27 protein-coding genes are annotated in these 41,524 nt (G+C 65.2%); 10 read left to right on the forward strand and 17 right to left on the reverse strand.

Features of this window, described 5'->3' with window-relative positions; all coding sequences use genetic code 11:
- The first annotated feature begins 130 nt into the window (after positions 1 to 130).
- Positions 131 to 1,444 (forward strand): MFS transporter, encoded by a 1,314-nt coding sequence (locus tag FFS27_RS02000; protein WP_003092654.1) that lies wholly within the window; start codon positions 131 to 133, stop codon positions 1,442 to 1,444.
- 7 nt (positions 1,445 to 1,451) lie between these two features.
- On the opposite strand, the gene FFS27_RS02005 is transcribed toward FFS27_RS02000, so the two are convergent.
- Genes FFS27_RS02005 through FFS27_RS02025 form a run of 5 tightly spaced genes read right to left on the reverse strand, consistent with a single transcriptional unit; the run spans position 1,452 to position 4,786 of the window.
- Entirely contained in the window at positions 1,452 to 2,201 is a 750-nt protein-coding gene (locus FFS27_RS02005; RefSeq protein WP_003137927.1) for an SGNH/GDSL hydrolase family protein, read from the reverse strand.
- Between the two features lies 1 nt (position 2,202).
- Entirely contained in the window at positions 2,203 to 3,384 is a 1,182-nt protein-coding gene (gene purT / locus FFS27_RS02010; protein ID WP_021265186.1) for a formate-dependent phosphoribosylglycinamide formyltransferase, read from the reverse strand.
- Positions 3,385 to 3,421: 37 nt separating this feature from the next.
- On the reverse strand, positions 3,422 to 3,616 hold the full coding sequence (locus FFS27_RS02015; protein ID WP_003092660.1) for a DUF1289 domain-containing protein: 195 nt from the start codon (positions 3,614 to 3,616) through the stop codon (positions 3,422 to 3,424).
- Positions 3,613 to 4,137, reverse strand: a complete 525-nt coding sequence (locus FFS27_RS02020; RefSeq protein WP_003092662.1) for a gamma carbonic anhydrase family protein — start codon at positions 4,135 to 4,137, stop codon at positions 3,613 to 3,615. The genes FFS27_RS02015 and FFS27_RS02020 overlap by 4 nt, the downstream gene beginning before the upstream one ends.
- A gap of 37 nt (positions 4,138 to 4,174) precedes the next feature.
- Positions 4,175 to 4,786 (reverse strand): CoA pyrophosphatase, encoded by a 612-nt coding sequence (locus FFS27_RS02025; RefSeq protein ID WP_003092664.1) that lies wholly within the window; start codon positions 4,784 to 4,786, stop codon positions 4,175 to 4,177.
- 140 nt (positions 4,787 to 4,926) lie between these two features.
- Between FFS27_RS02025 and FFS27_RS02030 the strand changes: the two genes are divergently transcribed.
- From FFS27_RS02030 to nagE, 7 genes are all read left to right on the forward strand, one after another.
- Positions 4,927 to 5,481 carry an NUDIX hydrolase gene (locus tag FFS27_RS02030; protein WP_021265187.1) on the forward strand — a complete coding sequence of 185 codons (555 nt, stop codon included), beginning with the start codon at positions 4,927 to 4,929 and terminating at the stop codon, positions 5,479 to 5,481.
- Positions 5,482 to 5,543: 62 nt separating this feature from the next.
- Positions 5,544 to 6,044 (forward strand): L,D-transpeptidase family protein, encoded by a 501-nt coding sequence (locus tag FFS27_RS02035; RefSeq protein ID WP_003092667.1) that lies wholly within the window; start codon positions 5,544 to 5,546, stop codon positions 6,042 to 6,044.
- A gap of 242 nt (positions 6,045 to 6,286) precedes the next feature.
- Positions 6,287 to 7,030 carry a GntR family transcriptional regulator gene (locus FFS27_RS02040; protein WP_021265188.1) on the forward strand — a complete coding sequence of 248 codons (744 nt, stop codon included), beginning with the start codon at positions 6,287 to 6,289 and terminating at the stop codon, positions 7,028 to 7,030.
- A gap of 16 nt (positions 7,031 to 7,046) precedes the next feature.
- Positions 7,047 to 8,138, forward strand: a complete 1,092-nt coding sequence (gene nagA / locus FFS27_RS02045) for an N-acetylglucosamine-6-phosphate deacetylase (protein WP_003111788.1) — start codon at positions 7,047 to 7,049, stop codon at positions 8,136 to 8,138.
- Positions 8,135 to 9,157: an SIS domain-containing protein gene (locus FFS27_RS02050; protein WP_022579736.1), complete on the forward strand. Its 1,023-nt coding sequence runs from the start codon at positions 8,135 to 8,137 to the stop codon at positions 9,155 to 9,157. The genes nagA and FFS27_RS02050 overlap by 4 nt, the downstream gene beginning before the upstream one ends.
- 16 nt (positions 9,158 to 9,173) lie before the next feature.
- Positions 9,174 to 11,702 (forward strand): phosphoenolpyruvate--protein phosphotransferase, encoded by a 2,529-nt coding sequence (gene ptsP / locus FFS27_RS02055; RefSeq protein WP_034013764.1) that lies wholly within the window; start codon positions 9,174 to 9,176, stop codon positions 11,700 to 11,702.
- A 24-nt stretch (positions 11,703 to 11,726) separates the two neighbouring features.
- Positions 11,727 to 13,439: an N-acetylglucosamine-specific PTS transporter subunit IIBC gene (nagE, locus tag FFS27_RS02060; protein ID WP_003117449.1), complete on the forward strand. Its 1,713-nt coding sequence runs from the start codon at positions 11,727 to 11,729 to the stop codon at positions 13,437 to 13,439.
- A gap of 148 nt (positions 13,440 to 13,587) precedes the next feature.
- On the opposite strand, the gene FFS27_RS02065 is transcribed toward nagE, so the two are convergent.
- The 3 genes from FFS27_RS02065 to purL all read right to left on the reverse strand — a co-directional run bounded on the left by FFS27_RS02065 (position 13,588) and on the right by purL (position 18,266).
- Positions 13,588 to 13,905 (reverse strand): Nif3-like dinuclear metal center hexameric protein, encoded by a 318-nt coding sequence (locus FFS27_RS02065; RefSeq protein ID WP_003092679.1) that lies wholly within the window; start codon positions 13,903 to 13,905, stop codon positions 13,588 to 13,590.
- A gap of 179 nt (positions 13,906 to 14,084) precedes the next feature.
- Complete coding sequence (locus FFS27_RS02070) at positions 14,085 to 14,363, reverse strand: CDGSH iron-sulfur domain-containing protein (RefSeq protein ID WP_003158782.1); 279 nt, start codon at positions 14,361 to 14,363, stop codon at positions 14,085 to 14,087.
- A 6-nt stretch (positions 14,364 to 14,369) separates the two neighbouring features.
- Complete coding sequence (purL, locus tag FFS27_RS02075; protein WP_137951922.1) at positions 14,370 to 18,266, reverse strand: phosphoribosylformylglycinamidine synthase; 3,897 nt, start codon at positions 18,264 to 18,266, stop codon at positions 14,370 to 14,372.
- A gap of 286 nt (positions 18,267 to 18,552) precedes the next feature.
- On the opposite strand from purL, the gene mltF reads away from it, so the two are divergent.
- Positions 18,553 to 20,025 carry a membrane-bound lytic murein transglycosylase MltF gene (gene mltF, locus FFS27_RS02080; RefSeq protein WP_003104806.1) on the forward strand — a complete coding sequence of 491 codons (1,473 nt, stop codon included), beginning with the start codon at positions 18,553 to 18,555 and terminating at the stop codon, positions 20,023 to 20,025.
- A 14-nt stretch (positions 20,026 to 20,039) separates the two neighbouring features.
- Here the strand turns inward: mltF and FFS27_RS02085 are convergent, their stop codons facing one another.
- A complete protein-coding gene (locus tag FFS27_RS02085; protein ID WP_003092691.1) occupies positions 20,040 to 20,624 on the reverse strand; it encodes a DUF2239 family protein in 585 nt (194 codons plus the stop codon).
- 125 nt (positions 20,625 to 20,749) lie between these two features.
- Positions 20,750 to 22,006: an aromatic amino acid transport family protein gene (locus tag FFS27_RS02090; protein ID WP_003092694.1), complete on the reverse strand. Its 1,257-nt coding sequence runs from the start codon at positions 22,004 to 22,006 to the stop codon at positions 20,750 to 20,752.
- Between the two features lie 62 nt (positions 22,007 to 22,068).
- Here FFS27_RS02090 and FFS27_RS02095 point away from each other — a divergent pair, with 62 nt between their 5' ends.
- Positions 22,069 to 22,308, forward strand: a complete 240-nt coding sequence (locus FFS27_RS02095; protein WP_152959661.1) for a hypothetical protein — start codon at positions 22,069 to 22,071, stop codon at positions 22,306 to 22,308.
- An 86-nt stretch (positions 22,309 to 22,394) separates the two neighbouring features.
- Here FFS27_RS02095 and tadA read toward each other — a convergent pair whose 3' ends face one another.
- From tadA to FFS27_RS02130, 7 genes are all read right to left on the reverse strand, one after another.
- Entirely contained in the window at positions 22,395 to 22,943 is a 549-nt protein-coding gene (gene tadA, locus FFS27_RS02100; protein ID WP_003092697.1) for a tRNA adenosine(34) deaminase TadA, read from the reverse strand.
- A complete protein-coding gene (locus FFS27_RS02105; RefSeq protein WP_023100853.1) occupies positions 22,934 to 24,331 on the reverse strand; it encodes a multicopper oxidase family protein in 1,398 nt (465 codons plus the stop codon). The genes tadA and FFS27_RS02105 overlap by 10 nt, the downstream gene beginning before the upstream one ends.
- 400 nt (positions 24,332 to 24,731) lie before the next feature.
- Positions 24,732 to 25,469 carry an HNH endonuclease gene (locus FFS27_RS02110; protein WP_124291410.1) on the reverse strand — a complete coding sequence of 246 codons (738 nt, stop codon included), beginning with the start codon at positions 25,467 to 25,469 and terminating at the stop codon, positions 24,732 to 24,734.
- Positions 25,470 to 25,492: 23 nt separating this feature from the next.
- On the reverse strand, positions 25,493 to 27,322 hold the full coding sequence (locus FFS27_RS02115) for a chromosome segregation protein SMC (RefSeq protein ID WP_225030862.1): 1,830 nt from the start codon (positions 27,320 to 27,322) through the stop codon (positions 25,493 to 25,495).
- 103 nt (positions 27,323 to 27,425) lie between these two features.
- On the reverse strand, positions 27,426 to 32,321 hold the full coding sequence (locus FFS27_RS02120) for an Eco57I restriction-modification methylase domain-containing protein (protein WP_058133421.1): 4,896 nt from the start codon (positions 32,319 to 32,321) through the stop codon (positions 27,426 to 27,428).
- Complete coding sequence (locus FFS27_RS02125; protein WP_137951923.1) at positions 32,318 to 40,336, reverse strand: DEAD/DEAH box helicase; 8,019 nt, start codon at positions 40,334 to 40,336, stop codon at positions 32,318 to 32,320. Before FFS27_RS02125 ends, FFS27_RS02120 begins: the two co-directional genes overlap by 4 nt.
- A gap of 11 nt (positions 40,337 to 40,347) precedes the next feature.
- Positions 40,348 to 41,430 (reverse strand): Fic family protein, encoded by a 1,083-nt coding sequence (locus FFS27_RS02130; RefSeq protein WP_034019854.1) that lies wholly within the window; start codon positions 41,428 to 41,430, stop codon positions 40,348 to 40,350.
- Positions 41,431 to 41,524 lie beyond the last annotated feature (94 nt).

Below are 41,524 nucleotides of genomic sequence, written 5' to 3' on the forward strand. Positions count from 1 at the left end.
CATACTCCCTGCGCGACCGATCTCGTCCGCCCCACCCGGGCGCCGCGCCGCCGCATCGGCGCACTGGCCATAACCATCCGGCCGCACGGAAGCACTCCGTCGTGCCCCGACTGCCAGGGACCTTCCCACCATGACCGCCGCCACCCTCGCCGCCGACGCCGCTCCGGAACCGGCCAACTCGACCACCCGGGTCGCAGTCGCCAGCTTCATCGGCACCGCCATCGAGTTCTACGATTTCTACGTCTATGCCACTGCCGCCGCCCTGGTGATCGGTCCGGTATTCTTCCCGCAGACATCCGGCACCGCGCAGATGCTCAGCGCCTTCCTCACCTTCGGCATCGCCTTCCTCGCCCGTCCGCTGGGCTCGGCGCTGTTCGGCCACTTCGGCGACCGCATCGGGCGCAAGTCGACCCTGGTCGCCTCGCTGCTGCTGATGGGGGTATCCACCACCCTGATCGGCGTCCTCCCCGGCTACGACAGCATCGGCTACTGGGCGCCGTTGCTGCTCTGCGTGCTGCGCTTCGGCCAGGGCCTCGGCCTCGGCGGCGAGTGGGGCGGCGCCGCGCTGCTGGCCACGGAGAACGCGCCGGCCGGCAAGCGCGCCTGGTTCGGCATGTTTCCCCAGCTCGGCCCGTCGATCGGCTTCCTCGCCGCCAACGGCCTGTTCCTGGCCCTGGCGATGCTGCTCAGCGAGGAGCAGTTCCGTGACTGGGGCTGGCGGATCCCGTTCCTGCTCAGCGCGGCGCTGGTCGTGGTCGGCCTCTACGTACGCCTGAAGCTGGCGGAAACCCCGGTGTTCGCCAAGGCCATGGCCAAGCACGAGAGGGTCCGCCTGCCGATCGCCGAGCTGTTCGCCCAGCACTGGCGGCCGACCCTGCTCGGCGCCCTGGCGATGGTGGTGTGTTATGCGCTGTTCTATATCTCCACGGTGTTCTCGCTGAGCTACGGGGTGGCCAGCCTCGGCTTCAGCCGCGAGGAGTTCCTTGGTCTGCTGTGCCTCGCGGTGCTCTTCATGGCCGCCGCCACGCCGCTGTCGGCCTGGCTCAGCGACCGCTTCGGACGCAAGCCGGTACTGCTGCTCGGCAGCCTGGCGGCGATCGCCTCCGGCTTCGCCATGGAGCCGCTGCTCAGCCAGGGCTCGACGTTCAGCGTCGCCCTGTTCCTCTGCATCGAGCTGTTCCTGATGGGGGTCACCTTCGCCCCGATGGGCGCGCTGCTGCCGGAAATATTCCCCACCCACGTGCGCTACACCGGCGCGTCGGCGGCCTACAACCTGGGCGGCATTCTCGGCGCCTCGGTGGCGCCCTATATCGCCCAGAAGCTGGTCGGCATCGGCGGCCTGGGCTGGGTCGGCGGCTACGTCTCCGCAGCGGCGCTGCTCAGCCTGCTGGCGGTGCTGTGCCTGAAGGAAACCCGCGACAACGACCTCGGCGCAGTGTCCTGAGTCTCGCTCAGGCTACCGCGGCGCCGCCCTTCTCCCTCGCCGCCAACCAGTCGGCGAGGGCCCCGGCCCAGACCTGGTAGCCCAGCTGCGACGGATGAAAGCCGTCGATGGCCAGGTAGTCCGGAAGCAGGTCCAGCGAGATCGGACAGTAGCCGGCGCCGGTCGCGCCAGCGAGATCGCGCAGCGCCTCGTCGAGCAGCCGCCCGCGCCACCCCAGCAGGGCCCGCAGCAACCCGGGCAAGGCGGAAAAATGCCGCAGCGGCGGCACCGCGGTGCAAGTCACCTGCGCGCCGGCCGCCTGGAAGCCGTCGATCAGGGCCGCGCAGTCGGCGCGCCAGCGTTCGAGGGAGCGCAGGCTGGTGGTGTCATTGACGCCGAAGACCAGGATCACCTGGTCGAAGAAACGTCCCGCCACCTGCGGTAGCAGGCGTTCGCGCGCCTCGCCGCTGGTGATGCCGTTCTCGCCCAGCGCCTGCCAGGCCACCGGGCGGCGCAGACGCTCGCCCAGCGCCGCGGCCAGGCGGCCGGCCAGGGCGTAGTCCAGGCAACTGGCGCCGACCCCGGCCACTGTCGACTCACCGAACAACAGCAAGCGCAGCGGCTCTTCGGCACCGGACCCACCGACCAGCCCTTCGCGAGGTCCCGCCGCGGGCGCCAGGCGCAAGGCTCGGCGGCGGGTGCGGATAGCCAGCGGCACCGCCAGCGGCAGCAACGGCAGAGCCGCCGCCCACCAGGCCAGCGTTGCCAGCCGGCGCATCTCAGAGTTCGACGCGAACCGCCTGGGCGGCCCGGGTCGCCTTGGCGCGGGCGGCGTCGATCGACTCGTCGCGCGCCAGGGCCACGCCCATCCGCCGCTGGCCATCCACTTCCGGCTTACCGAACAGGCGTAGCGCCGTATCCGCCTCGCTCAGCGCGGCGCCGAGGTTGGCGAAAGCGACCTGCCGGGACTTGCCTTCCACCAGGATCACCGCCGAGGCCGACGGGCCGAGCTGGCGGATCACCGGGATCGGCAGGCCGAGGATCGCCCGCGCGTGCAGCGCGAACTCGGAAAGATCCTGGGAAATCAGGGTCACCAGGCCGGTATCGTGCGGTCGCGGCGACACCTCGCTGAACCACACCTGGTCGCCCTTGACGAACAGTTCGACGCCGAACAGCCCGCGTCCGCCGAGGGCCTCGGTCACTGCCCGGGCGACCCGCTCGGACTCGGCCAGGGCCTGCGCGCTCATCGTCTGCGGCTGCCAGGACTCGTGGTAGTCACCCTTGACCTGGCGGTGACCGATCGGCGCGCAGAAAGTGGTGCCGTCGACGTGGCGCACGGTGAGCAGGGTGATTTCGTAGTCGAAATCGATGAAGCCCTCGACGATCACCCGGCCCTTGCCGGCGCGCCCGCCTTCCTGGGCATAGTCCCAGGCCGCCTGCAGGTCGTCGGGGCCTTTCAGGACGCTCTGGCCCTTGCCCGACGAACTCATGATCGGCTTCACCACGCAGGGGTAGCCGACGCGCTCGACGCCACGGCGGTAGTCCTCGAAGGTATCGGCGAAGTGATAGGGCGAGGTCGGCAAGCCGAGCTCCTCGGCAGCCAGCCGGCGGATACCCTCGCGGTTCATGGTCAGTTGCGCGGCGCGGGCGGTGGGCACCACGGTGTAGCCTTCGGCCTCCAGCTCGACCAGGGTCGCGGTGGCGATGGCCTCGATCTCCGGCACGATGTAGTGCGGCTTCTCCTGCTCGATCACCGCGCGCAGGGCGGCACCGTCGAGCATGCTGATCACGTGGCTGCGATGTGCCACCTGCATGGCCGGCGCGTTGCCATAGCGATCGACGGCGATCACTTCGCAACCCAGGCGTTGCAGCTCGATGGCGACTTCCTTGCCCAGCTCGCCGGAGCCACAGAGAAGGACGCGGGTCGCGCTCGGCGACAGGGGGGTACCGATACGGGTCATGGAAGAACCTCGGAAATGAAAGAAAACGGAATCCGCTTCAGGCGGAACCGCTGACCAGCCCTTGCGCCTTGGCGCGCTCGAAACAGCGACCGAGCACCTCGCGGCGCTCGTCGTTGCTCATCAGGCCCCAGCGGGTGATCTCGGCCGCCGTGCGCTGGCAGCCGATGCAGATGTCCTGCTCGTCCAGCGCGCAGACATGCACGCAGGGCGAAGCCACCGGTCGCTCGTTCACGCCGGGTCCTCGACGAGGTCGCGGGCGTAACGGCGGGCATTGTGCACATAGTGGGCGGCGCTGGCCTCGAGCATCTTCTTCTGCGGCTCGCTCAGCTCGCGCACTACCTTGCCCGGCGAGCCCATCACCAGCGAGCCGTCGGGAATCTCCTTGCCCTCGGGAATCAGCGCGTTGGCGCCGATGATGCAGTACTTGCCGATCTTCGCCCCATTGAGGATCACCGCGTTGATCCCCACCAGGCTGTAGTCGCCCACGCTGCAACCATGCAGCATGGCGTTGTGGCCGACGGTGACGCCCTTGCCGAGGGTCAGCGGATAGCCCATGTCGGTGTGCATCACCGAGCCGTCCTGGACGTTGCTGTGCTCGCCGATATGGATCAGCTCGTTGTCGCCGCGCAGCACCGCGCCAAACCAGACGCTGGCGCCGGCATCCAGGCGAACCTTGCCGATCACCGCTGCGCTGGGCGCGATCCAGCTGTCGGGATGGGTTTCGACGCGGGCATCGCCCAGGCGGTATTTCATCGCGATCTCCTCATGGCCGGGGTCTGCGCCCCGTCGGTCAACTCAGTTTGATGAACGAAGCCGGCGGCGTGTGCAGGTCGATGGGGTCGTCGTACAGCAGGTTGACCAGCTCCACCACCATGATGGCCGTCAGGCCCCAGATCTTGAACTCGCCGAAGCGATAGCTGGGCACGTACCAGCTGCGGCCGAAGTAGTCGATACGGTGGGTGACCTCGCGCGGGTCGTCGCGAAAGAAACTCAGCGGCACGTTGAACACCGCGGCGATCTCACCGTCGTTGGGCTGGTACTCGACGAAGTCGGGAATGAAGGCGACATAGGGAGTGACCTCGATGCCATGCCGCGAGACCAGGGTGCTCAGCGGCCCGACCACTTCCACCAGGCCCGGCGGCAAGGCGATCTCCTCCTCCGCCTCGCGCAGGGCGGTGCGCACCAGGTCGGCGTCTTCCGGGTCGCGCCGCCCGCCGGGGAAGGCGACCTCGCCGCCATGGGTGGACAAACCGGCGGCGCGCAGAGTCAGCACCAGCTCCGGATCGTCGCTGCGGGTGATGGGCACCAGCACGGCCGCTTGGGGGAAGCGCTGGTCGGTATCCAGTTGGCGGGGGCGGTGCGCCTCGATGCGTTGGCGCAACTCGTCGAGCGTGCAGTTCATACTGCCGGGGTTTCCGAGGTCTTGTCGTTTCCCCGAGATCATGGCACGAAAGCCCCGGCCAGCCCACCCCTCCCGCACGGGGCCTTGTCGCCTCCCGGCCAGCCGAGCAAGATAGGCCTTTCCCCGAAGAAGAACCTGGCATGAAATTCTGCAGCCTGTGCGGCGCCACGGTGGTCCAGCGCATCCCGGACGGCGACAACCGCCTGCGCTACGTCTGCGACGCCTGCCACACCGTGCACTACCAGAACCCGCGTATCGTCGCCGGCAGCCTGCCGGTGTGGGACGGCCAGGTCCTGCTCTGCCGTCGCGCCATTGCACCGCGCCTGGGCTACTGGACGCTGCCGGCCGGCTTCATGGAGAACGGCGAGACCCTCGCCCAGGCGGCGGCCCGCGAGACAGAGGAAGAAGCCAACGCGCGGATCGGCGGCCTGCAGCTCTATACCCTTTTCGACCTGCCGCACATCAGCCAGGTCTACCTGTTCTTCCGCGCCGAGCTGCTCGACCTGGATTTCTCCGCCGGCGATGAAAGCCTGGAGGTGCGGCTTTTCGACGAAGCGGAGATTCCCTGGTCGGAGCTGGCTTTTCCGACCATCGGCCGTACCTTAGAATGCTACTTCAGCGACCGCCGCGAAGGCTGCTTCCCGGTGCGCAACGAAGCCATTGCACCTATGCTGGCTTCCTATAAGAAAGACTGAACGCCAAACACTCGAACACCGCTGCCGTTGCGGCTCAAGGGAACATCGGGGATTTCACTTCCATGCGCTGGTTGCTTGCTTTGCTGTGCTTGACCTTCGCCAGTCTGACCCAGGCCAATGCCGCACCGAGCCTGGAAGGCAAGGTGGACAAGGTCCTGGTGCTCAAGTCCGAGCGAAAACTGCTGCTCCTCAACAAAGGCAACGTCCTGAAAAGCTACCGTGTCTCGCTGGGCAAGCGCCCGACCGGCCCGAAGCTGGCCGAAGGCGACAACCGCACCCCGGAAGGCTTCTACTGGATCGACTGGCGCAAGACCAGCAACAACTACAACCTCTCCATGCACATTTCCTACCCCAACGCCCGCGACGTGGCCAAGGCCCGGGAAAAGGGCCTGCCGGCCGGTGGCATGATCATGATCCACGGCACCCCGCTGGATGACGAATACCCGGAGTGGTACTTCTCCACCCTGGACTGGACCAATGGCTGTATCGCCATGAACAACACCGACATGCGCGAAGTCTGGAGCGTGGTGAAAGACGGCACGCTGATCGAGATCCGCCCCTGACAGAACCAGGCTGATACCACTCGTCAGCCGTCAGCCACACCAGGAACGCCGCCGCGAGATTTTCCGGCGGCGTTTTCTTTTATCCGTCAAACCCTTGCATCCCTTACTCAGGCCAAGTCAATCGACGGGACGGCTGGCTGACGCGTGCGCGACGTACAACTGGCATTGACGTGGTATTCAAGTGGTATTAGTTTTCCCAGCATTACCGGGCGACAACAACACAATCCGCATCGGAACCTCTCATGAAGACAGCCCACGACCTGCTCCTGGCCCTGCGTCCCGACGAGGCGCAACCCACCCCCCTCTATCTGCAGCTGGCGCGCAATCTCGAGAGCGCGATCCATGCCGGCCAGTGGAAAGCGGAGGAAGCGCTGCCCTCCGAACGCAACCTCAGCGAAACCCTGAACATTTCCCGCGTCACCGCGCGCAAGGCCCTCGAAGTACTCTTCGAGCAGGGGCTGATCCGCCGCAACCAGGGCTCCGGCACCTTCATTACGCCGCGTCTCGAACAACCGCTGTCGCGTCTCTCCAGCTTCAGCGAGATGCTCCGCCTGAAAGGCTTCACCCCCGGCTCCACCTGGCTGGAGCGCGGCATCGCCCTGCCCACCCACGACGAACTGATCCGCCTCGGCCTCTCGCCGACCGAAAAGGTCGTGCGCATGAAGCGCCTGCGCAAGGCCGACGGCACGGTGATGGCGATCGAGAACAGCACCCTGCCGGCACGCCTGCTGCCGGATCCGACAGCGGTCGGCGATTCCCTCTACGAATACCTGGACGGCATCGGTCGCCCGGTGGTCCGCGCCCTCCAGCACGTGCGCGCGATCAACGCGTCCGCGTCCGATGCCGCGTTGGTCGGCATCGCGCCGGGCACCGCGATGCTGCTGATGACCCGGATCGGCTACCTCGAGGACAACACCCCGATCGAGCTGACCGACACCTACTGCCGCAACGACTACTACGACTTCGTCGCCGAACTGCGACGCTGACCGACACGGAGCCGCCATGCTCGAAGGCAACATTCTCACCCCGCAAGGCTGGGTCCTCGGCCGCCTGCACATCCAGGACGGACGTATCCAGCGGATCGAAGGCGAGCCCTGCGATCCGGCCGACAACGCCGATCCGTACCTGCTGCCAGGCTTCATCGACCTGCATGTGCACGGCGGCGGCGGCCGCGACATCATGGAAGGCGGCGACGCCTTCGCCACCATCGCCCGCACCCACCGGCGCTTCGGCACGACCTCGCTGCTGGCCACCACCATGACCGCACCGCGCGAGGAGATCGCCGACATCCTCAGCCAGCTCGGCGATTACTGCCGCCGCTCGCTGGAGGGCGGTTCACGGATACTCGGCGTGCACCTGGAAGGCCCCTACATCAACTCCGGCAAGCTCGGCGCACAGCCCAACTTCGCCCATGCCGCGGTGCTCGAGGAAGTCGAGGACTACCTGCGCCGCGCGCCGATCCGGGTAATCACCATCGCCCCCGAGATCGCCGGACACCGGCCGCTGATCCGAGCCCTCGCCGAGCGCGGCGTACGCCTGCAGATCGGCCATACCCTGGGCAGCTACGAGGATGGCGTGGCCGCACTGGAAGCCGGCGCCAGCAGCTTCACCCACCTCTACAACGCCATGACCGGCCTGCACCACCGCGAACCGGGTATCGTCGGCGCGGCCCTGGCCCACGCACGCTACGCCGAGCTGATCCCCGACCTGCTGCATGTCCATCCCGGCGCCATCAGGGTGGCCCTGCGTTCGATCCCGTGCCTGTACTGCGTGACCGACTCCACCGCCGCCGCCGGCATGCCCGACGGCCAGTACAAGCTCGGCAGCCACACGGTGACCAAGTGCCTGGGCGGCGTGCGCCTGCCCGACGGCACTCTGGCCGGCAGCACCCTGACCATGGACCAGGCGCTGCGCAACCTGGTGAAGATCGGCCTGCCCCTGGCCGAAGCCTCGCAACGCCTTTCGCAATTCCCCGCCGATTACCTCGGCCTCGCCGAGCGCGGCCGCCTGGCGCCCGCAGCCTGGGCCGATGTGGTGCGCCTGGATCGCTCCCTGGAACTCGACGCCGTGATGGTGGAAGGAGAACTCGAATGACTTCGCTGATGCTCGAGGAAGCGCTCTCCGCCGCCACGGTGGCGAGCCGTCAACTGGCCGTGCTCGACGCCTGCCTGCCGGCGCTTGGCCAGCGTCTGCGGGAGGTTGATCCGAACCTGGCACTGACTGTCGCGCGCGGCAGCTCCGACCATGCCGCCAGCTACTTCGCCTACCTGGCCATGCAGCACGCCGGCTTGCCGGTGGCCTCGCTGCCCATGTCGGTAGTGACCCTGAACCGCTCGCCACTGCGTGTCGCCGGGCAGGCCGTCTTCGCTTTCTCGCAGTCCGGGCAGAGCCCCGATCTCGTGGACAGCCTGCGCATCCTGCGCGAACGCGGCGCCCTGGGCATCGCCCTGGTGAATGCCGAGGATTCGCCGCTGGAAGCCGCCAGCGAATTCGTCGTGCCGCTCTGCGCCGGCGCCGAGCGCAGCGTCGCAGCGACCAAGAGCTTCATCGCCACGCTCAGCGCCAGCGCCCGCCTGCTCGCCCACTGGCAGCGCGACAATGCCCTGCTGGCCGCAGGCCAGGGCCTGGCGGCCGGGCTGGAGCAGGCCGCCAGGCTCGACTGGTCGCCGGCCATCGAGGCCCTGCGCGACTGCCAGCGGCTGATGGTGATCGGTCGCGGCGCCGGCTACGCCATCGCCCAGGAGGCCGCGCTGAAATTCAAGGAAACCTCGGCGATCCAGGCCGAGGCCTTCAGCAGCGCCGAGGTCCGCCATGGACCGATGGCGCTGGTCGAGGAGCGCTATCCGCTGCTGGTGTTCGCTCCCCGCGGCCCGGAGCAGGAAGGCCTGCTGGCGCTCGCCGAGGATATGCGCCAGCGCGGTGCGCAGGTATTGCTCGCCGCCCCGGATGACATCGCCGAACGCGACCTGCCGCTGCAGCGCGCCGCGCATCCGGCGCTCGATCCGATCCTGGCGATCCAGAGTTTCTACGTCATGGCCGCCGGCCTGGCCGAAGCCCGCGGCATGGACCCGGACCAGCCACGGCACCTGAGCAAAGTCACCCGAACCCACTGAGCCTGAGCGCGCGCCCATGAACAACAAGAATCTCGCCCTCAAAGCGCCCCTGAGCGGCCCCGTGATGCCGCTCAACCGAGTACCCGACCCGGTGTTTTCCAGCGGCACCCTGGGCGAAGGCATCGCCATCGACCCGCTCAACGACTGCCTGCACGCGCCCTGCGCCGGGCTGGTCAGCCACCTGGCGCGAACCCGCCACGCGCTCAGCCTGCGCGCCGACAACGGTGCCGAGTTGCTGCTGCACGTCGGCCTCGACACCGTACAGCTGCAAGGCGAGGGCTTCGAAGCGCTGGTCGAGGAAGGTGCGCGGGTGATCGAGGGCCAGTCGCTGCTGCGCTTCGACCTGGACCGCGTCGCCCGCGGCAGCCGCAGTCTGATCACGGTGATGATCCTGACCAACGGCGACGGCTTCCAGGTACGCCCGCTGACCACCAACCCGGTGGAGGTCGGCGCGCCGCTCCTGCAACTGAGTCCGGAGAAGGCCGAGCAACGTCCGGCCAATCCCGCGCCTGGCGAAGGCTCCGCGCAGCGCCAGGTTCGCGGGCGGGCGCGGGTCGCCCATCATGGCGGTCTGCACGCACGCCCGGCAGCGCTGCTACGCAAGACCGCGCAGGGCTTTTCCAGCCAGGCCGAACTGCACTTCGCCGGGCAGGTGGCCAGCGTCGACAGCCTGGTCGGCATCATGGGCCTGGGGGTCGCCGAACAGGACGAGGTAGAGGTGATCTGTCGCGGCGAAGACAGCGAGGCGGCCCTCGGCGCCCTGCTCGCGGCCCTCGCCAGCGCCACCGCGGGGGCTCCGAAGGAGGCTCCGCGCGCCATCGCCCCGGGCGAGGCGGCGCGACCTGCGGCTGTCGCCGGTACCCTGGCCGGCGTCTGCGCTTCGCCCGGCCTGGCCAGCGGTCCCCTGGCGCGGCTCGGCGCCATCAGCCTGCCGGCGGATGACGGCCGGCATCGTCCCGAGGAACAGCACCTCGCCCTGGACCAGGCCCTGCAACGGGTGCGCGACGACGTACAGGGGAGCCTGCAGCAGGCCAGGCTCGGCGGCGACGAGAACGAAGCGGCGATCTTTTCCGCGCATCTCGCGCTGCTGGAAGACCCGGGTCTGCTGGACGCCGCCGACATGCTGATCGACCAGGGCGTCGGCGCCGCCCACGCCTGGCACCGGGCGATCCAGGCCCAGTGCGAGATTCTCCAGGCGCTGGGCAACCTGCTGCTGGCCGAGCGCGCCAACGACCTGCGCGACCTGGAAAAACGCGTGCTGCGGGTACTGCTCGGCGACACCGCGCCATTGCGGGTGCCTGCTGGGGCCATCGTCGCCGCCCGGGAGATCACCCCCTCCGACCTCGCGCCGCTGGTGGATGCCGGCGCGGCTGGCCTGTGCATGGCCGAAGGCGGCGCCACCTCCCACGTGGCCATCCTCGCCCGCAGCAAGGGCCTGCCGTGCCTGGTGGCGCTCGGCGCCGGGCTGCTGGAGCTGGAGGAAGGCCGGCAGGTGGTGCTGGACGCCGGCCAGGGCCGGCTGGAACTCAGCCCAGACGCTCGACGCCTGGAGCAGGTCGCCTTGCAAGTGGCGCAGCGCGAGGAACAACGCCGCCGCCAGCAGGCCGATGCGCAGCGCGAGGCGCTCACCCGCGACGGCCGGCGCATCGAGATCGGCGCCAACGTCGCCTCGCCGCGCGAGGCCGCCGAAGCCTTCGCCAACGGCGCCGACGGGGTCGGCCTGCTACGCACCGAGTTTCTCTTTCTCGAGCGCCGCGCCGCGCCCGACGAAGAGGAGCAGCGCAACGCCTACCAGGAGGTCCTGGACGCCATGGGCCAGCGCAAGGTGATCATCCGCACCATCGATGTCGGCGGCGACAAGCACCTCGACTACCTGCCGCTGCCGGTGGAAGAAAACCCTGCGCTGGGCCTGCGCGGCATCCGTCTCGGCCAGGCGCGCCCGGAACTGCTCGACCAGCAGTTGCGCGCGCTGCTGAGGGTCGAACCGCTGGAACGCTGCCGGATACTGCTGCCGATGGTCAGCGAGGTCGACGAACTGCGCGCCATCCGTGGCCGCCTCGGCGAGCTGGCCACGCAATTGGGGATCGAGCGCCTGCCCGAACTCGGGGTGATGATCGAGGTGCCCTCCGCCGCCCTGCTCGCCGATCAACTGGCCGAACACGCCGACTTCCTCTCCATCGGCACCAACGACCTGTCGCAGTACGCCCTGGCCATGGACCGTTGCCACGCCGGCCTGGCCGACCGCATCGACGCCCTCCACCCGGCGCTGCTGCGGCTGATCGCCCAGACCTGCGCCGGAGCAGCCCGTCACGGCCGCTGGGTCGGCGTCTGCGGTGCACTGGCCTCGGACCCGCTGGCGACACCGGTACTGGTCGGCCTCGGGGTCGAGGAATTGTCCGTCGGTCCGAACCTGGTCGGCGAGATCAAGACCCGGGTGCGCCAGCTCGACGCCGCCGAATGCCGCCGCCACGCCCAGGCGCTGCTGGACCTGGGCAGCGCCCGGGCGGTGCGCGACGCCTGCCTGCAACACTGGCCGCTGGCCTGACAAGAACAATCGGAGACCACCGCCATGCCCCCGTTCCTGATCGAAAGCCTGCAACGCCTGGGCCGCGCCCTGATGCTGCCGATCGCGATCCTGCCGATCGCCGGCCTGCTGCTGCGCCTGGGCGACGTCGACCTGCTCGACATTCCGCTGGTCCACGACGCCGGCAAGGCGATCTTCGCCAACCTGGCGCTGATCTTCGCCATCGGCATCGCCGTCGGTTTCGCTCGCGACAACAACGGCACCGCCGGCCTGGCCGGCGCCATCGGCTACCTGGTGATGATCTCGGTGCTCAAGGTGATCGATCCGGGCATCGACATGGGCGTGCTCTCCGGCATCATCAGCGGCCTGGTGGCTGGCGCCCTGTATAACCGCTTCAAGGACGTGAAGCTGCCGGAATACCTGGCGTTCTTCGGCGGCCGCCGCTTCGTGCCGATCGCCACCGGGATCAGCGCGGTCTGCCTGGGCCTGCTGTTCGGGGTGATCTGGCCACCGCTGCAACAGGGCATCAACGGCCTCGGCCAGCTCATGCTGGAAAGCGGCAGCTTCGGCGCCTTCGCCTTCGGCGTGCTGAACCGCCTGCTGATCGTCACCGGGTTGCACCACATCCTCAACAACCTGGTGTGGTTCGTCTTCGGCAGCTTCACCGACCCGGAAACCGGGCGCGTCGTCACCGGCGACCTGGCGCGCTATTTCGCCGGCGACCCGAAGGGCGGCCAGTTCATGGCCGGGATGTTCCCGGTGATGATGTTCGGCCTGCCCGCCGCCTGCCTGGCGATGTACCGCAACGCCCGTCCGGAGCGGCGCAAGCTGATCGGCGGACTGCTCCTGTCGATGGCCTTGACCGCCTTCCTCACCGGCGTCACCGAGCCGGTGGAGTTCGCCTTCATGTTCCTCGCGCCGCTGCTCTACCTGCTGCATGCGCTGCTCACCGGCCTGTCCATGGCCCTCACCGACCTGCTCGACATCCGCCTCGGCTTCACCTTCTCCGGTGGCGCCATCGACCTCGCCCTGGGCTGGGGCCGTTCCACCCACGGCTGGATGCTCTGGCCGCTGGGCCTGCTCTATGCCGGCATCTATTACCTGGTGTTCGACTTCTGCATCCGCCGCTTCAACCTGAAGACCCCGGGCCGCGAAGACGACGCGAGCAGCGAATCGGGCGACAACGCCGAAGCCGAGCGCGCCCCGGCATTCATCCGCGCCCTGGGTGGCGCAGCCAACCTCGAAGTGGTGGACGCCTGCACCACGCGCCTGCGTCTGCGCCTGGTCGACCGCGACAAGGCCTCGGACGCCCAGCTCAAGGCCCTCGGTGCGATGGCCGTGGTACGTCCGGGCAAGGCCGGCAGCCTGCAGGTGGTGGTCGGCCCACAGGCCGACAGCATCGCCGACGAGATCCGCCGCGCCCTGCCCTTCGATACGCAACCGGGCGAAGCCGTACCGCCGCTGGGCAGTCCGAACGCAGCCGAAGAGGTGGTGTCGATGCAGGCCACCGTCGACGCCGCCGAAGCCCAGGCCTGGCTCGGCGCCCTCGGCGGCGCCGGCAACCTGCGCGAGGTACGGGACGTCGCACTGACCCGCCTGCGGGTCAGCGTGGCGGACGAACGCAAGCTGGCCACCGAGCAACTGCGTCGTCTCGGCGGACAGGGCGTCAGTTCCCTCGCCGGCGGCATCTGCCATATCCTGGTGGGCCCCCGCGCCGCGGCCCTGAGCCAGGCCCTGCAACCGCTGCTGCGGCGCTGACGGCAGGAGGGCTGGACCTCGGCCAATCGGCGGATAACCGCCAAGCGGTTGTTCGCGCCACGCCACAGCCCCGGGTCGGACTCTCCCCGTGAGGCGGATAACGAAAAGGGCGGCCACTGGCCGCCCTTCTTGCTTGTGCGAGGAAAACTCAGAAGACCATGTCGGTCAGGCGCCAGACTTCGTAGGCCGGGGTCTCATAGGGATGCGCCGCCTTCAGCGCCTTGACGCTGGCGTGGATGAGCTCGTCGGCCACCACCAGCTCCACTTTCCACTCCGCCACGTGCTCGACCTGGCCGACCTGGCCCAGGTAGGGTTGGCTACCGTCCAGGGGCCGGAACTGGCCCTGGCCAAGGGACTGCCAGCAGCAACTGTCGTACGCCCCGATGCGCCCGCCACCCGCGGCAAACACCGCTTGCTTGACGACATCCAGATGGCTCTCAGGCACATAGAAACACAGCTTGTACATCGTTTTCTCCGCACGAATCGAATGCTGCACGAGGCGGTCGGTGGTTGTGCGACTGCCGACGCCAAATAATGGCACTTTGCCTTGACATGATGAATATTTGACGCTGTCTTTACGACAGATAAGCGCAACATTTGTTCGCCCGTCACAACACCTTCGTGCGGGCGTTCACAGATTTACGTTCAGCCGCGGAAACGCCGCCACCTGGCCTTCAGCCCGGAGGCGGAAGGCGCATGGCTACCGTCGCAATACGGCAGGTCGGCGGAGCGCCCGCAGCGGCACAACAGCAACAGGCGCTCGCGGGTCGCGTGGAGCGTCAGGCCGTTGCGGCAGTCGGCGGGACAGTCGGGAAGCGAAGCCGAAGCCCCGCAGGTACAGAGCCGCAAGGTGTCGCCGGGAGAGACCCGGCGAACCTCGGGAAGAAGGTCGGGCGACGAGCTGGAGTCCGCATCGCCCGCCATGCCGGATCAGTCCACCCAGACCCGGGCGTTGCGGAACATGCGCAGCCAGCCGCCGTCTTCCTGCCAGTCGTCCGGACGCCAGGAATTCTGCACGGCGCGGAACACCCGCTCGGGGTGCGGCATCATGATGGTGACCCGGCCGTCGCGGCTGCTCAGCCCGGTGATGCCGCGCGGCGACCCGTTGGGGTTGGCCGGGTAGGCTTCGGTGACCTTGCCGTGGTTGTCGACGAAACGCAGCGACACGCAGCCGGAAAGGTCGGCCTCGAGCAACGCTTCCTCCGACTCGAACTCCGCATGGCCTTCGCCATGGGCGATGGCGATCGGCAGGCGCGAACCGGCCATGCCCTGCAGGAAGATCGACGACGACTCCTGCACCTGGACCATCGCCACCCGCGCCTCGAACTGCTCGGAACGGTTGCGCACGAAGTGCGGCCAGAACTCGGTGCCGGGAATCAGCTCGTGCAGGTTGGACATCATCTGGCAGCCGTTGCAGACGCCGAGGGCGAAGCTGTCCTTGCGCGCGAAGAAGGCCTGGAAGCCGTCGCGGGCGCGGGCGTTGAAGAGGATCGACTTGGCCCAGCCCTCGCCGGCGCCGAGCACGTCGCCGTAGGAGAAGCCACCGCAGGCCACCAGGCCCTTGAAGGCGTCCAGGTCGACCCGCCCGGCGAGGATGTCGCTCATGTGCACGTCGATCGCGGCGAAGCCGGCGCGGTCGAACGCCGCGGCCATCTCCACCTGGCCGTTGACGCCCTGCTCGCGGAGGATCGCCACTTTCGGCCGCACGCCCTTCTTGATGTAGGGCGCGGCGATGTCGTCGTTGACGTCGTAGCTGAGCTTGATCGACAGCCCGGGGTTGTCTTCGTCCAGCAACGCGTCGAACTCCTGCTCGGCGCAGTCGGCGTTGTCGCGCAGACGCTGGATCTGGTAGCTGGTCTCGCTCCAGATGCGTTGCAGGATGCGGCGCTGGGCGCTGTAGACGATCTCGCCGTTGTAGTTCAGGTTGATCTCGTAGCCGTTGACCGGCTGGCCGATCACCGCCACGCAGTCGTCGAGACCGGCGGCGCTGAACTGCGCGAGGACTTCCGGAGTGGCGCCCTCGCGAACCTGGATCACCGCGCCCAGTTCCTCGCTGAACAACACGGCCGCCAACTCTTCGCGGCTATCGGCCAGGGCATCGAGGTTCAGCTCGACGCCGCAGTGACCGGCGAAGGCCATCTCCAGCACGCTGGTGATCAGGCCGCCGTCGGAACGGTCGTGGTAGGCGAGGATATGGCCGTCGGCATTGAGCCCCTGGATCACCGCGAAGAAGGCTTTCAGATCCTCGGCGTCGTCGACGTCCGGCACGGCGCGGCCGAGCTTGCCGTGGACCTGGGCCAGGATCGAGCCGCCGAGACGGTTCTTGCCGCGACCGAGATCGATCAGGATCAGGTCGGTCTCGCCCTTGTCCAGGCGCAGTTGCGGGGTCAGGCTCTGGCGCACGTCGGCGACCGGGGCGAAGCCGGTGACGATCAGCGAGACCGGAGAAGTGACGCTCTTGTCCTCGCCATTGTCCTGCCAGCGGGTCTTCATGGACATCGAGTCCTTGCCCACCGGGATGGTGATGCCCAGTTCCGGGCACAGTTCCATGCCCACGGCCTTGACCGTGTCATACAGGCGCGCGTCCTCGCCGGGGTGGCCGGCGGCGGCCATCCAGTTGGCGGAAAGCTTGATGTCGGACAGCTTGCCGATACGCGCGGCAGCCAGGTTGGTGACCGTCTCGCCGATGGCCATGCGTCCGGAAGCCGGGGCGTCCAGCAGCGCCAGCGGGGTACGTTCGCCCATCGCCATGGCCTCGCCGGTGTAGACGTCGAAGCTGGTGGCGGTGACGGCGCAGTCGGCCACCGGCACCTGCCAGGGCCCGACCATCTGGTCGCGGGCCACCAGCCCGGTGATGGTGCGGTCGCCGATGGTGATCAGGAAGCTCTTGCTGGCCACGGCGGGATGGCGCAGGACGCGCTCGACGCTTTCCTGCAGCTCCAGCCCGGCGGCGTCGAAATCGTCGCCCAGCTCGGCCTCGCGGGTGACCGCGCGGTGCATGCGCGGCGCCTTGCCGAGCAGGACTTCCAGCGGCATGTCCACCGGCTTGTTGTCGAAATGGCTGTCGGCGACGGTCAGCTGGCGCTGCTCGATGGCCTCGCCGACCACCGCGAACGGGCAGCGCTCGCGCTCGCAGATGGCCTTGAAGGTCTCGAAGTCGGCGGCGTCCACCGACAGCACGTAGCGCTCCTGCGACTCGTTGCACCAGATTTCCAGCGGGCTCATGCCCGGCTCGTCGTTGGGCACTGCGCGCAGCTCGAAGCGACCGCCGCGGCCGCCGTCGTTGATCAGTTCCGGCAGGGCGTTGGACAGGCCGCCGGCACCGACGTCATGGATGAAGCTGATCGGGTTGCGCTCGCCGAGCTGCCAGCAGCGGTCGATCACTTCCTGGCAACGTCGCTCCATTTCCGGGTTGTCGCGCTGCACCGAGGCGAAGTCGAGGTCGGCGGAGCTGGCGCCGGTGGCCATCGAAGAGGCGGCGCCGCCGCCCAGGCCGATCAGCATGGCCGGGCCGCCAAGGACGATGAGCTTGGCGCCGACGCTGATCTCGCCCTTCTGCACGTGTTCGTCGCGAATGTTGCCCATGCCGCCGGCGAGCATGATCGGCTTGTGGTAGCCGCGCACTTCCTCGCCGTGAGGGGTAGCGATCTTCTGCTCGAAGGTACGGAAGTAGCCGGTCAGCGCCGGACGGCCGAACTCGTTGTTGAACGCGGCGCCGCCCAGCGGGCCCTCGACCATGATGTCCAGCGCGGTGACGATGCGCTCGGGCTTGCCGTAGGGCACTTCCCAGGGCTGCTCGAAACCGGGGATCTGCAGGTTGGACACGGTGAAGCCGGTCAGGCCGGCCTTCGGCTTGGCGCCGCGGCCGGTGGCGCCCTCGTCGCGGATCTCGCCGCCGGAACCGGTGGAGGCACCGGGGAACGGCGCGATGGCGGTCGGGTGGTTATGGGTCTCCACCTTCATCAGGATCTGCACCGGCTCGCGGCTGGCGGCGTATTCGCGGGTCTGCGGATCGGGGAAGAAACGCCCGGCGACATGGCCGACGATGACCGCGGCGTTGTCCTTGTATGCGGACAGCACGCCTTCACGGTTCATCTCGTAGGTGTTCTTGATCATGCCGAACAGGCTCTTGTCCTGGGCCTGCCCGTCGATGTCCCAACTGGCATTGAAGATCTTGTGCCGGCAATGCTCGGAGTTGGCCTGGGCGAACATCATCAGCTCGACGTCGTGCGGGTTGCGCCCCAGTTCGCCGAAGCTCTTCAGCAGGTAGTCGATCTCGTCCTCGGCCAGGGCCAGGCCCAACTCGACGTTGGCCTTCTCCAGCGCTGCGCGACCGCCGCCAAGCACGTCGACGGCGGTGAGCGGGCGGGGCTGCGCATGGCTGAACAGCTCGGCGGCGCCTTCCAGACGGTCCAGCACCAGTTGGGTCATGCGGTCATGCAGGCGGGCGGCGACCTGTTGGGCATCGCTCTCGGAAAGTTCGCCCTGCACATAGTAGGCAATGCCGCGCTCCAGCCGGTCGATCTTCGCCAGGCCGCAGTTGCGGGCGATGTCGGAGGCCTTGCTCGACCACGGCGAGATGGTGCCGAAGCGCGGCACCACCAGGAACAGCCGGCCGCTGGGCTCCTGCACCGGCACGCTCGGGCCGTATTTCAGCAGCCGCGCCAGCACCTGCCCCTCGTCGGCAGTGAGCGCGCCGGTGACGTCGGCGAAATGCGCGAACTCAGCGTACAGCCCGGTAACGGCAGGTACGTGCTGGGTCAGTTGCTCGAGCAGTTTGCCGTGGCGGAAAGCGGAAAGGGCGGGAGCGCCGCGCAGGATCAGCATTGTCGGAACAGCCTCTGGAGACGGGAAGGTGTGGGGGCCGGCCGGGCCGGCCCGCAGAGGCCGTGCATTCTACCGTAAAGCACCGTCCGGCGGCACCCGCGCCGATGGCTATCGCATAGCCCTCCATCGGATCCGCGGCGGCCCGCTTCGAAGCACTTCGAGAACGGCGCCGCAGCGCTCTGCGACGGGGCAAGCGAAACGGCGGACGAACGGTATCCCGGCGATAGCAGAGAAGGTCCCGGCTGTCGAGATATGGCGCCGTCTCGCCTTTGCGTATACTGCGCCGATGTTTGCCCTGACCGCGTACCGCTTACGTTGCGCCGCCTGGCTGTTGGCGACCGGCATCTTTCTGCTGCTTGCGGGCTGTAGCGAGGCGAAAGCCCCTACCGCCCTGGAGCGCGTGCAGAAGGAGGGCGTACTGCGCGTGATCACCCGCAACAGCCCGGCCACCTACTTCCAGGACCGCAACGGCGAAACCGGCTTCGAATACGAACTGGCCAAGCGCTTCGCCGAGCGTCTCGGCGTCGAGCTGAAGATCGAGACCGCCGACAACCTCGACGACCTCTATGCCCAGCTTTCCCGCGAGGGCGGCCCGGCGCTCGCCGCGGCCGGCCTGACCCCGGGACGCGAAGACGACGCCAGCGTGCGCTACTCGCACACCTACCTCGACGTCACCCCGCAGATCATCTACCGCAACGGCCAGCAGCGCCCGACCCGCCCGGAAGACCTGGTCGGCAAGCGCATCATGGTGCTCAAGGGCAGCAGCCACGCGGAGCAGCTCGCCGAGCTGAAGAAGCAGTATCCCGAACTGAAGTACGAAGAATCCGATGCTGTCGAAGTGGTCGACCTGTTGCGCATGGTCGACGTCGGCGACATCGACCTGACCCTGGTCGACTCCAACGAACTGGCGATGAACCAGGTGTACTTCCCCAACGTCCGCGTCGCCTTCGATTTCGGCGAAGCCCGCGGGCTGGCCTGGGCCTTGCCGGGGGGCGACGACGACAGCCTGATGAACGAGGTCAACGCGTTCCTCGACCAGGCCAAGAAGGAAGGCCTGCTGCAACGCCTGAAGGACCGTTACTACGGGCATGTCGACGTACTCGGCTACGTCGGCGCCTACACCTTCGCCCAGCACCTGCAGCAACGCCTGCCGCGCTACGAAAGCCACTTCAAGCAGAGCGGCAAGCAGCTGGATACCGACTGGCGCCTGCTCGCCGCCATCGGCTACCAGGAATCGCTGTGGCAGCCCGGCGCCACCTCCAAGACCGGCGTGCGCGGCCTGATGATGCTGACCAACCGCACCGCCCAGGCGATGGGCGTGTCCAACCGGCTCGACCCGAAGCAGAGCATCCAGGGCGGCAGTAAGTATTTCGTGCAGATCCGCAGCGAACTGCCCGAGAGCATCAAGGAACCGGACCGCAGCTGGTTCGCCCTGGCCGCCTACAACATCGGCGGCGCGCACCTGGAAGACGCGCGCAAGATGGCCGAGAAGGAAGGCCTCAACCCGAACAAGTGGCTGGACGTGAAGAAGATGCTGCCGCGCCTGGCGCAGAAGCAGTGGTACGCCAAGACCCGCTACGGCTATGCGCGCGGCGGCGAGACCGTGCACTTCGTACAGAACGTGCGGCGCTACTACGACATCCTCACCTGGGTGACCCAGCCGCAGATGGAAGGCAGCCAGATCGCCGAGAGCGGGTTGCACCTGCCCGGCGTGAACAAGACGCGCCCGGAAGAAGACAGCGGCGACGAGAAACTCTAGCCGCCCCCCTCCCCTCAGGATTCTCCGTCGCTTGCCAGCCAGGCGGCGTGCTCGCGCACATCGGTCGGCCAGCCGGCGATCCGCTCGGCGAAGCCCTCGCGATCCCCGGCGAACAGCGCCCGCGTCGCCTCCTCGAAGCCCGGCAGGTCGCCGGCCATCGCATTCATGAAATGGTAGGCGCGCTCCTGCGCCTGCCGCGCACGCCCGGACTGGCTGCGGCGCGCCTCCTCGACCAGCTTGCGCAGCGCCACCGAGGCGCCCCCGGGCTGCGCGGCGAGCCATTCCCAGTGGCGCGGCAGCAAGGTCACCTCGCGCGCCACCACGCCCAGCTTCGGCCGCCCGCGCCCGCGCGGCGCGGCCTCCTCCGCCGGTTGCCGCTCGCCTGCGCCGACCAGGCGCGCCAGCAGGTCCTCGCTGGAACCGCGGATATCGAGATCGACGGAGCGCCCAGTGGCATTGTCGAACACCAGCAGCGGCCCGGCAGCACCGCCGGCGACCGCTTGCTTCAAGGCCAGCGCAACCTCCGGCAGCGCCGCCGTCAGCAGCCGGCGCGTGCCGTCGAAGCAGGTGAAGGACTGGATGTATGGATCATTGGCCATGACAGGCTCCCATGGATGGAACGCCCGAATAATACCCGGATATAAATAGAGCGACAATATTATCCGGATAAAATAAATCCCATGAAAAAGGCCGCCTAATGGCGGCCTCTTCCGGCAGCGATGACCTACCAGCCGGCCGGCAGCAGGTTCATGGCGCTGCAAATGGCGTAGGCGGCGCTGGCCAGGTAGATCGTCACGATCACCGCCTGGATCGCCGGATGGGCGATCCAGCCGCATTTCCAGGCCGGCTCGAAGTCGCCGTTCCTGCGCGCCGAGCGCAGCATCAGGATCGGCATGATCGAGAGAATCACCCCGCTGAAGGCCCCGGCGAAGTACAGCGCGTTGACGAAGCCGACCAGCCCGCTGTAGGCCAGGACGAACGGCGGCAGTGCGACGATCGCCAGCACCAGCAGGCGGGTCTTCGGCCGGTTCTCCGGACCGAGCTTGTGGAACTTGTCGAAGATGTTGGTCAGGAAGCTACCGCCCAGGCCCCAGTAGGACGTCAGCATGGCGCACAGGGCGAAGGTGTTGGCGGTGAAGAAGGCCCATTCGCCGAGCGCCTTGCCCCAGGCCAGGGTGGCGACTTCGGACTGGTTCTCCAGGCCGGTCAGGGCGATCACCGAGAGCGGCACGATGCTGAGCAGGACGAAGGTGGTCAGCATCCCGGTGATCACCGCCTTCGGCAGGCGCTCCGGGGCGTGGCTGAAACCACGGGCCATCTCCGGGACGATGTACTGGGCGGAGAAGCAGAACACCGCGATGTTGAATACCGGGACCATGTAGATCCAGTCGCCTTCGAGCAGGCGAGCGAACTCGGTATTGTCGTTGAGCAGGGTGGCCGCCACCAGGATCAGGATCATGCTGACCATGCCGATGCTGATGAACTTCTCGCCCTTGCCGATGGCGCTCAGTCCCAGGTACAGCACGCCGGCGGCCGGAATGAAGAACAGCACGCTGCCCAGGGCCGGGCTGATGCCGAAGAAGGCGCTGAGGATCTTGCCGCTGCCGCTCATATAGGCGATCAGTGCGCCGATGCTGTTGACCGCCACGGACAGGAAAATCGCCCAGGCGCCGAAGGAGCCGACATAGCGCTGGGCAAGGCCACTCAACTGGTTGTGGGTGCGCGTACGCAGGGCGGTTTCCGAGACGTAGAGCATGGAAATGGTGGTGAACAGGCCGGCCACCGCCAGCCAGAGCAGCAATGGCATGAAGCCGGCCTTGCGGCTGGCGTAGGCCATGGACAGCACGCCTGCGCCGATGTTGGTTCCGACGATCATCGCCACCGCCTCGAGGAACGTCAGGCGCTTGACCTCCAGTCCCGAGGAATCGACGGCTTCCGCCCCGGCGTGATCCTGATACTGCTGGACCCGGGTATCACTCATGACAACAACTCCCTGCATTTCGAATTGGCATTGTGCGGGAGGCGGCCAGGACCGCCGTACCGATGGCCTTCTTCGAGGACAATGCAGGGCCGGGAATCGCGGACGCCTCCGGACCGGCCGCGCTTTTCGGCTGCGCGGTCCGGCGGGGGTATCCGCAGGCGGGCTCGCTCTCACCTGAAGCCATTGCCTGCGGGCCGCTTGCTCAAGCGGCCGTGCAAAATATCACACAATTCGACGAAGGAAGCGCGCGGCGACTACGACTTTACGCCTATGCCGATCGTCCGAAATATCCGGATAAATAATTGATGCAGATGGCTTTTGAAGGAGAGGAAGGCGCCAGGGCGTGCTTTAACGTTTCAGCCGGAGCGTTCGAAAAGAGAAACATCCGTCAGTCTTCGCGAGGCTTCTTCGCCGCTTCGCGCCGCGCGCGGAAGAACGCCGAGAGCGCCTGGCTGCATTCTTCCGCCAGCACGCCGCCCTCGACCATGACCCTATGGTTGAGATGCTCCTGCTCGAAGAATCGCCCACGGCTTTCCACTGCGCCCGACTTGGGCTCGACCGTGCCGTACACCAGGCGCTGGATGCGTGCGTGCACCAGCAGTCCGGAACACATGCTGCAGGGTTCCAGGGTCACATACAGGGTGCTGCCTGGCAGCCGGTAGTTGCCCGCCTCCGCCGCTGCCATGCGGATCGCCAGCATTTCGGCGTGGGCACTGGGATCGTGGCTGCTGATCGGCCGGTTGAAGCCCCGCCCGATGATCTCGCCCTCGCGCACCAGGACCGCGCCCACCGGCACTTCGCCGAGGGCCGCGGCCTTTTCCGCCTCTGCCAGGGCCTCGCGCATGAAATGCGGGTCCCGGCTGCGATCGATGATCGGACGCACGCCTTTTACCGTCGGGTAGCCCTTGCCGTTGCTGATCAGCTTAGTCACCCGCACCAGGCCTCGCCGACCGCGATGGTCCCCATCAGGCCGGTCTCCATATGGTCGATGACGTGGCAGTGGAACATCCACAGGCCCGGATTGTCCGCCACCAGCGCGACGCGGGCGGTCTCGTTCTTGCCCAGCAGGTAGGTGTCGGTGAAGTACGGGATGATCTCCCGGCGATCCGAATCCAGCACCTTGAAGGCCATCCCATGCAGGTGGATCGGGTGCTGGTACTGCGCCATGTTGCGCAGCTCGAAGATGTAGCTCTGGCCTTCCTTGAGCTTGGCCAGCGGCGGCGCGTTGTGCTTGTGCTCCTCGCCGCCTTCCCAGGCCTTGCCGTTGATCTGCCAGAACGACGGATAGGGATTCTTGCCGCTGGTATCGGACATCGCCCCGACCCACTCGAAACGGAAACCGATCTTCTCGGCATTGGCCAGGTCCGGTTCGCTCACCGGATTCGCCGGCAACGGCTTCGGCCAGTCGCCGGCAGGTGCCTCGGCGCTGGCCACGCTGCGGATCGTCGCCAGGCGTACCGGCCCGTCGCGCAGGGACAGCTCGGTGCCCGCTTCCGGCACCTTCAGCGCCAGCTCCAGGCGCATCCCGGGACCGATCCAGTACTGCCCCTCGAAGCCGCGTGGTTCCACCGGATGGCCATCGATGGCATAGATCCTCGCCTCGCCGTTGGGCAGGTTGAGACGGTAGGTGACGGTGTTGTCGACGTTCAGCAGGCGCACCCGGACGATCTGCCCGGCCGGCAGGTCGATGGTCGGCACATGCTTGCCGTTGATCGTCGAATAGCGCCCGCGGGTGCCTTCTCGCGCGGCCTGGCGCGGCACGCTGAAGGGGGTGAAGGCGCCCTGCTCGTCCACGTGCCAGGTCTTCAGGCAGAGAACCTTCTCATGGCGGAACCCGGTGGGTTCGCGCTCCTCGATGATCAGCGGGCCGACCAGTCCGCGGCCGAGCTGCTCGCTGCTCATCAGGTGCGGGTGGTACCAGTAGCTGCCGGCGTCCTGGGTCTTGAACTGGTAGATGAAGCTCTCACCCGGCTGCACCGGCGGCTGGGAAATGTACGGCACGCCGTCCATCTCGATCGGCAGGCGGATGCCGTGCCAGTGGATGGTGGTCGGTTCGTCCAGCCTGTTGGTGAAGCGCACCCGCAGCCACTCGCCCTGCTTCGCCCGCAACTCCACGCCGGGGCACTGGCCGCCATAGGCCAGCGCCGGACTGCTGAAGCCCGGGACGATCTCCAGGTCCAGCGGCGCGGCGATCAGTTCGTAGTCGTACTCCTGCGCCACCTGCGGACGCGCCAGCCAGAGGCGCGCGCCGCCGGCGCCGAGGCCGAGGCCGACCACCGCCAGCCCGGCGAGGCCGCCGAGCACTTGTCTACGGGTAAATGTCATGGAGCCTTCACCTTCGCGGGTACTGCGGCTGGGAAATGATAGATTTTCTCATTTCCCAGCCGCGAAGGCGAGCCATCGCTCCGTGCAACTGCCTCTTTGCTGATCCGGAGCAAACGAAAAGGGCAGCCGAAGCTGCCCTTTCCTCTCATCGGCGCGAGCCGATCCCCACTCGATCATCAACAGATCCCGTAATCCCGCGTAGTTAAAAGGATTTTCTGTAATTGACAAGGGTCTCTACCGTCACTTCTACCGTCAAAACCGCGCACCTTTTATCGGCGCGGGTATGGAGCGACTTACGGACCAGCAACTCTTTCAAAACCATTATCAATCGGAAAAAATGTTACTCCAACTTCATCGAGCAAGCTACGTTCGCTAAGCCCTGAGAAAGCAGCCCCCATCATTACAGGCTCGCAACCCTGAGACGATGAAAATTGAGATAGTCTCTGTGGCCGGGAAGGACAAAGCGCAGCCGTGTAACGCCATCTAGATGCATTACCTTCCGTGTTTCTGAAGATAGCAAATGGGAAACTATTAGACGTCCTTCATCATCAAACGTGATTAGACCTTGATCGAACAGAGCATCGTAGTGAACAGCCAACAGTAAGCCATTAAACGGATCTAGCCTTTCGTTATCGTCAGCCAGCGACCAGGGTTTGGCATGACTGGCCCGCAGCAGGGAAAGTGGCAAGTCGCTACCTGATAGGGCGCAACGCCCTTCCCAGAGTTCCAGCAGGGCTTCTCGAAAGACGTCTTGCCCTATGCGCTGGCGTACTTCGCTAGTGCGCTCCGTCGCCGGGATCGCAGCTAGTCGCGCTTCCACCTTGGCCGTCAAGACCGAGGCTGGATGCGTTTGCAGGGAGTGAAGAACGCGCAGCACCTCATAGAGCTGGGCAGCATCTTGGGCTAAGCCTGCACTGGCCATACCGCATGGTGGCTGTTGTGTTGCAGAGATTAGGCCGATACGCCCCATCGCGTTGGATTCTGGCCCCGCGAGCAAGACCCCCTGCCCGGAGACACGCACAGCCACTCGGATGGAGGTTCCACTGATTCCAGCCAGAAACCAGCCGTCTTCGGCGGTGGAGAGCAAATCGTAGCCGCTGTCGGTTAAGGCTTTGACGACAAGGGTGGGCAGTTCCATTTCGCTCGACATCACTCTTGCTCTCAAAGATCTCGTTTCAGGAGACGATCAGAAGCGGGAGAGCCCCGTAGTTGCATGGCGACCCAAGGCGCCTGTGCGTACTCTTGCGGCGGCGGGGTGGTGGTCGTCACGATGTACTGAAACAGTGGGGCCGATCCGAGCTCTTCCAGTTCATGTACAAGATGAAATAGGCCATGATACAAAGCGAGCCCAAGGTCGGCTTCACGTGGGCTGTCATGAAGCAGGAAAGCCGGGAGTCTCGTGTCACCCTCGATGCTCATGCACAGGGTCGCAAGATCGAAGGCCACGACTTTCAACGAGTCGATGGCCGATGTCGAACGATCTCCGCCCATCTGGACAACTAGGCTCAGCCCGTTTCCGGTCAATCGGATTTCGCCGCTGGCTTCAGGTCCGACCAAACGTCGAATGATCGGGTCGAACTTCTGGGCAAGCTTCGAGAAAGCGGTCGCATTCTGACTTTGCAGTGCCGCGATCCGCTCCCGCGCTTGCTCAATCTCGGTTTGGTGCCTGTCCAGGCGGGCTTCGGCAGATTGCTGCTGTTCGAGCAGCGAGGCCAGGCGCTCGACATCGTCCGCTGCCTTGCGCGCGGCATACCACGCCCCATCGCGCTGCTCGCGAAGCTTCAGCAGGTTCTGGTAATACTGCTCCCTGCGCGTTGCGTCCTGTTTCGCCAATGCCAGCTCCGGCTTTAATTGTTTCAGCAGGGATTGGGCAGATTGGAGGCGATCCTGTTCATCCTCCAGTGCCTTGCTACCGCTCTCCAGCCTAGCCTTGCAAGCCTCCACATCTGGAACCTTGTGTGACAATCCGCATTGGCTCGCCAGAACGCGGTCAATGGGTACCTCGCAAATGGGACAAGGATAATTCTCCGCTTCCTTGAACGAGTAGGCCAATGCCGGATATTCGCCCTTGATCGCGGATATCGCACGCTCGATAGCTGGTATCACAACCTCTTGCCTTCCGATATCAGCCTGGATTCTTGCCACCTCAGCTTGGGCGTTTTCGTGCGCCTGCCGCACGGAATCAATATCCGGAGTTGCGCCCGCACCGCTGGACTGGGTTTGCGCTGCCAACCGCTCCTGCGCCGCTCGACGCAGGATTTCGACACCCAGGGTGCCCTGCGCAAGTTCATCGTCCGTAACGCCAAGCACTTCCAGAAGCTGCTTTCTCAGCTTGCGGATTTCCCAGGCACGGTGGCCTATTTCCTGCTCCTGGCTGCGGCTCGACTCGCTCATCGCGGCGATGTCTACACGGAGCGTCTGTTCGGAGGGGTCGATGGCGTTCAACAGGGCTCGCAGTGCCTCCAGCCTCTCGGTTCGATTCAACCCCCGCGCCGGCGACTCCGAGTCGGATAGCGAGGATCGCCATTCAAGAACATGGTCGAATCTGCATTCCTGATCCCTACTCAACAGCGCCAAGGCAATCTGCCAGGCCTGATGCCCTTGTTTCTTGCCAGCGATCAGATCTCTGACGCCGGGAGTCAGCAGATTCTCTTCGATGGCGTTGAGCAACGGAGACAGGCCCGTGGCCTGCATTTCGCTGAGAACAAGCTCATCGAGATTGCCATCCAGTACCGCGAAATGCCGCCGCCGGATGCCCAAAGGGCGAAGAACGGCCCAACAGGTGCCATCCAGCACGACTTCCATGCCAACCCATCCGTTGGGGAATGCCGAACCGATTCCATTGCGCTGATCTTCGGGAGCAAACTTGTCCTCGCCCAGGCAATAGCGCAGCAGCCTGCAGAACAAGGTCTTGCCCCCGCCATGACCGATGCCATTGTCGTCCGGCGTCCAGACGATGTTCAGGCCTGGACGTAATGGAACATCCCGCAAGGGCGGCTCTCCAGGTTTCTCCCATATCACCAGCCGCCTCACCCATAAACGTGGCTCATGCATCTGTGCCGGCGGAGTGAGGCATAGCGGTTGCTGGAACATGTCAGGCTGTGGCTTCAATCCATCCCCCTATCTCGTCAGGCAATTCGCGAATAACACGATCGAAGTCCTGCCCTCGCGCTTGCAGGAAAACAAGAATCATCTGGGCGCGCCCTTCAGCCCACTCGGCAGCAGGCACATCCAGTTCGGCACCTTTGGCCCAAGTCCCCGCCCCCCGATCTTCAATCAGGCAACCACTGCTTCGCAGAAAGCGCACAGCCCTGCTCCAAGCCTGATTTGCACGCGGTATGAAACTCAATACCGCCCCGGAGAGCGGCCTGGCTTCTTCGCCTACCAGGCGTTGCCAATCCAGAGCATCCTGCGCATCCAGCAAAGGCGTCATCAGCCTTGGCTCAAGCGCCAGGACGGCGGCGAGGCGTACATGGCGCACTGGCCATGGGGTCTCGGCAACCTTGAGCAAGGCGGCCAGGGCCACCCCTGTCTCCGCACCTTCATCCTGTTGTGGTCGTGCCCAGATTCCATCAGGCAGGGATGCTCGATCGACGACCTGCTGAGCCTTAGCTTCAGCATGAGCAGGCAATGCGTCTTCTACCTGGAAACCTCGCTTGAAGGCTTCCAACACCAGATGCTGGGTGCGGTACTGCGCGTGATCGCGACGGGTTTCACCATCGACACTGGCCAATCGAAGGAGTGCGGCTGACGTCTCCCTGTAAGCCCCGAAATCCCGCAGCTCATTGTTTCGGAGCACACGGAAAGTCTCGCTGGGATAGTCTTCGCCGGCCACGTCGGCCGGATCGAGAATGTAACGCAGTTCTTCCTCGGTCAGGCCGTAGAGTCTGGCGTAGCAGGCATCGAGTTCGGCACGCAGATGGGCACGGCGTTCGGGGCGCCAAGGGAAAGGTGGATCGGTATAGCCAAGGTCGGCAGCCCAGTCGGCCAGGTCGTGGGCGGTATAGGTCAGTTCCAGTACCCGCGGGACGATAAAGGCCAGATCGGTTTCGGTATAGCTATCGGGAGGCAACACAGGAAGCTGCTTGATGTAGCCATAGGTGAGATGTGTTCCCCCAACTTTTTGCCGCGCAACGTAATCGAGGACGAGCGAATTCAAACATCCAAGCAAGGCCGCTTGTTTTCTGGGTGATTCGTGCGATAGCCACAATGGCATGGTGTGCCCTACCCCAGCTCTCGGGATCACCGACGCGATAACGGTACGTTCGTCCGTGGTACGGCAAATATCCCGCCAACCCATCAGCCAGCGTGGACTGCGGTGGTCCATCCACTCATCGAGTTCGGTGTACAGGGCACTGTCACGGGCTTCACTGGCAGTTTGTGCGGCGAAGCGTTGCAAGATGGCGAGTTTGTCGTCGGACAGGGAGTGGTCTCTGTCCTGCTGAGCCCATTTGGCGAACTCGGTGATGGCCTTTTTGCCAGTGATTCTGTTATCACGCAGAGCAGCGGCGCAGGCGGGGTAATCACTCGCCAAGGAACGTTCCACACGCGGTGTAGCATTCAGTTTCCGCGCGTCGCTATAGCTGCCGTCAGGTGCGGCGTTACCTGCGTCACGGCGAAAGAGCTCGCCGGCAATCCACTGGGCCAGTGCCAGCCACAAGGCATCCATCGCGTTGCGTCGTGCGTCTGGGGAATTGGCTTGGTAGCCGGCCAACCAAGCCTTGCTGATCGCGCGAGGCACCCGGGCAATCTGCGCCAGCACTTCCTTCTGGTTTACGCAATAGCGTGTTATCGGCGTATACGCGGGGTCGACATATTCTTCCCCGGTGCTGTCCCGGCTTGGCCAGTCTGCGGAGGCGGTGCCGGCAGTCGGGATGAACGTCGCCCATCGGTGATTGAATTGGTGGATCAGCTTAGCTTCGTACAAGGGCAATAGCGGAGGCTCTGGAGCAATGAACAGCGCGCTGTCACTGGTCATGTTGAAGAGTCCCTGCGAGAAACGAAGTCCCCAAGGGTTCGCTTCTGGTTCGATGATTTCTCCTGCTGCATTCTTGACCGCCTCGCGAATCAGTACCGGTGCCTGGCGATAGAGCTTTTTGGTCAACTCTGCGTCGCGTTGGCTGCGGAAGACCGGGCAGGTGCGAGTATTGGGGTTGATCAGCGCAAATTCCTGCGGTGTCAGGGTGAAGTGGCGGCGGGTATCGGCCAAGTGGCTGACCTGAGTGGCGAAGCACACGAAACGCGCGATCTCTGCTTGGCCCAAGGTCAGCAGGCAGAACTTGTAGCTGCGATGCACACCGGGGAAGACCCCTTCACTGTTCTCGAAGTCAAACAGGTTGACCAGCCTGCCCGAACCTGCCACATGGCCAAAAAAATCCTTGGCCGTATCGTCAGTGGCAATACCCGTTGGCACGATAATTCCTGCGTTGCCGTGTGACACCGTACCTTGCAGAAAAGCCTCGGCAAACAATCGATAGGTATTGATTTTGCCAACCGCTGTCAGCGGGTAGCGACTGCTGGCGCGGTAGAAAAGATTGCTCGCATCAAAGCGGCGCTTTTCCTCCTGATAGTCCTGCCACAAACGGGGATGTTCTTGTTCCAGAGCCGCGATGGCACGCTTTCTATGCTCACCCGACAGTGATGCGATTTCGGGGGCTCTGGCTGCAAAGAACTCCTCTTCACCCAGCTGCGATACCTCCCACGGCGGATTGCCCAGCATCACGCTGAAACCGCCTTGCTCAGCGATATGAGGAAAGGCCAGCCACCAGTGCAGCACCCGAGCTTGAGCGCAGGCATGGCGGGCAGCAGTTTCCGCTTCGTCGAGGGTAGGCTCGGCTTCGTTGTGGGCCACCGCCCACAAGTGGCGGGAACTGGGCAGTAGCTGACCCGCTGCCTTAGGCAGCAGGAAAGCGCCCAAGTAGAGGTCGGCCAGCCGTGCCAAGCGGCTCTGCCGGGCGGCCGCGCGGGCCTGCTGCCAGCGAGCCTGCTTGGCGGCTACCTGGCCCAGATCGTCATCGGTCAGTTGTTCCAGCGCGCCAGTGCGGGCGGCCAGTTGCTCCTCGCGGAACAGGTCGCCGCTTTGCAGAGCGCGCTGCCAGCTCTCCCGTTCCCGCTTGTTCTGTTTCTTCAGGGCGGTGACCAGGGTCTTGTCGTCGCCGCTCAGGGGAGTGAAGGCGGCATCCGGCAGACCTCGGTCGAGGATGGCGGGATCGAGTACGCCCAACAGGGCATCACCGCATTGCAGATGGTGATCGAGAAAGCCCAGGGGCTTGTCGGGCGTCATGGCTTCCAACCACAGGGACATGCGCGCCAGTTCCAGCGCCAGCGGGTTCAGATCCACACCGTAGATACAGTGGCCGATGACGTCGCGCAGCGCCTGACGGTAGTCGTCGCCGCTTGGCGTGCCCTGGGCGCGCAACTGCGCCAGGTGATTGGCCAGTCGCCTGGCGGCGGCAAGCAGGAAGTGGCCGCTACCGCAGGCCGGGTCACAAACGGTGATCGACAGCAGTGCGGCCTGCGGGTCGCTGGCACCCGCTATGCGCTGGCGAATGACCGGTTCCAGCGCGGAATTCAGCAGCTCCTGTACCAGGGGATCGGGCGTGTAGTAACTGCCGCTGGTCTTGCGGGCATTGCCCTGGCTTTGCTCGGCATTGGCAAAGCGGAACACGCGGCCATCCTGAGCGACCTGGGGCACCAGTTCCAACAGGCTTTCATAGACGCTGCCCAGCTCTTCCGGCCCCATGTCACGCCAGTTGATGCGGGTGAGGCTGCCGCCGTCAGGTATCCAGGCCAGCCGGTGAGTCGCGGCCAGCAGGGTATTGTTGCCCAGGTCTGCGTGATCCAAATCAGGGCATTGATCGGTCGCGAACAGGCCACCCAGCGCCGGCAGCGCCAACAGCGGCTGCCCGCTGGCCAGCCCTGCAAACACCGGTTTGAGTCCCTGCCAGAGGTCGGTATGGCGATCCCAGGTGCGGCGGCGGCGGGTGCGTTCACGCAGACGACGCAGGCTGTAGCCGTCCTGATACAGACGAATGGCTTCAGGGTCGGCGTGATCCGGGTGCAGCAGACCACGCTCCTCGATGGTCAGCAGGAAGATGAGCCGGTAGACCAGACGCAGTAGTTGCTGGAAGTAATCGTCGGGCGTGAGTTCGCCGCTCGCCAGGCGCTGACGCAAGGCGCCATTGCCGGCTTCGGACAGGAAGCCTTGGCCCAGGGTCTTGAGCGCATCCTCCACACCGATGCGCAGTTTTTCACGGGCACGGGTGCCCTGCTCGCGGCTGGCGGCGTACCAGGCTTCCAGTGCGCATTGTTGTGGCAGTTGCTGGCCTTGGCCGAAGCGGCTGGCGTGGACCAGCAGCCACAACAGTGAGAAGTCGGCGAAGCGCTGCTCAGTAAAGATGCGCTCCAGATCGGCTTCGATCCAGGCCGGGCGAGTCAGGCTGGCATTGTCGCGCGCCACCCGCAGCGACAGGCCATTGCTCGCGATGCCCCACAAGGTGGTGTCGGCCGCATTGAGATAGTCCTGCAACAGCCCGAAGGCGCTGCGCTGGCGCCCGCCATCGCCCAAGTGGCGATCACGCTCCTCCAGACGCTGGTCGCAGGGAGCAACCACCAGCGGCAACCGGCCATCGCAAGCGGTGGCCGTGAGTGGATAGCTGCGCTCATCCAGGATTTGCGGCTCGACGCCGGCAACGATATCGGTAACGCCGAACACTTCGCGCAGCAGCTGAGTGACGAAGCGTTGTGTCAATGCCTGGGCATCGCTTGCACCCGCGCGGGTGGCGGCGAAATCGTTCCAGTGCGCTTCGGCAATACGCCAGTAGCGCCCCAGTTCGTCGCGCAGATTCAGGCCCTTGGGCACCCCATAGTCCGTTGGGGCCTGGTGCGGAGCCTGCAGGGCGGCCACCTTGGCCAGCCACTCCGCCGGCAGCAGTCCACCTTCGATGGCGATCGCATCGAACTGCAGCACGGCATCCTTGCGACGGCTCATGCAGCACCTCCAGGCATCAGGACATAGGCGGCAATGACGTCCACCGGCTTGAGCGCGCGTACTTCATAGCGGCCCCGGGCATCGGCGGCTTCGCGCACGCGCCGGTGATCTGCCAGCAGTCTTTCGGCCTGGGCATCGGCGAGGTGTTCCAGTTGCTCCTGGCGCTGCTGCAACGTCTCCAGCAGGTTGTGCATTTCGCGCTGACGCACCACGTCCGGCAGGTTGCCTTGGGCTGGCGCCTCCAGCCAGGCGAGCAATTGATCGCCCTGGATCTCGACCGGATCGGTACGACCCTGCCAGGCCACGGGCAAGGCTTCTTCGACCAGCAAGGTCTGGTTGCAGCCCTCCCGGGTGGTGCTGATCTGGTGCCGCAGGCGCAGCAACAGCACCGAGGTGACACTCTGCACCGCCGGGCTGCGCCAGACGCCGATCCGGCCCAGCGTGGCCAGTTGCTGGCCGTCATGGGTTGCCGCCATCAAGGAACGCTCCAGCAGTTCGTCGGCCAGGGTGGCGATCAGCGGATGGCTACGGTGGATGAAGCGGCAGCGCGACGCCGGGGGCTGGTTGAAGTCGATGCGCAAATCGCCGTCCACGCCTTCGGCTGCAAGCCGCTCGCGCAATGCTGCAGGCAAGGCGCTGATGGGCGCGGTAGCTCCGCGGGCGCGCAGCGACAATCCTGCCCCCAGGCGCGCCATGGCTTGGGTGGCAAAACGCTTGACGTCATCGCTGCTACCAAGCACGGCACGCATGCGCTCCCACTCCGGCAGTACGTCAGCAGGCCGCAAGCGGCGCTGGGCAAAGACGGTGCGGTTCTTCTTGGCTTTTTCGGCCAGGTCGGTCCAGCGAACGTCGAGTGCCCGGCTTTCTGGGTATTGATCGAAATCAAAGGAGCGTTGTGGGCCGCCTGCGCGCTCGCTGCGCAGCATCACGGCCTTCATCAGCGCCTGAGTAAGGGTATGGTCGTCGTCGGGCAGTGGCACCGGCACGCCCAGTTCCTGGCGGATCTTTTCCGCCTTGCGCAAAATGACCTGCAGCACGGCACCGTCCACCGGGTTATTGGCGCCATAGATCAGGGTGGCGCGCACCTTGGGGCTGGTCTGACCGAAGCGATCTACCCGACCTTCGCGCTGCTCATGACGCGTGGGGTTCCAGGACAGGTCGTAATGAACCACGGCATCGAGGTTTTCCTGCAGGTTGATGCCTTCGGACAGGCAGTCGGTAGCGATCAGCAGGCGACGCTCGGCTTCGCCCAGGGCATCGACACGGCGCTCCCGCTCTGCGGCCGGAAATTCACCCGTCACCACGTCCACGGTGACGCCTCGGAATCTGCCCGCCAGATGGTCATGCAGGTAGCGGGCGGTGGCGATGTAGCGGCAGAACACCACGGGATTGAAGCCATCGTCGATAAGCTGTTTGAGATGGCTGCAGAGCAGGCGCAGTTTGGGATCGCTCTCTTCGCCGGCCAGCGTCTCGGCCTTGTTCAACAGGTCGAGCAGGGCAGGATCGCCGATGTCAGCAGCTGGCACCAAATCGTCTTCGCTCAGGGCATCTTCCGTGCCATCGAACAACGGGCCGAGGATCTCTTCAGGCGCCTGTTCCACCTGCTCGGCCAGCAGGCGGGTGCGCAGGGCCTGTACGGCCGCCGCCGGGCTGCTGGCGACGCAGCGCATCAGCGCCAGCGTGCCCCAGAAGCTGAGGCGCTGACTCCGCTCGTCCCCACCGGCGCGTTGCACCACTTCACGGCAGTAGTCGAGCACGTCCTGAAAGAAGTTTTCCCACAGGCCACCAAGGCGATAGGTCAGCTCGGCCGTTTCGCGCTGGGGGAAGATGCTGCCGTCCTGCCATTCGTCGATGTCGGGTCGGCGCCGCTGCACGAAATGCAATGCCAACTGATCGCGCAGCCGTTCCTTGGTATCGCCGCTGGCTGTCGCCAGCGCAGCGAACTCCGGCTTCAACAGCCCCAGCAAGCTGTAGAACGTGTCCTGGTCGCCGCTGTGAGGAGTGGCGGTGAGCAGAACCAGGTGGCGTGCTTCGTTGGCTGCCAACGCACGCAGCAGCTCGAAGCGCAGCTGCCGGCCCTGGCCCGCGCTGACGCAGGTGTGGGCTTCGTCGACGATGACGAATTCCGGGCAGGCGCGGATGAAGTCGTGACGATGGCGCTCGGACTTGATGTAGTCGAGGCTGACGACGGTGACCGGATGCACCTGAAACAACGATTCACCGACCGGGATGCCTCGCTCCAATCGGGCCGCACTGGTCGCGGTGACAGCAATCGCGTGCAGGTGAAAGCGGTCGTTGAGTTCGCGCACCCACTGTTCGACAAGGTGCGGCGGACACAAGATGGCCATACGCTGGATCTCGCCGCGATCCTGCAGTTCGCGTGCGATCAGGGCGGCTTCGATGGTCTTACCGATCCCCACGTCGTCGGCGATCAACAGGCGCACCGGATCAAGACGCAACGCCATCAACAGCGGCACCAGTTGATAGGTACGCGGCTCCACCGCGATGTTGCCGAAGCTGCGGAAAGGGCCGGCACCGCGACGCAGCGCCATGCGCAGCGCATCGGAGAGCAGGATGGCTTCGCCCTGACTGCCCTCCAGCGAGGGATCGGGTGGTGGGAAGTGAGCGGATTCGATGCCAGGTTCCAGATCGATGTGGATCAGTGCGCCCTCTTCTTCGGTGCCGGACAAGGGCCGCAAACGTAACAACGGAGGAACGCTGCCTGGCTGCACGATCCATTCGCGCCCGCGCGCATGGATCAGCGAACCCAGGCGCTGGAACAGCATCGGCCAGGCGTCGGTGTCGGCAGGGAAACGGATAAAGGTATAGCCGCGATCTTCCCAGGCAGCCTGCAAGTCGCGCGGGGTATCGGGCAGGGCGATGGCGGCGTAGTGGTCGGGCCAGTGCAACAAGGTCAGACCTTCGATATCCACGCTTGCCGGGGGCTGACCATCCGGCAGGTGCGTAGCCGCCGCCTGTCGCCACTGGCCTGCCCAGCCTGACGAGGCTTCCGGTTCGAGGGGCAGTAAAGGTTCGGCCTCTTGCTGCTGGGCCATGGATTCGACCTGTGCCAGGCGCCAGAGAATGTGAACCGCTTCTGCGTCGCGGCGATCGATCAGTTCGTGATCGGGCTGGTTGTAATAGGACAACAGGCAACGGTAGCACCCCGCGACGCAGCGAGTGTCCGGCTGTTCCTGGCGGCTCTCGAACGTCGGCCATTGTCCACCGTCGACCGGTACGTCGTAGTGCATGATGCGCAACGCGTAGCGCGCCGCCTGTTGCAGCGCCAATGGATCGTTGACCAGCCGGGTAAGCACGCCTGCGCCGCCTTCGGTCGCTTCATAGAACAGCACGCCATTGCGGTGGTGGAGATCGGGCAAGGCCTCGGCCAGCAACTCAGCCTCTTCGAGCTGGAAGGCTGCTTCAATGCCACGCTTGAGCGCATGCTGCAGGGTGACGAAGGTCTGTTCATCCCAGGCGCCGCAAGGTTGCAGCAGCAGGGCGTTCTTGTGATCCTGGACATAGGGAACAACGCGTTGCGGTGGCAGGCGATCCCCTTCGTTGGCGGTGTTGGCCGAACGACGCTCCTCTCCTTCCCACCACCCCGTCCGGGAGTTGATGAAGAAGCCGAAGTCATTCGGTTGCCGACGCCGGCGCAACCCCTTGTTGATGCGGGTAATGGTGGCACCGGCACCGTAGCGCAGGGTACATATCTCGCCTTCGCTGTCTCTGGCCAACACGGTGCGCACGTCGATGCGGCGATTGCGGATCGCCCAGCGGAAGGTGGTCTGAAGCTCGAAGGCCTGGCGCTGGCGCTCCTCGTCGTTGGCGGTAATGCGCTCGGTGGGCTCAGTATCGACGTTGTCGATGCGATACAGGCTGTTGATCTTCAGCGCATCCAACAGCGATTGGTCGCAGGCGTGGCAGTCGTTCCAATGGGACTCGAAGTGCGCGGCGCCGCAGTTCGAGCAGATGCGTACCGACTGGGTGCTAAGCGTGCCACCGGCACTGCCGGGATCATCAGATGACAAGGCAATGCGAGCGCGAACCACCCTGTAGGCGCGGCCTTCGTGATACACCAGGCTGCGCGGTCCGAACTCGGAAAGCGCCAGAAAGCGCGGGCGCTGCAGGAAGGTATTGCCACCCCGCACATCGGCACGACCGGGTACGTAGGCCATCAGCGGCAGCCGCGGGAAGTTGTAGCCTGGGAGGAAGCCCTCGGTGGCCAAATAGCGGTAGGTGTAAAAATCGCTGGAGAAGGAGTCGCGGCCGTGCAGGAGCAGCTCGATCTGATCGGAGGCCTGCCGCCAACGGCGCTTGGCATCGTCGCGCTCGCGCTTATCGGTGATGGCGTAGTTGTTCAAGGTTTCGTTGGCCAGGCGCTTTTGCCGCTCCGCCGACGTGAATAGATCCCGCCAGCGATTGAACGCACGATGGAAGGCCTCCGGTGCCGATGCAATGGCCGCCTGGGCATAGGCCTGGCAATCGGTGAACCACGGAGCGCGTTCGGGCGTCAGGTGTTCCTCCACCATGTGCAGCACGTTGATGGCTTGCCGGGTCGCTTCGGCCGTCACCCCCTCCTGACCCAAGGCTTCGACGATGTGCGCTCGCACGGGCAGTTGCGGTACGCCGGGATCGACGATGTTGGAAATCGAGCTGTCGAGCTCCTTGCGGCTGGCGGCCAGCCAGACAGCCTGTAGATGGCTCTGGATCAGATCCTGGTTGGCCAGATCCAGCAGCGGCGCCTTGACCACGCCATGCACCATGGCGGTGGGGTCACGGAAGAAATACTGGTCATGCGGGCTGCGCGCGGCGCAGTAGGTCACCACCAGCGCCGCCTGACCACTGCGACCGGCACGGCCGGCGCGCTGTACATAGTTGGCGGGCGTGGGTGGCACGTTCCGCAGGTACACGGCATTCAGCGCCGAGATATCCACGCCCAGTTCCATGGTCGGTGAGCAGAACATCAGGGGCAGGAAGCGCGTGGGCTCGCCCTGCTTGTGGGCAATATCGTGCAGTTCGCCGTCGGTCAATGCTTCCCGCTCGCTGTTGCCGAAGCGAAAGCGGCTTTCGCGCAGCGCACGCAGTTCACCATCGACCTGAGCGGTATGTTCGCGTGCCTCCAGCCCGAACAGGAAACGATCCCGTTGCCCAAGCATCGCGGCGATCGCTTGGTATTGCTGTTTGAAGAACGCGTTCGGCCGGGTGCCGGATGCATTGCCCAGATGGAATCGCACCCGGCCGGCATTGAGCCGAAAGCCCGGTACGTTGAACAGAGTGTGTTCATCCCTGCGAATGAATCCGCCCTCTTGTGCGGCGCGGATCATGGCGTTCAGCAAGGCCTGATAGTCGGCACGTCGCAGGTTGGCCGCCGCCGGCTGCTCCCATATAGTCGAGCTACGCAGGCTCTTTCCCAGGGCCGTCTGCAGTCCGCCGCGCAGCACCAGTTCTTCATCCTTGCCGCGCAATGCATTCGCATTGGGAGGCTGAAGGAACAGCCAGCGCCAACCGAGCAGGCGCTCTTCCCGGCCGATGCCCCATGGGTTGCGCAGCAAGCGCAAGGCTTCGTCCTTACGCTGCTGCAACAGGTTGGGATCGAGGGCGGCGGCATCCACCGCCAGCCCTTTGCGCATGTAGTCGAAGAGGCAACGGAAGGCTTTTTCACGCGCCAGTGGCGTCGCGTTTCGCAGCAGGTCAGGCGCTTTGTCGAAACGCACCGCCTCATTGCAAAATGCCTGCAGGCCGGAGTAGTCCGCCTCCAGCAACCCCAGTTCTTCCAGGTTCGGATTGGTGTAGCGCCAACCACGACGCTGATCGAACCAGGCGCGGTACGCGAGCACGAAGCGCAAGGCCTCCTCCGCATCGGCCAGGTTCCGACCGACCGATTGCGGTTCCTGCATCCACTCCCCCCGGTGGCTTTCTTCCGGGGTTTCCGTCGTGCTCAGTGGCTGATCGAAGCCCAAGGCCGCGCGCACTGCCGCACCCAGTCCACTGTCGCCCAAACCCGCCGTGCCGGCTTGTACCAACGCCCGATAGATCGCGCCGCGCAACAGACTGACGAAGGTGAAATCATTGAAATGGCCCGCCTGGAGCGCTGCATCCTGGCGGTTGTCGGTGAAGCCAAGCAGTTTTCGCTTGTCCGAGCCAATGGATGGCTGACCGTGCATCCAGCGCAGCGCACTGGTGGTCAGCAGCGTCGTCGCCGAGCTTCGCCCTTCCGCAGACAGCGCCGAAAGACGATTGCTGTCCTTGCCCTGGGCGCCATGCACCGTGCGGCAACGCAAGCAGTAACGAAACTTGCCGGGCAAGAACCAGGCCTCCTGGCCTCGCCCAACCCTGCCATTGCCTTGAATCGAGAGTTGTTCCGCCTCCAGGCGCTGATGGGTGCGCTTGAACCTCACCTCACCATGTCGCGTGATCTCGATCCAGGACTCCGGATAGTCCTCTACCTTGCCGGTAAATTCGATGGGATCGTTGGCGTTCAGGGGCAGCAGGAAGCCCAGCCGTTCGCCAATGGCATCCTCTTCGACTTCGGAGGCGTCCGTGTCGTCGTCCCGCATTTTTGGCATGTCGTCAATGTCGCGGGCTAGCACCTCCCAACCGGCATCGTCCCGACGCATCCTGACCGGGTGGTACTCCTGCCCACAATCCCGGCAGAAGTGCGTGGAGTACAACCGTTTTTGCTCATCTCCGGGCAGGAACTGCTGTCCCTCCAACTCAACGGGGCGTGTCCCCGGAGCATCGAGGGTCGTGAACACGACGCCAGCACCGCTGATGAACTGGTGGAGACGAAAGGCGAAGAAGGCTTTTTCGCTGCCGTGCCCATCGGGACGACGACTCTTTTCGGGTTGGGCTGCCAGCAGCAACATGGCGCGCAGCATGGCACCCGCAATCACTTCATCCCTTCCCGACTCTTCGGCCAGGCGCTCGGTGGCCTTGGCAAAGGTCAGGGGATTAGCACGAACCCATTTCCCTCCCTGTTCGCGCGTGATGCCAAGGCGTGTTTCCACCCAGATCGCCAAAGGATGTTGTCGCAACGTGGCATCATCGGCATGCGTGGAAACGCCCGCGTCGATGGCGGCGCCCAGTTGCGATCTGACCGAGTCGGCAGTCTCGGATGGCTCTGTAGCCCGTTCCAGATCTTCGGTGACGACATTGAAGGGTGATATCTGGGTTGCAAACAACGTGGAGGCAACGGAAGCGACTTTTTGGTTGCGATCTTCCTGACTGCCGCCCGAAGCCATCGTGGCGGACGTGCCGATGCACTGCAGGTACTCCGGTGCCAGCCGTTCTCGAACGCGCCTCACCAACATGGCCACGTCGGCGCCTTGCCGTCCGCGATAGGTATGCAATTCATCCAGCACCAGAAACTGCAGGCCGGCGCAGTTGGCGATCACCCGGCTGTCGGTCTCGTTCTGCCGAGTCATGAGCATTTCCAACATCATGAAGTTGGTCAGCAGAATGTCCGGCGGGTTATCCCGAATCCGATCCCGCTCCTCCTTGCTTTCCTGGCCGGTATAGCGCGCGAAGGTTACCGGCCCATCGTTGCCTACGAACTTGATCAGCTCTTCGCGCTGACTGTTGGCCAGAGCGTTCATTGGGTAGATCACGATGGCGCGCGTTCTGGGCATGCTGTCGTGGGCCTTGGCGCGCAGCACCGCATCTACGATCGGGATGAAGAAGCACAACGATTTGCCCGAGCCGGTTCCCGTGGTCACTACGTAACTCTCGCCTCGGGCGGAGAACGCGATCGCCTGTTCCTGGTGGGTGTAGAGGTCAATGGGAAATAGGGCGGCCGTTGCCGCCAGCAATTCGTTCGTGGCGGCAAGCTGTTGTGTCGAACGCCCCTGGCGATAGCGCGGATTGATCTGTATCAACGGCTCCGGCCAGTAACGGCCGCCGTCATAGGCCGCATGAACGCCCGAGCGGATATCTTCCGCCCGAATGGAAGTGAAAGAACTCGCGAACTGGCTATAGTCCTCGATCAACTGGCTTCTGAGTGAGAAAACATCCATCGTCTCGTCCTCTATTGATCTTCGTTGATCGTGCTATCAGGGCCGGCTGCCGTAATGCGCTTCCATTTCGCCCCCCGTCCCTTGCCCGTTGATTCGATCAACCCTTCCGATTTCATCGCCCGTAACACCAGCCGCACCATGTCCCGGCTAACGCCTGGGCAGGCTTCTTCGATTTCGGAAATCGAAAACGGCAGACTGCGCCCCAGCACTTCTGCGCGCACCCGGTCACCTTTGCTGCCGCGGCCACGCTCGATGGTGCCGACACGCTCCTCGAATTCGCGGTAAGCCCGTAGCAAAGCACCCCAGAAGTAATCGAGCCAGGGTTTGACATCGTGCTGCCCCTGATGCCAGCCCTGCGAGCTGGCTTCCAGCGTCTCGTAATAGCCTTCCTTGGTGTCCTCGAAGATGCGTTCCAGACTGATGTAGCGGCCCACGGCATAGTCGAAGTGATAGAGCAGCAACAGGGTCAGCAAGCGGGACATGCGGCCGTTACCGTCTGGGAAAGGGTGGATGCACAGGAAGTCGAGCATCGCCAGCGGCACCAGTACCAAGGGGTCGGCCAGGTGCTGATCCAATGCGGTCGCGTAGTACCGGGTCAGATCGGCCATGACCATCGGCGTCAGGTGCGCAGCGATCGGCTGGAAGCGCAGCCGCGACGTACCGTCGGGATGCCGTTCGATGATGTCGTTGTTGGTTGCTTTCCAGCGCCCACCCGCTTGAGGCATGTAGCGGTAAAGCATGGTATGCAGTTGCAGCACCACGCCTTCGGTGAAGGGCATGTCTGTGGCGGACTCGTGGAGCAGCGCCAAGGCGTCGCGGTAGCCAGCAATCTCCTGTTCCGAGCGACTCTTTGGCGTTGCGTTGCGGTTGACCAGGGACTTCAACCGCGAGGGCGCGACGACAACACCTTCCAGCCGGTTAGAGGACTCGGTGGATTCAACCACCGCGATCTGGCGTAGACCCTTGAGAGCTTCAGGCGACTGCGCAGCGTATAGCTGTTGCTTGCCTTGGTACTCACCCAGTGACCGCAGCGTAGCCGCCTGAATGCCATCGAAGCGAAGCGCGGCGAGGTACTCGGGGGTAAGCGAGTGCATGGAAATGTAAGTCCGGGCTGTCAAATGGGACAATCATATACGTTAAATGGGGTATTTGTCTCGAAAATACCTCATTGCCCCCCCCCCCTTGGAC

The organism is Pseudomonas sp. 2VD (assembly GCF_005503585.1).
GTDB classification, from domain to species: domain Bacteria; phylum Pseudomonadota; class Gammaproteobacteria; order Pseudomonadales; family Pseudomonadaceae; genus Pseudomonas; species Pseudomonas aeruginosa.

Coding starts and splice junctions, on each gene's coding strand:
- FFS27_RS02000 (WP_003092654.1), top strand. CDS start 131: ATGACCGCCGCCACCCTCGCCGCCGACGCCGCTCCGGAACCGGCCAAC.
- FFS27_RS02005 (WP_003137927.1), bottom strand. CDS start 2,201: ATGCGCCGGCTGGCAACGCTGGCCTGGTGGGCGGCGGCTCTGCCGTTG.
- purT (WP_021265186.1), bottom strand. CDS start 3,384: ATGACCCGTATCGGTACCCCCCTGTCGCCGAGCGCGACCCGCGTCCTT.
- FFS27_RS02020 (WP_003092662.1), bottom strand. CDS start 4,137: ATGAAATACCGCCTGGGCGATGCCCGCGTCGAAACCCATCCCGACAGC.
- FFS27_RS02025 (WP_003092664.1), bottom strand. CDS start 4,786: ATGAACTGCACGCTCGACGAGTTGCGCCAACGCATCGAGGCGCACCGC.
- FFS27_RS02030 (WP_021265187.1), top strand. CDS start 4,927: ATGAAATTCTGCAGCCTGTGCGGCGCCACGGTGGTCCAGCGCATCCCG.
- FFS27_RS02035 (WP_003092667.1), top strand. CDS start 5,544: ATGCGCTGGTTGCTTGCTTTGCTGTGCTTGACCTTCGCCAGTCTGACC.
- FFS27_RS02040 (WP_021265188.1), top strand. CDS start 6,287: ATGAAGACAGCCCACGACCTGCTCCTGGCCCTGCGTCCCGACGAGGCG.
- nagA (WP_003111788.1), top strand. CDS start 7,047: ATGCTCGAAGGCAACATTCTCACCCCGCAAGGCTGGGTCCTCGGCCGC.
- FFS27_RS02050 (WP_022579736.1), top strand. CDS start 8,135: ATGACTTCGCTGATGCTCGAGGAAGCGCTCTCCGCCGCCACGGTGGCG.
- ptsP (WP_034013764.1), top strand. CDS start 9,174: ATGAACAACAAGAATCTCGCCCTCAAAGCGCCCCTGAGCGGCCCCGTG.
- nagE (WP_003117449.1), top strand. CDS start 11,727: ATGCCCCCGTTCCTGATCGAAAGCCTGCAACGCCTGGGCCGCGCCCTG.
- FFS27_RS02065 (WP_003092679.1), bottom strand. CDS start 13,905: ATGTACAAGCTGTGTTTCTATGTGCCTGAGAGCCATCTGGATGTCGTC.
- FFS27_RS02070 (WP_003158782.1), bottom strand. CDS start 14,363: ATGGCGGGCGATGCGGACTCCAGCTCGTCGCCCGACCTTCTTCCCGAG.
- purL (WP_137951922.1), bottom strand. CDS start 18,266: ATGCTGATCCTGCGCGGCGCTCCCGCCCTTTCCGCTTTCCGCCACGGC.
- mltF (WP_003104806.1), top strand. CDS start 18,553: ATGTTTGCCCTGACCGCGTACCGCTTACGTTGCGCCGCCTGGCTGTTG.
- FFS27_RS02085 (WP_003092691.1), bottom strand. CDS start 20,624: ATGGCCAATGATCCATACATCCAGTCCTTCACCTGCTTCGACGGCACG.
- FFS27_RS02090 (WP_003092694.1), bottom strand. CDS start 22,006: ATGAGTGATACCCGGGTCCAGCAGTATCAGGATCACGCCGGGGCGGAA.
- FFS27_RS02095 (WP_152959661.1), top strand. CDS start 22,069: ATGGCCTTCTTCGAGGACAATGCAGGGCCGGGAATCGCGGACGCCTCC.
- FFS27_RS02105 (WP_023100853.1), bottom strand. CDS start 24,331: ATGACATTTACCCGTAGACAAGTGCTCGGCGGCCTCGCCGGGCTGGCG.
- FFS27_RS02110 (WP_124291410.1), bottom strand. CDS start 25,469: ATGGAACTGCCCACCCTTGTCGTCAAAGCCTTAACCGACAGCGGCTAC.
- FFS27_RS02120 (WP_058133421.1), bottom strand. CDS start 32,321: ATGAGCCGTCGCAAGGATGCCGTGCTGCAGTTCGATGCGATCGCCATC.
- FFS27_RS02125 (WP_137951923.1), bottom strand. CDS start 40,336: ATGGATGTTTTCTCACTCAGAAGCCAGTTGATCGAGGACTATAGCCAG.
- FFS27_RS02130 (WP_034019854.1), bottom strand. CDS start 41,430: ATGCACTCGCTTACCCCCGAGTACCTCGCCGCGCTTCGCTTCGATGGC.